Source organism: Peribacillus sp. FW305-BF15 (assembly GCF_058783805.1).
The window spans coordinates 179923-237593 of record NZ_JBYSYV010000003.1 but is presented as its reverse complement, the minus strand read 5'-3'; the positions used below and the strand labels follow the sequence as shown (position 1 = coordinate 237593).

General features: G+C 43.3%; 58 protein-coding genes, 1 tRNA gene, 2 pseudogenes and 1 riboswitch (1 of these 62 running past the window's edge). Of the genes and pseudogenes, 42 read left to right on the top strand and 19 right to left on the bottom strand.

Features of this window, described 5'->3' with window-relative positions:
* Both msrB and AC3WLU_RS04470 read left to right on the top strand, forming a co-directional pair.
* Positions 1–920 carry the 3' portion of a peptide-methionine (R)-S-oxide reductase MsrB gene (gene msrB / locus AC3WLU_RS04475; protein WP_098864445.1) on the top strand. Its footprint begins 40 nt before the window's first position, so only the last 920 of its 960 coding nucleotides appear in the window; the start codon falls outside the window, past its left edge; it ends in the stop codon at positions 918–920.
* A gap of 22 nt (positions 921–942) precedes the next feature.
* Positions 943–1797, top strand: coding sequence for an STAS domain-containing protein (locus tag AC3WLU_RS04470; protein WP_063574603.1), 855 nt, complete (start codon positions 943–945; stop codon positions 1795–1797).
* Between the two features lie 49 nt (positions 1798–1846).
* On the opposite strand, the gene AC3WLU_RS04465 is transcribed toward AC3WLU_RS04470, so the two are convergent.
* From AC3WLU_RS04465 to AC3WLU_RS04450, 4 genes are all read right to left on the bottom strand, one after another.
* A complete protein-coding gene (locus tag AC3WLU_RS04465) occupies positions 1847–3499 on the bottom strand; it encodes a glutamine--tRNA ligase/YqeY domain fusion protein (RefSeq protein WP_492596873.1) in 1653 nt (550 codons plus the stop codon).
* A 298-nt stretch (positions 3500–3797) separates the two neighbouring features.
* Entirely contained in the window at positions 3798–4538 is a 741-nt protein-coding gene (locus AC3WLU_RS04460; RefSeq protein WP_034316039.1) for an amino acid ABC transporter ATP-binding protein, read from the bottom strand.
* Positions 4539–4549: 11 nt separating this feature from the next.
* Positions 4550–5215: an amino acid ABC transporter permease gene (locus AC3WLU_RS04455; protein ID WP_034316037.1), complete on the bottom strand. Its 666-nt coding sequence runs from the start codon at positions 5213–5215 to the stop codon at positions 4550–4552.
* A gap of 26 nt (positions 5216–5241) precedes the next feature.
* On the bottom strand, positions 5242–6021 hold the full coding sequence (locus AC3WLU_RS04450) for a transporter substrate-binding domain-containing protein (RefSeq protein ID WP_098864442.1): 780 nt from the start codon (positions 6019–6021) through the stop codon (positions 5242–5244).
* A 461-nt stretch (positions 6022–6482) separates the two neighbouring features.
* Between AC3WLU_RS04450 and purU the strand changes: the two genes are divergently transcribed.
* Positions 6483–7385, top strand: coding sequence for a formyltetrahydrofolate deformylase (purU, locus tag AC3WLU_RS04445; RefSeq protein ID WP_034316032.1), 903 nt, complete (start codon positions 6483–6485; stop codon positions 7383–7385).
* A gap of 360 nt (positions 7386–7745) precedes the next feature.
* On the opposite strand, the gene AC3WLU_RS04440 is transcribed toward purU, so the two are convergent.
* The 3 genes from AC3WLU_RS04440 to AC3WLU_RS04430 form a co-directional block, all read right to left on the bottom strand.
* Positions 7746–8405 (bottom strand): SIMPL domain-containing protein, encoded by a 660-nt coding sequence (locus AC3WLU_RS04440; RefSeq protein ID WP_098864441.1) that lies wholly within the window; start codon positions 8403–8405, stop codon positions 7746–7748.
* A gap of 141 nt (positions 8406–8546) precedes the next feature.
* Positions 8547–8741 (bottom strand): YwbE family protein, encoded by a 195-nt coding sequence (locus AC3WLU_RS04435; RefSeq protein WP_034316239.1) that lies wholly within the window; start codon positions 8739–8741, stop codon positions 8547–8549.
* A 112-nt stretch (positions 8742–8853) separates the two neighbouring features.
* Positions 8854–10374, bottom strand: a complete 1521-nt coding sequence (locus AC3WLU_RS04430; RefSeq protein ID WP_098864440.1) for an FAD-dependent oxidoreductase — start codon at positions 10372–10374, stop codon at positions 8854–8856.
* Between the two features lie 699 nt (positions 10375–11073).
* Here AC3WLU_RS04430 and AC3WLU_RS04425 point away from each other — a divergent pair.
* From AC3WLU_RS04425 to AC3WLU_RS04415, 3 genes and pseudogenes are all read left to right on the top strand, one after another.
* A pseudogene (locus tag AC3WLU_RS04425) lies at positions 11074–11274 on the top strand (ParB-like helix-turn-helix domain-containing protein); the annotation flags it as partial.
* A 474-nt stretch (positions 11275–11748) separates the two neighbouring features.
* Positions 11749–12945: a ParM/StbA family protein gene (locus AC3WLU_RS04420; protein WP_057278235.1), complete on the top strand. Its 1197-nt coding sequence runs from the start codon at positions 11749–11751 to the stop codon at positions 12943–12945.
* 8 nt (positions 12946–12953) lie between these two features.
* A complete protein-coding gene (locus AC3WLU_RS04415) occupies positions 12954–13496 on the top strand; it encodes a hypothetical protein (RefSeq protein WP_057278234.1) in 543 nt (180 codons plus the stop codon).
* A 95-nt stretch (positions 13497–13591) separates the two neighbouring features.
* On the opposite strand, the gene AC3WLU_RS04410 is transcribed toward AC3WLU_RS04415, so the two are convergent.
* Entirely contained in the window at positions 13592–14884 is a 1293-nt protein-coding gene (locus tag AC3WLU_RS04410; RefSeq protein ID WP_057278233.1) for an NCS2 family permease, read from the bottom strand.
* 299 nt (positions 14885–15183) lie between these two features.
* Between AC3WLU_RS04410 and AC3WLU_RS04405 the strand changes: the two genes are divergently transcribed.
* The 3 genes from AC3WLU_RS04405 to AC3WLU_RS04395 are packed head-to-tail and all read left to right on the top strand — an operon-like array spanning position 15184 to position 18888.
* Complete coding sequence (locus AC3WLU_RS04405; protein WP_492596872.1) at positions 15184–16737, top strand: DEAD/DEAH box helicase; 1554 nt, start codon at positions 15184–15186, stop codon at positions 16735–16737.
* Between the two features lie 15 nt (positions 16738–16752).
* Positions 16753–17667, top strand: a complete 915-nt coding sequence (locus AC3WLU_RS04400; RefSeq protein WP_492596871.1) for a phosphotransferase — start codon at positions 16753–16755, stop codon at positions 17665–17667.
* A 33-nt stretch (positions 17668–17700) separates the two neighbouring features.
* The gene (locus AC3WLU_RS04395; RefSeq protein WP_492596870.1) at positions 17701–18888 is read left to right on the top strand and encodes a class I SAM-dependent methyltransferase; all 1188 of its coding nucleotides are present in this window, start codon (positions 17701–17703) and stop codon (positions 18886–18888) included.
* A gap of 105 nt (positions 18889–18993) precedes the next feature.
* Here the strand turns inward: AC3WLU_RS04395 and AC3WLU_RS04390 are convergent, their stop codons facing one another.
* Positions 18994–20544 carry an ABC-F family ATP-binding cassette domain-containing protein gene (locus AC3WLU_RS04390; protein ID WP_034316019.1) on the bottom strand — a complete coding sequence of 517 codons (1551 nt, stop codon included), beginning with the start codon at positions 20542–20544 and terminating at the stop codon, positions 18994–18996.
* 216 nt (positions 20545–20760) lie between these two features.
* Between AC3WLU_RS04390 and AC3WLU_RS04385 the strand changes: the two genes are divergently transcribed.
* Positions 20761–22953 (top strand): DNA topoisomerase III, encoded by a 2193-nt coding sequence (locus AC3WLU_RS04385; RefSeq protein ID WP_492596869.1) that lies wholly within the window; start codon positions 20761–20763, stop codon positions 22951–22953.
* A 54-nt stretch (positions 22954–23007) separates the two neighbouring features.
* On the opposite strand, the gene AC3WLU_RS04380 is transcribed toward AC3WLU_RS04385, so the two are convergent.
* Both AC3WLU_RS04380 and AC3WLU_RS04375 read right to left on the bottom strand, forming a co-directional pair.
* Entirely contained in the window at positions 23008–23172 is a 165-nt protein-coding gene (locus tag AC3WLU_RS04380) for a hypothetical protein (protein ID WP_156319600.1), read from the bottom strand.
* Positions 23173–23660: 488 nt separating this feature from the next.
* Positions 23661–23734, bottom strand: a tRNA-Arg gene (locus AC3WLU_RS04375).
* A 230-nt stretch (positions 23735–23964) separates the two neighbouring features.
* Between AC3WLU_RS04375 and AC3WLU_RS04370 the strand changes: the two genes are divergently transcribed.
* From AC3WLU_RS04370 to AC3WLU_RS04265, 22 genes and pseudogenes are all read left to right on the top strand, one after another.
* On the top strand, positions 23965–24813 hold the full coding sequence (locus tag AC3WLU_RS04370) for a polysaccharide deacetylase family protein (RefSeq protein WP_413003240.1): 849 nt from the start codon (positions 23965–23967) through the stop codon (positions 24811–24813).
* An 86-nt stretch (positions 24814–24899) separates the two neighbouring features.
* A riboswitch (cobalamin riboswitch) is annotated at positions 24900–25074 on the top strand.
* Between the two features lie 178 nt (positions 25075–25252).
* Entirely contained in the window at positions 25253–26218 is a 966-nt protein-coding gene (locus AC3WLU_RS04365) for an ABC transporter substrate-binding protein (protein WP_492596868.1), read from the top strand.
* Positions 26181–27236 (top strand): FecCD family ABC transporter permease, encoded by a 1056-nt coding sequence (locus AC3WLU_RS04360; protein WP_413003233.1) that lies wholly within the window; start codon positions 26181–26183, stop codon positions 27234–27236. The genes AC3WLU_RS04365 and AC3WLU_RS04360 overlap by 38 nt, the downstream gene beginning before the upstream one ends.
* A gap of 6 nt (positions 27237–27242) precedes the next feature.
* Positions 27243–27992: pseudogene (locus AC3WLU_RS04355) on the top strand (heme ABC transporter ATP-binding protein); the annotation flags it as partial.
* A gap of 6 nt (positions 27993–27998) precedes the next feature.
* Positions 27999–28715: an adenosylcobinamide amidohydrolase gene (locus AC3WLU_RS04350; RefSeq protein WP_427603087.1), complete on the top strand. Its 717-nt coding sequence runs from the start codon at positions 27999–28001 to the stop codon at positions 28713–28715.
* Complete coding sequence (gene cbiB, locus AC3WLU_RS04345) at positions 28712–29677, top strand: adenosylcobinamide-phosphate synthase CbiB (RefSeq protein WP_492596867.1); 966 nt, start codon at positions 28712–28714, stop codon at positions 29675–29677. Before AC3WLU_RS04350 ends, cbiB begins: the two co-directional genes overlap by 4 nt.
* A complete protein-coding gene (gene cobD / locus AC3WLU_RS04340) occupies positions 29652–30725 on the top strand; it encodes a threonine-phosphate decarboxylase CobD (protein WP_492596866.1) in 1074 nt (357 codons plus the stop codon). The genes cbiB and cobD overlap by 26 nt, the downstream gene beginning before the upstream one ends.
* Complete coding sequence (locus AC3WLU_RS04335; RefSeq protein ID WP_057278223.1) at positions 30698–31273, top strand: bifunctional adenosylcobinamide kinase/adenosylcobinamide-phosphate guanylyltransferase; 576 nt, start codon at positions 30698–30700, stop codon at positions 31271–31273. Before cobD ends, AC3WLU_RS04335 begins: the two co-directional genes overlap by 28 nt.
* Positions 31270–32061: an adenosylcobinamide-GDP ribazoletransferase gene (gene cobS, locus AC3WLU_RS04330; RefSeq protein ID WP_492596865.1), complete on the top strand. Its 792-nt coding sequence runs from the start codon at positions 31270–31272 to the stop codon at positions 32059–32061. Before AC3WLU_RS04335 ends, cobS begins: the two co-directional genes overlap by 4 nt.
* Positions 32019–32636: a histidine phosphatase family protein gene (locus tag AC3WLU_RS04325; protein WP_492596864.1), complete on the top strand. Its 618-nt coding sequence runs from the start codon at positions 32019–32021 to the stop codon at positions 32634–32636. The genes cobS and AC3WLU_RS04325 overlap by 43 nt, the downstream gene beginning before the upstream one ends.
* Entirely contained in the window at positions 32552–33016 is a 465-nt protein-coding gene (locus AC3WLU_RS04320) for a bifunctional adenosylcobinamide kinase/adenosylcobinamide-phosphate guanylyltransferase (RefSeq protein WP_492596863.1), read from the top strand. Before AC3WLU_RS04325 ends, AC3WLU_RS04320 begins: the two co-directional genes overlap by 85 nt.
* Before the next feature lie 14 nt (positions 33017–33030).
* A complete protein-coding gene (locus AC3WLU_RS04315) occupies positions 33031–33615 on the top strand; it encodes a cob(I)yrinic acid a,c-diamide adenosyltransferase (RefSeq protein ID WP_098864429.1) in 585 nt (194 codons plus the stop codon).
* Between the two features lie 2 nt (positions 33616–33617).
* Positions 33618–34112: an ECF transporter S component gene (locus tag AC3WLU_RS04310; RefSeq protein ID WP_413007747.1), complete on the top strand. Its 495-nt coding sequence runs from the start codon at positions 33618–33620 to the stop codon at positions 34110–34112.
* Positions 34109–34807: an ATP-binding protein gene (locus AC3WLU_RS04305; RefSeq protein ID WP_492596862.1), complete on the top strand. Its 699-nt coding sequence runs from the start codon at positions 34109–34111 to the stop codon at positions 34805–34807. Before AC3WLU_RS04310 ends, AC3WLU_RS04305 begins: the two co-directional genes overlap by 4 nt.
* A gap of 132 nt (positions 34808–34939) precedes the next feature.
* Positions 34940–35263, top strand: a complete 324-nt coding sequence (locus AC3WLU_RS04300) for a GntT/GntP/DsdX family permease (protein ID WP_492596861.1) — start codon at positions 34940–34942, stop codon at positions 35261–35263.
* Between the two features lie 315 nt (positions 35264–35578).
* The gene (gntK, locus tag AC3WLU_RS04295; protein WP_492596860.1) at positions 35579–37123 is read left to right on the top strand and encodes a gluconokinase; all 1545 of its coding nucleotides are present in this window, start codon (positions 35579–35581) and stop codon (positions 37121–37123) included.
* A 213-nt stretch (positions 37124–37336) separates the two neighbouring features.
* The gene (gene ybaK / locus AC3WLU_RS04290; RefSeq protein WP_264639919.1) at positions 37337–37813 is read left to right on the top strand and encodes a Cys-tRNA(Pro) deacylase; all 477 of its coding nucleotides are present in this window, start codon (positions 37337–37339) and stop codon (positions 37811–37813) included.
* An 89-nt stretch (positions 37814–37902) separates the two neighbouring features.
* Complete coding sequence (locus AC3WLU_RS04285) at positions 37903–39021, top strand: PRK06851 family protein (protein WP_492596859.1); 1119 nt, start codon at positions 37903–37905, stop codon at positions 39019–39021.
* A 166-nt stretch (positions 39022–39187) separates the two neighbouring features.
* The gene (locus AC3WLU_RS04280) at positions 39188–40054 is read left to right on the top strand and encodes a Cof-type HAD-IIB family hydrolase (RefSeq protein ID WP_440439634.1); all 867 of its coding nucleotides are present in this window, start codon (positions 39188–39190) and stop codon (positions 40052–40054) included.
* 27 nt (positions 40055–40081) lie between these two features.
* Entirely contained in the window at positions 40082–41170 is a 1089-nt protein-coding gene (locus AC3WLU_RS04275; protein ID WP_492596858.1) for a PQQ-dependent sugar dehydrogenase, read from the top strand.
* A gap of 379 nt (positions 41171–41549) precedes the next feature.
* The gene (locus tag AC3WLU_RS04270) at positions 41550–41969 is read left to right on the top strand and encodes a MarR family winged helix-turn-helix transcriptional regulator (protein ID WP_053536927.1); all 420 of its coding nucleotides are present in this window, start codon (positions 41550–41552) and stop codon (positions 41967–41969) included.
* Between the two features lie 18 nt (positions 41970–41987).
* Positions 41988–43193, top strand: a complete 1206-nt coding sequence (locus tag AC3WLU_RS04265) for an MFS transporter (RefSeq protein WP_268935960.1) — start codon at positions 41988–41990, stop codon at positions 43191–43193.
* 151 nt (positions 43194–43344) lie between these two features.
* Here AC3WLU_RS04265 and bshB2 read toward each other — a convergent pair whose 3' ends face one another.
* The 3 genes from bshB2 to pdxK all read right to left on the bottom strand — a co-directional run bounded on the left by bshB2 (position 43345) and on the right by pdxK (position 45410).
* Positions 43345–44010, bottom strand: a complete 666-nt coding sequence (bshB2, locus tag AC3WLU_RS04260) for a bacillithiol biosynthesis deacetylase BshB2 (protein WP_034315960.1) — start codon at positions 44008–44010, stop codon at positions 43345–43347.
* 100 nt (positions 44011–44110) lie between these two features.
* Positions 44111–44458, bottom strand: a complete 348-nt coding sequence (locus tag AC3WLU_RS04255) for a YojF family protein (RefSeq protein WP_034315946.1) — start codon at positions 44456–44458, stop codon at positions 44111–44113.
* 124 nt (positions 44459–44582) lie between these two features.
* Positions 44583–45410: a pyridoxine/pyridoxal/pyridoxamine kinase gene (pdxK, locus tag AC3WLU_RS04250; RefSeq protein WP_170946897.1), complete on the bottom strand. Its 828-nt coding sequence runs from the start codon at positions 45408–45410 to the stop codon at positions 44583–44585.
* Between the two features lie 370 nt (positions 45411–45780).
* Between pdxK and mobA the strand changes: the two genes are divergently transcribed.
* Genes mobA through AC3WLU_RS04230 form a run of 4 tightly spaced genes read left to right on the top strand, consistent with a single transcriptional unit; the run spans position 45781 to position 48138 of the window.
* Positions 45781–46401: a molybdenum cofactor guanylyltransferase gene (gene mobA / locus AC3WLU_RS04245; protein WP_413003216.1), complete on the top strand. Its 621-nt coding sequence runs from the start codon at positions 45781–45783 to the stop codon at positions 46399–46401.
* A 2-nt stretch (positions 46402–46403) separates the two neighbouring features.
* Positions 46404–46868 carry a molybdenum cofactor biosynthesis protein MoaE gene (locus AC3WLU_RS04240; protein ID WP_268591307.1) on the top strand — a complete coding sequence of 155 codons (465 nt, stop codon included), beginning with the start codon at positions 46404–46406 and terminating at the stop codon, positions 46866–46868.
* Positions 46861–47094, top strand: a complete 234-nt coding sequence (moaD, locus tag AC3WLU_RS04235) for a molybdopterin converting factor subunit 1 (RefSeq protein ID WP_492596857.1) — start codon at positions 46861–46863, stop codon at positions 47092–47094. The genes AC3WLU_RS04240 and moaD overlap by 8 nt, the downstream gene beginning before the upstream one ends.
* A 24-nt stretch (positions 47095–47118) precedes the next feature.
* On the top strand, positions 47119–48138 hold the full coding sequence (locus AC3WLU_RS04230; protein WP_492596856.1) for a MoeB/ThiF family adenylyltransferase: 1020 nt from the start codon (positions 47119–47121) through the stop codon (positions 48136–48138).
* Between the two features lie 76 nt (positions 48139–48214).
* Here the strand turns inward: AC3WLU_RS04230 and AC3WLU_RS04225 are convergent, their stop codons facing one another.
* Together AC3WLU_RS04225 and AC3WLU_RS04220 are read right to left on the bottom strand one after the other, a co-directional pair.
* Positions 48215–48562, bottom strand: coding sequence for a YflT domain-containing protein (locus AC3WLU_RS04225; RefSeq protein WP_053536921.1), 348 nt, complete (start codon positions 48560–48562; stop codon positions 48215–48217).
* 135 nt (positions 48563–48697) lie between these two features.
* On the bottom strand, positions 48698–50131 hold the full coding sequence (locus AC3WLU_RS04220) for a phospholipase D family protein (RefSeq protein ID WP_492596855.1): 1434 nt from the start codon (positions 50129–50131) through the stop codon (positions 48698–48700).
* Between the two features lie 152 nt (positions 50132–50283).
* Here AC3WLU_RS04220 and AC3WLU_RS04215 point away from each other — a divergent pair, with 152 nt between their 5' ends.
* From AC3WLU_RS04215 to AC3WLU_RS04205, 3 genes are all read left to right on the top strand, one after another.
* Positions 50284–50964 (top strand): uracil-DNA glycosylase, encoded by a 681-nt coding sequence (locus AC3WLU_RS04215; protein WP_492596854.1) that lies wholly within the window; start codon positions 50284–50286, stop codon positions 50962–50964.
* Positions 50965–51234: 270 nt separating this feature from the next.
* Positions 51235–51492 (top strand): YwdI family protein, encoded by a 258-nt coding sequence (locus tag AC3WLU_RS04210; RefSeq protein WP_034315918.1) that lies wholly within the window; start codon positions 51235–51237, stop codon positions 51490–51492.
* Between the two features lie 23 nt (positions 51493–51515).
* On the top strand, positions 51516–51884 hold the full coding sequence (locus AC3WLU_RS04205; RefSeq protein WP_053536916.1) for a DUF423 domain-containing protein: 369 nt from the start codon (positions 51516–51518) through the stop codon (positions 51882–51884).
* Between the two features lie 302 nt (positions 51885–52186).
* On the opposite strand, the gene gerQ is transcribed toward AC3WLU_RS04205, so the two are convergent.
* Positions 52187–52702, bottom strand: a complete 516-nt coding sequence (gerQ, locus tag AC3WLU_RS04200) for a spore coat protein GerQ (RefSeq protein ID WP_054398574.1) — start codon at positions 52700–52702, stop codon at positions 52187–52189.
* A 415-nt stretch (positions 52703–53117) separates the two neighbouring features.
* Entirely contained in the window at positions 53118–53867 is a 750-nt protein-coding gene (hemQ, locus tag AC3WLU_RS04195; protein ID WP_053536913.1) for a hydrogen peroxide-dependent heme synthase, read from the bottom strand.
* Positions 53868–54106: 239 nt separating this feature from the next.
* On the opposite strand from hemQ, the gene pta reads away from it, so the two are divergent.
* Together pta and lipL are read left to right on the top strand one after the other, a co-directional pair.
* A complete protein-coding gene (gene pta / locus AC3WLU_RS04190; protein WP_034315909.1) occupies positions 54107–55093 on the top strand; it encodes a phosphate acetyltransferase in 987 nt (328 codons plus the stop codon).
* A 34-nt stretch (positions 55094–55127) separates the two neighbouring features.
* Positions 55128–55976, top strand: a complete 849-nt coding sequence (gene lipL / locus AC3WLU_RS04185) for an octanoyl-[GcvH]:protein N-octanoyltransferase (protein ID WP_098864419.1) — start codon at positions 55128–55130, stop codon at positions 55974–55976.
* 226 nt (positions 55977–56202) lie between these two features.
* Here lipL and AC3WLU_RS04180 read toward each other — a convergent pair whose 3' ends face one another.
* On the bottom strand, positions 56203–56949 hold the full coding sequence (locus tag AC3WLU_RS04180; RefSeq protein ID WP_492596853.1) for an RsfA family transcriptional regulator: 747 nt from the start codon (positions 56947–56949) through the stop codon (positions 56203–56205).
* A gap of 269 nt (positions 56950–57218) precedes the next feature.
* On the opposite strand from AC3WLU_RS04180, the gene AC3WLU_RS04175 reads away from it, so the two are divergent.
* The gene (locus AC3WLU_RS04175) at positions 57219–57440 is read left to right on the top strand and encodes a YuzB family protein (RefSeq protein WP_034315903.1); all 222 of its coding nucleotides are present in this window, start codon (positions 57219–57221) and stop codon (positions 57438–57440) included.
* The last annotated feature ends 231 nt before the right edge of the window (positions 57441–57671 follow it).

Here is a 57671-nt window from a genome sequence, read left to right as displayed (position 1 = left end):
GCTGCTTTTGGTGCATGGTTGCTCCCTTTGATGAAATGGACGGTATCATTTCAGTGACATCAGGTTATACAGGCGGTGATTTTGCCGCTCCAAGTTATAAACAAGTGATTACCGGTGCGACTGATCATGTTGAAGCGGTTCAAGTGGTATTCGATCCATCAATCATTTCCTATAAAACGTTATTAGAGATATTCTGGCAGCAAATCGATCCAACAGATGATAATGGACAGTTCTCAGATAGGGGAAAGCAATACAAGGCGGCCATTTTCTATCTTAATGAACGTCAGAAACGGGAGGCAGAACAATCGAGGGAAGATTTAATGATGAGCGGGCGGTTTAAGAAACCTATTGTTACGGGTATTCTACCCTCGGGGGAATTTTACGCCGCTGAGGAATATCATCAAGAATTCTATCGAAAAAACCAATTTCGCTATGCATTGTACCGTAAAGGCTCAGGACGGGATGCTTTCATTAAAGAAAATTGGCCTAAGGATAATGCACACCTTAGAAAGACCTTAACGGAGAGTCAGTTTCATGTCACCCAGGAAAATGGCACGGAGCCGCCTTTCGATAATGCTTATTGGGATCACTTTGAAGAAGGCATTTATGTGGATGTCGTTTCTGGGGAGCCCCTATTCAGTTCGCGGGATAAATATGATAGCGGTTGTGGGTGGCCAAGCTTCACGAAGCCAATCATGTCGGCAAGTGTTAATGAAAAAATGGATCTCAGCCACCGAATGACCCGGACCGAGGTGCGCAGCAGGGATGCCGATTCACACCTTGGACATGTTTTTCCCGATGGTCCAAGTCCTAAAGGCACGAGATATTGCATAAACTCTGCGGCCCTTCGATTCATCCCCAGAAATGAAATGGAGAAAGCGGGATATGGAGATTTAATAATACTATTCAAAATGAAATAACTAGGGAGACAGGGGAACACAAATGGATAAAATAGATGAAAATTTATATCGATATATCCTTGATAACTCGTCTAAGATTACGGAAAACTGGCTGGCTTTAAGGGAAAAGCAGTCTGGGTCGATCTATTCAATAGATTCTAATGAGGAAATCGAAAAGCTGCTTAGGGAACAGAATACATGGACCATCAAGACAGTGACGAGTGCTTTACTTGAAGATGAAACTGCTTTTATTGAAACGATGGAGCAGTGGGCCACACTTGTCGCGAAGAGCAGGGTTGAATCGGTTACCCCCATTTACGAAGTGTTGGAAGCGCTTAATAAGGTACGTGAAACATATTGGGCATTCATCACTGATTATATGCTCATGGATACGAAGATAACGAAAGAAAAAATCATCCGGTGGAGCCGGCTTATTAATCGTGCCTTCGATCAATTGAACCGCGAGTTCACCGAGCAGTATTACCTTTTGACAAAAGAACGTTTGTCAGCCCAACAGGAGCTGATTAATGAACTGGGCGCACCTGTCATTCCCATTGTTGATGCCATTGCGGTATTGCCGTTAATCGGTGAAATCGATACTTATCGGGCAAAGGAAATTTTGAATGGGACTCCAAGCAAATGCATTAGCAAAAATATCACCCACTTATTCATCGATTTATCGGGAGTCTCACTTTTGGATACGATGGTTGCCCAACAAATCTATCAATTGATAAGTACCCTGAACCTGTTAGGCATTCAATCGACCATTTCCGGGATTCGACCTGAAGTGGCCCAGACATCGATTCAGTTAGGCCTTGATTTTAGTCAGGTTTCGACACATAGTACTCTTAAACAAGCCCTTTCCAAACAAGGGATCAAGCTATACGAGAAAAAATGATAAATGAAAAGAACCAGATCCGCTAGGAATCTGGTTCTTTTTCGTGATTCTATAACTTGAATGAACTTTTCAATCCGACGATTTGGTTGAAGACCAAGTGATCGGCCGCAGTGAGTTTTGAATCAACATTATAATAGCCATGCCTGAAGAATTGGAATTTATCCTGAGGCTTAGCATCTTTCATGTTAGGCTCGACAAATCCTTGTAAAATTTCGATAGAATCAGGGTTTACCCGGTCCAGGAATGATTTTTCTTCCTCTTCATCATTTTCCTTATCCAAGATTAAAGGCTGAAAGTTGCGGAATTCTGCTGAAACCGCTTTTGAAGCTTCGACCCAGTGCAATGTACCTTTCACTTTACGGCCAGTGAAGCCCGATCCGCTTTTCGTTTCAATATCGTATGTGCAGCGAAGTTCAATGACGTTACCGGCTTCGTCCTTAATCACTTCTTCACATTTAATGAAATAAGCATGCTTCAAACGGACTTCATTGCCCGGGAAAAGTCGGAAATACTTTTTCGGCGGGTTTTCCATGAAATCGTCCTGTTCGATATATATTTCACGTGAAAACGGGATTTGGCGTGTACCCATTTCCGGTACTTCCGGATTGATCTCAGCATCCAGCCACTCTATCTCGCCTTCCGGATAGTTGGTGATGACCACTTTAAGCGGGTTCAGGATGGCCATAGTCCGTGGAGCCTTCAGCTTTAAGTCTTCCCGCACGAAATGATCAAGCATTTGAGAATCTACGATACCGCTTGTTTTGGCGACACCTATCTCTTGGCAGAATGCACGAATCGCTTCGGGTGTATACCCGCGTCTCCGCAAGCCTGAAACAGTAGGCATCCGCGGATCGTCCCAACCGTCCACGAAGCCCTCATCGACAAGCTGCTTCAGTTTTCGCTTGCTCATTACTGTGTTGGTCAGGTTAAGACGGCCAAATTCATATTGCTTTGGTTTGCTTTCCATTTCACAATTCTCAACGATCCAGTCATAAAGAGGGCGTTGATCTTCGAACTCAAGCGTACAAATGGAGTGTGTGACTCCCTCGATGGCATCTTCAATCGGGTGGGCAAAGGCATACATCGGGTAGATGCACCATTTGTTGCCGGTATTATGGTGTTCAGTATGGGAGATACGGTAAATGACGGGATCACGCAAATTAATGTTAGGTGAGCTCATATCGATTTTTGCACGCAATACTTTTGCGCCGTTTTCGAATTCGCCGCTGCGCATCTTTTCAAATAGTTCAAGGTTTTCCTCGACGGTTCTATTACGGTAGGGGCTGTCTTTTCCCGGCTCTGTCAGCGTTCCGCGATATTCACGGATTTGGTCGGCATTAAGGTCGTCCACATATGCCAGTCCTTTATTGATGAGCAGCACAGCTCTTTTATACATTTCATCAAAATAGTCGGAAGCGAAGAAAAGGTTATCCCAGTCGTAACCGAGCCATTTTACATCTTCCTTAATGGAGTTTACAAACTCAATATCCTCTTTCAATGGATTCGTATCATCGAAACGAAGGTTGGTTTTCCCATTGAAATCATCAGCCACCCCAAAATTCAAAATGATTGATTTGGCATGCCCGATATGTAAATATCCGTTCGGCTCAGGAGGGAAGCGGGTGATGACATGATCATGTTTTCCGGACTCTAGGTCATCTTTTATAATATTTTTAATAAAATTCGAAGAGTTATTTTCCAACTGAATTCGACCTCTTTCATTTATATACTTCTTTTAATTTTACCTGTATATATACCATAAATACAGATATTTTTCCATGTTCGAGCCGGAATCACGGTTTATCTGAAACAATTCATCAAGTATTTAGTTTGTACAATCCGAGCGGAAATATCCCTGAAACTTTGATCATGTAATTTAGGGAACGACCTAACTGGATATTAAAGAAACAAATTAGACCCTTTTCATCTAAAAAAGCAATACAGGAATTCATGCCTGTATTGCTTATAAACTCGCTAGCAGTCAGATTTTAGAATTAAAATCAAAAGACTGTCGTTTGCAAAAATTCTTTTGTACGTTCTTCTTTTGGATTGGTGAAGAATTCTTTTGGCGGTCCGCTTTCGACAACCCTCCCATTATGCATGAAGACAATCCAATCCCCGACCTCACGTGCAAAGCTCATTTCATGTGTAACGACTACCATTGTCATCCCTTCCAAGGCAAGTTCCTTCATCGTGGCAAGAACTTCACCCACAAGTTCGGGATCCAGAGCCGAGGTAGGCTCATCAAAGAGCAGGATATCAGGTTTCATGGCAAGGGCGCGGGCGATGGCAACACGCTGTTTCTGCCCGCCTGAGAGCTTGCTTGGATAGACATCCGCTTTATCTGATAAACCGACTTTGGCAAGCAATGTCTTTGCTTCTTCAATCGCTTGGGCCTTAGGGACTTTTTTGACGTGTGTCGGTGCTTCGATGACATTTTCCAGTACGGTCATATGCGGGAAGAGGTAGAAATGCTGAAATACCATTCCGACTTTCTCGCGGATTTTATTAATATCATGGGTACCAGGATTGATTTCCGTTCCTTCAATGAGGATTTGGCCGCTGTCTTTCTTCTCTAAATAATTCAAACAGCGGAGCAGGGTGCTTTTTCCGGAACCGCTTGGTCCGATCAGACAGACAACATCGCTGTCGAGTACCTTCATATCGATATCTTTAAGTACATGCAGGTTTCCATACGATTTATTTAAATTCCTAATGCGAATCATTTCTTTTTGTTCCATTTCAATTCCCCCTATCGATCACTGATGGACAGTTTCTTTTCGAATAAATTGACGATAATGGTCAGGAAAGCCACTAGAATCAAGTAGTAGACCGCTACAATCAATAAATAAGTCATTTCATCGAAATTATTCGAGCCCAACGTAGTGGCTACATTAAACAGCTCATTCATGGATATGAAAGCTGCCAGTGATGAATCCTTCAGTCCGATGATGAATTGGTTGCCAAGCGGCGGCAATGCGCGGCGGAAGGCTTGAGGCAAGATGATTCTCCTTAAGGTGAGCGAATTGCTCATGCCAAGGGAGCGGCCGGCCTCCATTTGGCCTTTGTCGATGGATTGAATCGTACCACGTAAAATCTCTGAAATATAAGCTCCATTATGGAAAGCCAGGGCAAGTGACGCCGCCCAGAAGTCCGGCAGTAAGAAGAGATTGCTGATACCGAAATAGAGTATGAATATCTGTACGATTAAAGGCGTTCCCCGTACCAGGAATACATATGTATCTGAAATCCATGCAAGAATTTTTATATTGGATATTTTTAATAGGGCAAATAGCAAACCGATGAAGATACCCACCAATATGGAGACTACCGTCAGTTCCAATGTGAGGAGCATGGCCCGGATGAATACGTCCGAGGAGCTAAATAATGTATCAAAAAAATGTGAAAAACTTGGCAATGTAATGACTCCCTTTCTATCAATCTTTATTCAGGCTTAGTTGTGATGTCTTCACCAAAATACTTTTTGCTGATTTCAGCAAGCGTTCCATCTTCACGGAGGTTTTCAAGAGCTTCGTTGATGCGTGCAAGCAGCTGAGGGTTGTCGTCAGGCAGTACGATGGCCTGTTCGCTTCGTTCGATCAATTGCCTTCCTTCGATGTCGAAGCCTTCCTTGGTCGCTTCCTTGCCGGTTACGAAGTCGGTGATGACGGCATCATGACGTCCTCCGCTCAATGCCTTCAGGGCGGTGATATCACTGTCATAGGTTTTTACATTGTTTGTATATTTTTCTGCTGTCGTTGCGTACGTGGAGCCTTTAGAAGCCGCAACTTCCTTACCCTTTAAATCTTCAACCGTTTTAATATCACTATCCGGGCGAACGAAAATTTGAGGACCTGAGTAGTAATAAGGGGTCGAGAAGGCAACATGTTTACTTCGTTCTTCATTGATTGTATGGCTGGCAACCGCGGCATCTGCCCGACCGGTTTTAACACCTTCCACGATACCTTTGAACTTTATCCGTTTAGGCACAGGTTCTAGGTCGAGTTCCTTTGCAATTGCATCGCCAACTTCAATATCGAATCCGGTTACGGTCATGTCATCATTGACATAACTGAATGGCTTGAATTCACCTGAGGCAGCAAAAACAAACTGGTCCTCATTGATCAGCTTACTCCCGTCCTCCAGCTGGTCCTTTTCGGCACAGCCGGAAAGAAGACCAAGGACAGCCAGAATGGATACAATGAATGTAACGGATGATTTCATGATAATTTCATTTCCCCCTTTGAAAAAAACTAATAGAATGGTCTATACCCTTATGAGGCAATGAATAACCTTATTAACTATGGAAAATAAAACTGAAACCAAATAGGCTGTCCAGCACATACCGACATTTCATCCTAGAATCCCCCTTCACTATGCATTTCATAAAGGTTCTCGGCCTTTGCCTTCATTTCCTTCCAAATTACATGTAATTTCCTGAAAAAGTGACAAAAATTACTTAATAGGAGAAGAAATTTTGAAACAATTCAGGCTGATGATGTATCTATCGAAAGCGAAAAACTGATGATAACCGTATCTAATGAATGGGATGGGATAAAACTGTGGAGTATTTTAGGCAATGTTGATTTTGTCTACCAACAAAGTCCCGATTTGATTGACTGACTTTAATTTCAGACATGAATTGAAGTATAATATAGCAAAATAGAAGAAGGGCAGTTGGGAAAATGGTTAGCAACTTTGTGCAAGAGCAGTTACAGGAATATCGCGAAAGAAATCAAGATAGAGGCCGTTTAATTATAAAATGTCCGGACCAGCCGGGAATTGTTTCGACAGTTACGGCTTTTCTTAAAGAATATGATGCAAATATTGTTGAATTGAGTCAGTATTCGATGAATCCTGAGGGCGGTACCTTTTTCACCAGGATCGAGTTCGATTGTCCAGGATTGAATGACAAGGCAGCGGATATGCAACTGGCATTCCAGGAAGTTTCGACAGCATTCTCGATGCAATGGACATTTAATCATGTGAGTGATCTGAAGAGGACGGCAATCTTCGTTTCGAAGGAACCCCATTGCCTTCTGGAATTGCTATGGGAGTGGCAAAGCGGGGATTTATTGGCTGACATTGCACTGGTCATCAGCAATCATGAAGATACGAGGGAAATTGTCGAATCGATGGGCATCCCGTTTTATTACATTCCTGCCAATAAGGATATACGTAAGGAAGTGGAGACTAAACAGCTTGGACTTTTGGAAGAATTCAAAGTGGACCTTATTGTATTGGCCAGGTATATGCAGATATTGACGCCGGACTTCGTAGCGGCCCATCCGAACAGGATCATCAATATCCATCATTCATTTTTACCTGCCTTCATTGGAGCACGGCCTTATGAACGAGCTTATGACAGAGGTGTTAAGCTGATTGGGGCGACTTCCCATTATGTGACGAATGATTTGGATGAAGGTCCAATCATCGAGCAGGATATCGAACGTGTGGACCATCGTGATTCTGCCGGGGATATGAAGAAAATTGGTCGTTCTGCTGAACGCCGGGTGCTGGCACGTGCCGTTAAATGGCATTTGGAGGACCGCGTCATTGTTCATGAAAATAAAACGGTAGTCTTTTAAAATGAAAAACCCCCCTTTGGGTTGCCAAGGGGGGGTTCCGTTTGCGCCCATCCTAGAACCATGATTTTAGTGGAATACTGAATTATCCTGCATGTTTTTAACTTGATTATAGGAATGAAACCCTTACTAGATTGAAGAAAATTTGCGACATTCCTGCCGAATAACTGGCTAGCTGAGACCCCGGGAACGCTTGCCGGCGAGGAGTCTTGGCAGACAGTCGGCGGAAAGGGAGCGGATTTCTGAAATCACCTGGAACCTTTTTAACCGAATTGAAAGTAAATTAGTTCTCCTCTAATTTGTCTGCAGTCTGAATCCCCCTTTAGGTTAAGGGGGGTTTTTTATGATGGAATTAAGTGAGTGCTAGTACGAGTATTCCACCCTTACTGAGGCAGTTATGTTCAATTCACCAGGCTGAATCGGGGTAGTCGCCATTTTTGAGAGAGTACCTGTTTGAAAAAGCATTGGAGTTGCCGTTTCAGATAGTTCTTCAACCCTATTAGGGACTGGGTTCAATGAGATTCCTAGCGTTCGAGCCATGGAAAGAGCTTTTTCGTATGCATTTTTTAAAGCGAGAGAAAGTGCCTGGTTATAGTATGCATCTGGATTGGATAAAGAGAAGCGGATGCTGGTGATTGAATTGGCGCCGCTTCTGACGGCCGTGTCGATTATGCTGCCTATTTTCTCGATGTCGGTCGTTTGGGCTTGTATGATGTGCTGGACTTTGTAGTTCTTGAACAATTCCTTTCCGTCAATATAATCATATTGTGGATCGATTCTGTAATCACTCGTTTTCAATTGCTCTTCGGGAATGCCTGCGGATTTAAGTGATGCGATGACATTTGCGATTGCTTGGGAATTGGCTTGCTGGGCCTTTTGCGGGTCCTCATCCTCCGTTATGACTCCAAGGGTGATCGTGGCTTGATCCGGAGCAGCAGATAGCGTCTCTGAGCCGGAAACTTTCAATATATGTTCATCGGTGCGGTAATGATCCCTAAAGGGGGCATTGTATTCTTGATTCATTTTGACACCAGCCTTTTTATAGAGATAATCTCACCCCTATTGTACGAATTATGAATGGGAAACATGATTGAAATATCCCCCTTTGTCATTAATCCATCGAACAATCACACAAAAAAACACTCGGCCTGGACCGAGTGCACATTACTTATGAATGACTTGAACCCTGCCTACCTGGCCATCAGTCAATCTTACTTTAATTCCATGAGGGTGGGTGCTGGAGTTGGTTAAAATATCCTTTACAGTGCCGCTTGTCAGCTTTCCGGTGCGTTGATCTGCTTTAAGTACAATATCCACAGAGGCACCTGGGGTAATATCTTTCCGGTTTTTACCGTTCATGTTCGATTCATTCCTTTTCAGAGTTATTTGCAGCCATTCAACCATGCAGTAACTTCAGTATAAGGAAAACGGCGGGCCCAGTCGACTATTAGATAAAATCACAAATTGGCAGTCAGCGAATTTTCTTCAATGGTTCGACAGCAGGGCCATTTAACACTTCACCAGCGATGGAGTAGCGGGAGCCATGGCATGGGCAATCCCAAGTACGGTCGCCGCTATTCCAGGCAACTTCACACCCCATGTGTGTACATGTGGAATCAACAATATGAAGCTGGCCATCATGGTCACGGTAACACCCAGCTTTGTCTCCATCCACCTTCACGATTGCTCCTTCATCAATTCCTATGTCTTCCGGCGTTTTATGATTGACAGCCAATTTGCCTTTGATCAGATGCTTCGCCACATCAGCATTATCTTGAAGAATATTCTTCACGCCTTTTAAACGGGCAGGATCATACAATTCCGCATACCGATTTTCTTTTTGCAAAATCCGGTCAGTTAAGATCCTGGCGGCAATCGATCCATTCGTCATTCCCCATTTCGCAAAGCCGGTAGCTATCAGAACGTTTTGTTGGTTGGCTGTCACTGGACCGACGAAGGGGATATTATCCGGTGTCACGATATCCTGTGCCGACCAGCGGTAGGGAATGTCTTTCACATCGAAATACTGGGCACTGAAGTCCTTCAGTGCTTCATAATGCTCGATCGTCGATATTCCCTGGCCTGTTTTATGGCCATCTCCGCCAACAAGTATAAGTTTTTCCCCATTGTCCAATTCCGTATAGCGAAGGGAGCGGCTAGGGCTGTCTGCACTGTAATACATCCCGCCTGGATACTCCTGTTCAGTCCTGATGCCAAGCACATAGGACCTACTTACATGAACACGGGCAAAGTATAAGCCCTTTTCATCATTGAAAGGGAAGTGGGAGGCCACGATAACCTGATTGCTTTTGATGGAATGTCCCGTATCAGTTAGAACGGTTGGTGGATCGCCATCTTCAATTTTCATTGCCGTTGTCCGTTCATAAATGGTGCCTCCTGCATCGAGAATTGTCGAAATGAGGGCCGTTAAATATTTTAATGGGTGAAACTGTGCTTGATCTTTCATTATCACAGCAGCTTTACATGGAATGGAGAAAGGGATATTCTCCGCATAATCCCCCCGAATGCCAAGTTTTTGATAAGCTCTCAGTTCTTTTTGGATTTTGCTTATATATTCGTCCGTATTTGCGTACACATAGGCATCCTGTGCAGTCAAATTACATTCAATGGAATGTTCTTCTACCAAGTCTTTAATCAGCTTCATTCCATCTGTATTGGCTTCATAATAAAGCTTGGCATTCTCTTCGCCATGGTCAGTGATCAACTGGTCGTAAATCAGGCCATGCTGGGCCGTGATTTTTGCTGTAGTGTGTCCTGTCGTTCCGGTAAGGATTTGGCCTGCTTCAATCAGTGTGACTTTTACACCTTGTTTAGCAAGTAGGTAAGCAGATGTGATTCCGGTAATTCCGCCGCCTACTATTAAAACGTCAGTGGTTAGATCTGTATCTAGTTTAGAAAAAGAAGGGAATGTTAACGCACTGCGCCAATAAGGTTCCGGAAATCGGGGAAGGTCTGTATTTTTTTCAGTCATTTGAATACCTCCATACAGTTCATTAGTGAATTGCCCATTTATTACCATACCCAAATTCGCTATTTATACGCTTATTTTTGTAAGAAGAAAGACTAAAAAAATACATTATTTGGTTTGTTTACAATTATGTATACATGTAAACAAAAATAGATGCTTTGTACACAAATAGGTATACATGTTTACAAATGCGTACACATGGCTATATATTAAGGTTTATACATGTTTGTTCCTATTGTAAACAATTTGAAAACAATTCGACAAATATAGCTACAACTAATGAAGGATTGACTATAGTGGAAACTTTTTCAGCTTCCGGAATCGTGGAGAGGAGGGCCGTTAAATACTTTAAAGGGGGTGAAACTGTGCTTGATTACAAGGAAAGGAGAAAGGGATTTTTTCTGCATAATCCCCGCGAATGGCTAGTTTCGATAGGCTTTTGGTTCTTTTGGGATTTTACATTTATATTTGCGTGAATATAGGTATCCATTGCAGTCAAATTACATTCAATGCAATGTTTTTCTACATAAGCCCATTCTTTCTGCATTGGCTACATATTATAGTTTGGCTTTCTCTTCACCATGTTTTAGTGAACAAAAAAGTCGTAAACCAGTCATGCTGTGGTGTGTCCCGTTATTCCGTTAAGGATTTCGCCAGCATCTATCAGTGAAACTTTATTACCTTGTTCCCTGTAATTCCGCCGAAGGACTGACACCGATTGAAGAAGCTTTGGCTTATGGAAAACTACTATTGGAGCTGCATAGTTTAACGCAAGAAGCTCTGGCACAAAGACTGGGAATAGGTCAATCTACCGTGGCGAATAAGCTTCGGCTGCTTAAGCTGCCGAAGGAGGTTCAGGATGCACTTCTTCAAAAGCAAATTACGGAACGCCATGCCCGCTCGAAGACGTCAGTGGTTATATCTGTATCTAGTTTAGAAAATGAAGGGGAATTTAACGCACTGCGACAATCGTGTTCCCGAATTTGGGAAGTTTCTGTATTTTTTCAGTCATTTGAATACCTCTATACAGTTCATTAGTGAATCGCCCGATTATTACCATATCTAAAATCTACTATTTATCTGCTGATTTTTGTAAGAAGAAATATTTTAAAAAATACATTATTTGGTTTGTTTACAAATGAGTATACATGTAAACAGAAATAGATACATTGCAAACAAAATGTATACATGTTTACAATCAAGTACACATAGCTATTTATAAGGTGTGTACATATTTGTTCCTATTGTAAACAATTTGAAAACAATTCGACAAATATAGCTACAACTAATGAAGGATTGACTAACGTGAAAACTTTTCCTATTCTTAAAGGGAATGCTTCACTTAAATTTTTTCCATGAAAAAGGGGATGTTTTTAGATGAGTTCTAGAATCGCAGCAGTAGACGTAGGAAATGATGCTATCAAGGCTATTTTTGGAAAGCTAGAGTCTGAACTATATATACCGAATGTCATTGCAAAAGACATAGAGGACCGTCCGGTCATTGGGATTGAGGAACTTGATGAAAAAAACCCATTGGAAGGGATTCATATCAGGGTCCATTCACCGGCTCTGCAAGACAATAATGCGATTTATCGCGTTGGGAACTTGGCGACAAAAAGTGATAATCCTACCGAATTGGATTTAGGAAGCAGTAAATCGGAAGAAGATCAAACATTAGTCATGCTTTTTGCGGCTCTTGCATTAGACGCTGCCAAGTTGGGGGACAACGATACATTCAAAAAAGTGAATAACGTTGTGGAAGCCAACTATACTCTTGGAACAGGGTTGCCACTTCGGGAGGTTAAAGAAGGGAAAGACGTCGGATACCGCTCGAAATTACTTGGTTCAGTCCACCAGGTGGAATTTTTAATTACTCCTAAATACCAAGGCATGAAGGTTAATATCAAATTTGATGAAGTGAAAGTCTATCCAGAGGGTTTTGCAGCATACATAAATTTGGTCATGGATAAAGATTTAAATATCATTAATCGTGAATTAATAGATAGAAGAATACTGATTCAGGATATCGGTGGATTATCGACGGATATCGCTGTCATTAAAAATCGTAAAGTTGACGATGACAAAGCGCAAGGATTCAATTTGGGAGTAGCTGAAGCCCTTGAATCGATTCGCGAAGAAATCAGGAAGAAACATGGTGTCGAGTTGGATAGCAGGCGCGACGTCGTTGAAATCATCACGAAGAAAAATGATCGCAATCATATTATGGTTCGCGGAAGCCGGACAAGCGTTCATGATATCGTTGACCGTATTTTGGGAGAACTGGCCAAAAAGCAATATCGCCACCTGCGCAACGTATGGCAAAAAAACTCACAAACGGAAATCTGCTATTTTGTAGGCGGGGGATCGATTGTCTTGAAAGATTACTTGAAAACCTTGAATCAAAATTTCGATGGCTACAATATAGACTTTTTCGAAGATGAGCGGGAAAGCGTTTGGATGATGGCAAACGCCTATTATAAATTGATTTCGGATTTTAATCGCCGCCGGAATGCAAAGGAACAGAATCAGTCCCAGCAAAAGAAGAAAGAACAAAGAACGGGTTCCATTAAATAGGTGAGAGAATGAAAAAAACAGCTTCTTCTGAAATTAAAAGAGGACAAGCCATCACTTTTCGTATCCCTTCGGATGTCTCAGACTATACGTTAAGACAGCTGCAGAAATTGAAGGAAACGGAAAGAAGGAATTTTTCCAGTAAAATTGCTGAGTATGTTCTCGATGGAGTCGGGCAATCCACCCATCAGGATCGGGAAATGATTGCCCTGCCCATGCCGAACAAGTTAAGCAAATCTCAGCGTGATTGGCTCAAGCATTCCCACTCAGAAGCTATGCTTGGAACGATTATGTACCACCTTTTATCCGATCCTTTACGCGCTACGGCCTTGCTTGCCTCTTTGAATAATAATGTATTGAGTGAGGAATTGTATGTGCAGGCCGAGCCCGAGGAAAAGGAACCCGTGGAGGTCCAGGAGGACCTGCCTAAGAAAGATTTGGATGACTTTGATTGGAATTTGAATGAACCCTCACAACAAGAGGAAGAAACAGAACCTGAAGAGGAAAATCTTGACGATCTCCTGGGTGATTTTCTTGATCAAATGAACCAGTGAATATATAGGAGGATATCTGACGAAAAGTTGGATATCCTCCTTTTTCTTTGCAGGGGCCAAAAAAAGAGGAACCCCAAGGATTCCTCTTAAGATGATCAAGCAAGGAAAATCAGTTGGTAAAGGAATAAAACGGCAAACATGTACACGAACGGATGCACTTCACGGAATTTGCCTCTTGCCATTTTTAAAATGGGGTAGGCGATGAATCCGAGTGCTATCCCGTTGGCGATGCTTGATGTTAAAGGCATGGCGACAATGACCAAAAAGGCTGGAAATGATTCATCAAAGTGTGTCCAGTCAATTTCATTAATGCTTTTAATCATCATGCTTCCGACGATGATCAAGCTAGGTGCCGTGATTGCCGCTACATTTGAAACAGCTCCTATCAACGGGCTGAAAAAGGCGGTTATTAAGAATAGGATGGCCACCACCAACGCGGTTAAACCTGTCTTGCCGCCCGCTCCTACACCAGCTGATGATTCAACCGAGGCAGCGGTCGGGCTTGTGCCGAACATGGCGCCGACAGTAGTGCCGATCGAATCTGCAAAGAAGGCACTGCCTGATTTTTCAAGCTTGTTCTCCTTCAGCAATCCAGCTTGACGGACAATGCCCAATAAAGCACCGGTCGTATCGAAAAGCATGACAAGCAAAATGGAGAAGACGACGCCATAAAGCCCATAGTTAATCACATCGGCGATAGATGTGATTGGATTGGCGACTATTATCCCTTCAGGTAACGAAGGGGTGGAAACCAGGCCGTTAATTTCCAATTGGCCTGTAAAGAAAGCGATTATGGCAGTCACGATCATTCCGATGAATATCGCTCCCTGCACATTGCGAACGATCAGCACGATCGTTATGACCAAACCAACCAATGTAAGTGCCACACTGGGATCCCTGAAGCTTCCAAGAGTAACCAGGTTGGATTCATGCTGTGTGACGACACCTGACAAACGAAGTCCGATGAAGGTAATGAAGAGCCCGATTCCGGCACTGATTGCATGCTTTAAGTTATTAGGGATGGCCTCGATCAATTTTGAGCGGAAAGAGGTTAGGGATAAAAGGATAAAGATGATACCGGTAACAAAGACTGCAGAGAAGGCAACTGTGTATGAGATATCATGGGTTCCCAATACCGAGTATGCAAAATAAGCATTCAATCCCATTGCCGGGGCTATGACAATTGGGTAATTGGCTAAAAGGGCCATGCATAGTGTACCGACTATTATTGCGAGTATGGTTGCTGTGAATGCTTGGTCGAAGGGAACACCAGCATCAGAAAGGATCATGGGGTTTACAACGATGATATAAGCCAGTGTTAAAAAGGTTGTAAGCCCCGCAAGTACTTCCGTTTTAATATTTGAATTCCGTTCTTTTAATTTAAACATGCGGTCACTCCTTTTTTATATACAAAAAATCCTTGCAAAAATCTACAAGGAGGAGATGCTTACCCTTTTTCAAGTAAGTAGCTCGATAGATGGTAATAAATCTTATAAATTATATTAGAAAAATAACTAAAGTACAATAGGATGAAAAATTTTAAGGTACAGGTTTTCTCGAAAATAGATAATGATATACTAACAAATAGCTTAGACTAAGGATAATGACTTGAAATGAAGGAAGCTGTTACCATTTAAGTGGATTTATCAGTAAATTAAATGAAGAAATTCAGAAAGTAGGCCCATACATGACAGAATTCATCGACCTTGGCGTCAGCCCGGCGATTAACAACATATTAAAGCAAATCGGAATATCCACCCCTACCCCGATTCAGGAGAAATCTATACCCGATATCCTTGCTGGAAGGGATGTCATCGCGAAGGCGCAGACAGGGACGGGGAAGACTTTGGCCTTTTTACTGCCAATCCTGGAAAAAGTCGATCCCGCCGCATCCCACATACAATCACTGATCGTCACGCCAACAAGGGAACTGGCTTTACAAATCACTGCTGAATTGAAAAAATTCGCTGATGAAATCGAAGGACTTCAAGTGCTTGCAGTTTATGGCGGACAGGATGTCGAGCAGCAAATGAAAAAGCTGACAAGAAACATCTCCGTGGTGGTCGCCACGCCCGGCAGGTTATTAGATCATTTACGAAGAGGCACCATCGATCTCTCACAAACTGGAACGCTTGTGTTAGATGAAGCTGATCAAATGCTTCATATTGGGTTTTTACCAGAAGTGGAAGAGATCATGGAACAGCTTCCAGAGGAGCGCCAAACGCTGCTCTTTTCAGCGACGATGCCAGAACAGGTTCATCAATTGGCTAAACGCTATATGACTAAACCACTAACTGCCGCTGTGAAGGCTGAGCAAGTAACGGTCGAGAAAATCAGGCAGCTTGTCATCGAGACGACCGATCGTGCCAAACAATCTTCATTAATCAACATGATAAAAGAAGAACAGCCATACCTTGCAATCATATTTTGCCGTACAAAACGTCGCGTTTCGGTATTGAATGATGCCCTGAAGGCAGCTGGATTCAATTCTGAAGAGCTTCATGGTGACCTTTCACAGGCAAAGCGGGAACGTGTCATGAAAAACTTCAGAGACGCAAAGCTTCAATATTTAGTGGCGACGGATGTTGCTGCACGAGGGCTTGATGTAGAAGGCGTGACCCATGTGTTTAATTACGATGTTCCCGAGGATGCAGAAAGTTACATCCACCGAATCGGGCGGACGGGCCGTGCGGGTGAGAATGGCTTGGCTGTCACCTTCATAGCAACGAAGGATCTTCAGCTATTAAGCGATATTGAAAAAGGGATCTCCATGAAAATCGAAAGAAGGACGATTGAAGGAGTGAAAATGTTCCAACCCGATGAGGTGAGGCAAAAAAGGAAGCGTCATGAAGACCCTTCTGATGAGGGTACTCGCCGCCCGCGTTCGGGAGGGGGAAGGAAACATCGGGAACGGATTGATACGAGAGGACCGAATCGGGGCAGTCACCGTTCTGTTAATCAAGCGGACAATCGTGAAGTCGAGAGGGAGAAACCACGTGGAGGCCGGATGGAAAACAGCCGCGGGCCTATACGTGAGGATTCACGGGGAGTTCGTTCGGAAAACGGCCGCGGACCAAGGAGAGAGAATCCGCGGGGTGGCCGCTCGGAAGACGGCCGTGGACAAAAGCGTGACAATCCACGAGGAGGTCAAAGGGACAGCCGCAGATCAACTAGTACACAAGGGGCGAGCAATCGCAGAGGTGGATCTGGCAGCAGCCCCAATAGAGGGAGAAACCGGTAAAAGGGGGAGACGGGAGTGAACAAGCCTTGGTTGGCAGAATATCCAGTTTCTCTGGATCTGGCAGGGAAATTGATCATGCTGCAGTTTCCGGAAATTGAGTTGAAAGAGATCAAGCAACTTGGGGAGGGTTTCGATAACACGGTCATACAAATCAATGGGCAATTTGTATTCCGTTTTCCCCGCCGCCCTATTGCAGTTACGTTGATTCAGGTGGAAAATCAGCTTTTGCCTTCCATTGCAGGCACTTTTCCGCTTGCTATCCCGGAACCAATCTTTTTTGGGAAACCAAGCACGTTGTATCCTTATCCTTTTACCGGTTATAAAATGGTGAAGGGACACTTGCCTGTAGAAGGAACAAAAGCAAAAAAGGTCGAATCGGCAAAAAGATTTGCCCGCTTTTTGAAGGTTCTTCACAGTTTTCCTGTCGAAAAGGCTAAGCGTTTAGGTGTGCAGCCTGATGGGATGATGAGGCTTGATATACCCTATCGAAAGAAATCACTTATGGAAAATGTCTCGAATCTAATAAAGCTAGGATACTTTGAACAGGCGCATGCAGTTAAGGATTTTGTTGAAACCTTAGGTGAAGGTGAATTGGATGTTCAGCATCCGATTTCGCTCGTTCACGGAGACATCCATATCCGGAATGTTTTACTTGATGACGAAGGCGTTCTCGCAGGTGTCATTGATTGGGGAGATGTCCATATCGGGAATCCAGCCATTGATTTCTCCTTTTTATACAGTTATTTCCCAAAAGAGGTGCGCAGTGCTTTTTTCGAAATCTATGGTGAAATCGAAAAGGAAACAGAGAGCCTAGCCCGGTTCAGAGCCATATATATGCTTGTTACATTACTCGTTTATGGCATAGATCGCCACGATGAAGAGCTGATTGCCATTACGAGTACCGGTTTGAAATTTGCTATAGAAGAATAATTGTCATGCTCTTTTGATGTTTAGGAGGTACATATGAAGGCAAGTTATTATCATACAATCACATTAATGGCGAACATATTGGATCAAGCTAATATTCCCTACCAATATACAGGTCGATCTGCGCTTTTCGTACAAGGAGTGGATATCGATGAATATAAGAAAATCAGCATGGATGTACAATGGGATGTCTTTAATGAGGCTTTGGATCTTTTTTCCGAATACGCGCCAACAAAGCCTGAAAGAAGTCCTGAGACTGCATTCTTTCTAATGGATGTCGAGGGGATTTCTGTCACTGTTCGCTGCCGGTTTAACACGACCATTAAAACGGACCCTTATCGTTTATCCATAAAGATGGGGGATATGGAGGTTTGGTGCAGGTCGTTATACAGCTATTTATACGAAGAAGAAATGAGAAGGTTCAGTGCCGAGATTCATGCTTACTTATTAGCCGAGCAGAAGGGGTTCACAGCGGAAAATGAACAAGCCTGGAACCAGAATAATTATTTAGCGCTTGTCAATCGTTATGGAAATCCCGTTGAATTGGCATCAAAAATCAAACAAAACCCAAAATGGAGACTGCACCCTTTTTATAAATATATGGGGGAAGTATCCGGCAAAAAAATCACACATTTGATGGGATCGAACGGTGTGAAGGCAGTTGCACTGGCCATATTGGGAGCAGAAGTGAAAGTTGTTGATTTTTCCCAGGAAAACGCAATGTTTGCAAATGAACTGGCAAGTGGCGCCAATGTCTCCATCGAGTATATCGTTTCGGATGTCCTTTCGCTCTCATCCGAACATGAATCAGGGAATCAGGATTTGGTTTTAATGGAGCTAGGTGTACTTCATTACTTAATAGATCTGCAGCCGTTATTTGAAAAAATTAAAAAGATGCTGAAACCTGGAGGCCGATTCGTACTGCATGAATTTCATCCAATTTCAACAAAGCTCATTACTTCAAATGGTAAAAAACATAAAATAACAGGCAACTATTTCGCTCCGGCAATCGAAAACAATGAGGTCGCTTTTTCGAAGCATATGCCGGATGAGGAAAAAGGGAGCCTTTCAAGAGTTGTACAGCGTAAATGGACAATCGGGGAACTTATAACGTCAATTGGTCAATCAGGGCTCGTTATTAAAGTGCTCGAGGAAGAACCGAATCATAAAATCCATGATATCGGGCTTCCGAAAACATATACCTTGGTGGCGGAACGAGTTTAAGCTGCATGATGAGGAAATGAAAGCTGACTGAAGGAGTGTTTTCAGTCAGCTTTTTATTTATTCCACAATAAAGGGGATGCCGCTTCCGCGACATCCCCGAAAAAATTAATTTTGTGCCGACCATTCCTCTACATCCCATACTTTGGTTACCCAATCTTCATAGAAATCAGGTTCATGGCATACAAGGACAATCGTTCCTTTATACTCTTTCAATGCACGTTTCAGTTCTTCTTTTGCAACGACATCCAAATGGTTTGTCGGTTCATCGAATAACAGCCAATTGCTTTCTGTAAGCATGAGTTTACAAAGGCGCACTTTTGCTTGTTCCCCACCGCTTAAATGGCTCATCGGACGTGTAATGTGCTCGTTTTTCAAACCGACACGGGCAAGAATCGCACGTACCTGCGGTTGGTCCAGATGCGGAAATGCATTCCATACTTCATCGATCGGCGTCGTATCGCCTGCTTTCACTTCTTGTTCAAAATAAGAAGAAAAAAGGAAATCGCCAAGAGATCTTTTACCGCCTAGAGGATCGATTTTACCCAAAATCGTTTTTAATAGAGTGGATTTACCAACTCCGTTACAGCCGACCACGGCAATTTTTTCTCCTCGCTCGATGGTCATGGACAACTTCGGAAGCAGTGGGCGGTCATATCCGATTTCCAGATCTTCACCTTCAAAGACATAACGGCTGCTCGCACGTGACTCTTTAAAGTCAAAGGTAGGTTTCATTGCAGTTTCTGGACGATCGATGCGCTCCATTCGATTCAATTGCTTTTGACGGCTCTTTGCCCGGCCGGTCGTTGAATAGCGTGCTTTATTCTTTGCAATGAAATCTTCCTGCTTTTTAATGAATTCGCGCTGTTTTTCATAGGCGTTAATATGTTGGTTTTTATTCAATTCAGCCAGCTCAAGGAATTTTTCATAAGTTGCCGTGTAACGGGTCAATTTAGAAAATTCAAGATGGAAGATGACGTCGACGACGCCGTTCATGAACTCGGTATCATGCGAAATTAATAAGAATGCATTAGGATATTCCTTTAAGTAGCTGCTCAGCCAGCGGATATGCTCCACATCCAAGTAGTTCGTCGGTTCATCTAGGAGCAGTACTTCAGGCTGTTCCAAAAGTAGCTTGGCTAGTAAAACCTTTGTCCGCTGTCCGCCGCTCAGGGCAGAGACATCACGGTCCAAGCCGATTGCATCCAACCCTAAACCGCGTGCCGCTTCTTCAATTTTAATATCCAGATTGTAAAAACCGCCGGCTTCCAGCTTGTCCTGGATTTCACCCATTTGTTCCAAGAGTTCTTCAAGTTCCTCCGGAGTGGCCGTACCCATTTTCTCTGTAACTTCATTCAGTGCTTTTTCCTGCTCGAATAAAGGCAAGTATGCATCCCGTAAGACGTCGCGAATCGATTTACCTTTTGAAAGTATCGTATGTTGATCAAGATAGCCATATTCGACACCAGGTGTCCATTCGACCCGGCCATCATCATGGATGAGTTGCCCTGTAATGATATTCATCATCGTTGATTTCCCGACACCATTTGCCCCGACCAGACCAACATGTTCGCCGGCCATCAGGCGGAATGATACATCCTTGAATAAGGTACGGTCGCCAAAGCTGTGTGCTAATTTATCTATAGAAAGTAAGCTCATTTTATATTGAACCTCCCAATTAATTTGAAAAAATCCCTACGTTTCATCATACTAAAATCTGCACGGGAATGCTATCTAATCTATTAATTTACATATATGTGGGTACGGGGAATCCTTAAAGTGAACCAACCGATTCAATGCCGTGGTGCATTATCGCCCTGTCATAAATTATATGAGATAATAGAGGAACCAGTTTAAAAGCGAAAGGATGTTAATATGAGTAAAACAGTCGTACTGGCCGAGAAACCATCGGTCGGCAGAGATATAGCAAAAGTGTTGAATTGCGGGAAAAAGGGGAATGGCTTTTTTGAAGGCGATCAGTATATCGTCACTTGGGCACTGGGTCATTTGGTTACCCATGCAGATCCGGAATCTTATGATGAAAAATATAAAACGTGGCGCCTTGAGGACCTGCCCATGTTGCCGCCTACTTTGAAATTGGTCGTGATCAAGCAATCAGGCAAACAGTTTCAATCGGTTAAAACACAATTGAATCGCAATGATGTCAAGGATGTCATCATTGCGACGGATGCAGGCCGTGAAGGGGAACTTGTTGCACGCTGGATTCTCGAAAAAGCGAATGTGAAGAAGCCGGTCAAGCGGCTTTGGATTTCCTCTGTAACGGATAAAGCGATAAAAGATGGATTTAAAAATCTGAAAGATGGCAAGGAGTATGAAAACCTATTTGCCTCTGCTGTAGCAAGGGCGGAAGCGGACTGGATCGTTGGGATGAACGCGACGCGTGCCCTAACGACCAAGCATAATGCCCAATTATCCTGCGGGAGGGTCCAAACGCCGACACTTGCGATGATTGCAAAAAAAGAAGAGGAAATAAAACAGTTCCAGCCTAAGAAATATTATGGCGTTTCGGCAAATGCAGAACCCAATTTGCGCCTCGTCTGGCAAGATGCCCAATCAAAAGATATCCGCACTTTTGATAAAAACAAGGCAGAAAAGGTTCTTGCAGCCGTTAAGGGGAAAAGTGCAGAAGTGGTTGAAGTGAACAAGGCACATAAGAAAAGTTTTTCCCCTTCTTTATATGATTTAACAGAACTTCAACGGGACGCCAATAAGAAATTCGGCTATTCGGCGAAGGAGACGTTATCGATCATGCAGCGCTTATATGAAAGCCATAAGGTCTTGACTTATCCAAGGACGGATTCACGCTTTTTATCTACGGATTTGGTTGATACGCTAAAAGAAAGATTACAGGCTGTAAGCATTAAACCATATGCCCAGTATGCATCGAGGATCCTGCGCAGCCCGATTAAAACAAATAAATCGTTCGTGGACGATAGCAAGGTTTCTGATCACCATGCAATCATCCCCACTGAGCAAACGCCGCTGCCGGGAAAACTGAGTGACAAAGAATCGAAAATCTATGATTTGGTCGTTAAAAGGTTCCTTGCTGTATTGATGCCGCCTTTTGAATATGAACAAACGACCATCACCGCAAAAATGGGGCAGGAGATGTTCATGGCAAAAGGGAAGGTCATCCTGAAGTCAGGTTGGAAGGAAGTTTATGATCACCAATTCGATGAGGAAGAAGCTAAAGATGGCCTTGCGGAGCAACTGCTTCCGAACGTTCAAAAAGGTGACAGTTTAACCATTTCGACTGTGAAACAAACAGAGGGTGAAACGAAACCGCCGGAACCATTCAATGAGGGGTCGCTTCTTTCGGCAATGGAGAATCCCGCTCGTTTCATGGCAGGGGAAAGCAAAGAGCTCATCAAGACTCTTGGTGAAACTGGCGGGATTGGAACTGTTGCAACACGTGCGGATGTCATTGAAAAACTGTTCAATAGCTTCCTGATCGAGAAGAGAGGAAAGGGCCTTCATGTCACCTCGAAAGGAAAACAACTTCTTCAATTGGCACCTGAAGACTTGCGTTCTCCAGCTTTGACAGCCCAATGGGAGCAAAAGTTAACTGCGATAGCAAAAGGAAAGCTGCCAAAACAGGCTTTCATCGGCGATATGCGCTCCTACGCCAAAAATATCGTCCATGAAATCAAAAATAGTGACCAAAAATTCAAGCATGATAACGTGTCAGGAACGAAATGTCCTGATTGCGGCAAGCTGATGCTGGAAGTGAATAGTAAAAAGGGAAAAATGCTTGTCTGTCAAGATCGTGATTGCGGCCACAAAAAAAGTGTTTCACGTGTAACAAATGCCAGATGCCCGCAATGTCATAAAAAGATGGAAATGCGCGGTCAAGGAGAAGCACAGACATTCACCTGTAAATGCGGTTTTCACGAAAAACTATCTTCTTACAATAAACGAAGAGGTCAAAATAAAAATCAAAAAGTATCCAAAAATGAAGTATCCAATTATATGAAAAAGCAAAATAAAGAAGAGCCGATCAATACTGCATTGGCAGATGCCTTGGCGAAACTGAAATTCGATAAATAAATGAAAAAGGATGGAGCAATCGCTCCATCCTTTTTCGGTATATTCCTGCTTCGACTAAATTTCATTCAGTACGGTGCCATGTAATTCATATTCAAGTGTTTTGTCAGTGTGTGTGTGTTTATCCGAATCTATTCGTATGAGCGTACTGAATGGCTTCTGATCACCCGGACTGAAAATTGCTTCATCATTCTCTGGATTCCATAGGCTGTAAATACTCATGATCGTATCTTCCTCCTTTGGATGAGAAGACTAGTAATTCCCATGCTTGATTATCTTCCAACTCTTCAATTGACTCTAACGCTGATCACCGGGACTAAACACCGCTGCGTCATTCTCTTTGTTCCATTGGCTTCTGATTGTACTCATCATGCACTATCATCTCCTTTGGTGAGAATGTCTTACAGTATTTGTATACCCGGATGGGACAGGTTAAAACATATATTTTAAAAAAAACATGATTATATCCAGAAATCAGTATTTGTATATATCGACGTCATAAATAAGACTTTTTTTACTTTCAAACAGTTGTATGGTTGTTCGCCAATATTTCCAACCTTTATGCATAGTTTTGCAATCAGATTTTATTTCTATAAGACTTGATGAAATAATTCAGCTTTGGGACCTGCGTTTCCCATCAAAAAATCAACAGAAAAAAAACCTGCTACAACACGGAGAAACCGCATTATAACAGGGCTTATAAACTTTAGCGTCCCAGATAGGAATCGAACCTACGACCTACAGCTTAGGAGGCTGTCGCTCTATCCTGCTGAGCTACTGGGACATATATTAAAGTCGACGACTTATTTATTATATTTCTTATAGGCAAACTTTTCAAGCTAATAGCACATACTTATGAAAAAAAATCCTCATGAATGTTTAGTGTGTCGCTAAGTTTTCGTTTTTCCTCTTTTTTTCATTAAATGGAATACTTTATTGATCAGCGGTTTTCTGGTACTATTATACTATAAAAAATTCAGGAGAATGATAGTGAAAAAATATAGAGTGTTAAGGATGGCGGCATTGCTGGGGGTTTTGATTTTACCTGGATGCTCACAAGGGATTTTAGAGGGGATAGGCACAAAGACGGCTGCACCGATTGCGGAAGATGACATTGAAGTGGCCGAAGCGGCTGAGAATGGGACCGGGCAGGATTCGGAGGGGCAAATCGATACGGGAGGCTGGTTAAAGGCCGAGTCCCCGGTCCAGCTTCCGATATTGATGTATCACAGTATTTCTGAAGGGAATGGCCTTCGGGTTCCAAGGGAGGAATTCCGATCACAGATGGCTTGGCTTCGGGAGAATGGTTACTATACATTATCCCCTGAAGAAGCATTCCTCGTTTTAACCGAGAATCGGATGCCAAGTGAGAAGTGCGTCTGGATTACTTTTGATGATGGCTATACAGATAACTACACGGAGGCCTTCCCGATATTAAAAGAACATGATATGAAAGCAACTGTCTTCATGATCGGGAAGTCCATTGATAAAGGTCATCACCTGACTGAAAATCAAATGTTGGAGATGAGCAGGGATGGGATTTCAATTGAAAGCCATACCATCAGCCATTTGGAGCTGAACCGCATGACGGCAGAGCAGCAAGAAGCGGAAATGGTTCAGTCGAAGGTGCTGTTCGACCATATCCTCGACCAGGACACGACAGTGCTTTCCTATCCGGTTGGTCGGTATAACGAAGAGAGTCTCAGGCTGTCAGAAGAAGCTGGATACAAGATGGCAGTCACTACCGAACCTGGGGGAGCTTCAAGCGACCAAGGGATGCATGCTCTGCATCGAGTTCGGATTTCACCAGGGTTATCGATCAATGGGTTTGCGTCGCTGATTGAAAATGCTTCAAAGCATTGAAGGGTGAAGGGGCATTTCGCACTTGTTCAGAAAAATCATATAATAATCGATTCTTACATGGTGTATAATGAAGGCAGTGAAAATTATATACATATGAACGATTTGGTGTCTTAATGACTTAAAAGGGAAGTTGGTGAAATGCCAACGCGGTCCCGCCACTGTATATGGGAGCTGACGGCTGTGTACCACTGTATGAGATATGGGAAGGTGCCGTTGACGATGACCATGAGCCAGGAGACCTGCCAGAATTCGTACACCTGTAACCTACGCGGATGGGAAGGTGTGTGGCAGACCCTAAGAAAGAGTCCGTATTGATATTGTTGCCATGCAAGCATCTTCCGTTTAACGGGAGATGCTTTTGTTTTGGGGGGTATCTTCCAGTATTGGTTTTCTCTGTTAGGTATGAAGAAATTAAATAAAAAGATTGTGGGGAATGAAAATGAAGAAGATTTTTGGTCTGATACTGTTAATGTTGCTTACTGCAGGCATGATGGTAGGCTGCGGTGGTGCTGCTGATGAAGGAAAAGAAAAAGAGCAAACGAACCATGCTCAACACGAGGCTTTCCCGATTACGATTAAAGATGCAAGTGGGGAAAAAGTTACGATAGAAAAAGAACCGAAGAAAATCGTTTCGTTGATACCAAGTAATACGGAAGTGGTCTTTGCACTTGGTTTGGGTAAAAAGGTCGTTGGTGTTTCCGACAATGATAATTACCCGGAAGAGACGAAAGAAATTGAAAAAGTTGGCGGAATGGAAATGAACACGGAGCTGATTGTCTCCATGAAGCCTGACCTTGTTCTTGCGCATGCATCAAGTGCCCATAATTCAAATGAGGGTTTACAGCAGCTTAAGGATGCTGGAATAGATGTGCTCGTAGTCAATGATGCACAAAGCTTTGACCAAGTCTATGAATCTATTGAAATGATTGGAAAGGCAACGGGAGAACATGATAAGGCAAACGAAATCGTTGCGGATATGAAAACGAAGCTCAAGGATATCCAGGAAAAAGCCAAATCCGTAAAGAAAGAGGATAGGAAGACCGTTTTAGTGGAAGTTTCGCCTTCACCGGAAATATACACACCTGGAAAAAATACTTTCATGAATGAGATGCTTCAGATTATTTCAGCGGATAATGCGGCTGCTGAATTGGACGGTTGGGCAAAAATTGATGAAGAGTCGATGATTGCTGCAAATCCTGATGTCATCATTACAACGTATGGTTATTATACGAAAGATGCAGTAAGTGGAGTGAAGGCCCGAAAAGGATGGCAAGACGTAAATGCTGTTAAGAATGGCCAAGTCTTTGATGTCCATTCTGACTTGGTGACCCGTTCCGGTCCACGCTTAATAGAAGGAGTAGAGGAACTTGCCAAAGCAGTCTATCCGAACCAGTTTGACAACTAAATGGGCGTTTGCCTATTTGATTGCGTTGTTGATTTTGTTATTCGCAATGACGATAGGCATTTCCTTTGGTTCGGTGCCAGTTCCGATTCCCGTACTTATACAAATAATCGGCAAGGAGATTTTCCACTTGCCGATTTCTGCCGATCCGGATGTGATGCTTACGAATATCGTGATGAACATCCGCTTGCCGCGGGTGCTGCTCGCTGGTTTGGTTGGGGCATCACTTGCGATCGCGGGTGCGGCTTTTCAAGGACTGCTCCGGAACCCGCTCGCTGATCCTTACACATTAGGTATTTCATCAGGAGCATCGGTCGGCGCCGTATTGACGATATTTTTGAATATATCACTGCCATTCATCGGTTTATATACTCTTCCGGCATTGAGCATCTTATGTTCAGTGCTCACGATGCTCTGCGTACTGACTTTTGCAAAAAAAATGGACCGGTCGATGAAAGTAGAAACGATCATCTTAACGGGAATCATTTTCAGCTCGTTTTTAAGTGCCTTCATTTCATTGATGATTGCGCTGACGGGTGATGAATTAAGACAAATCATCGGCTGGCTGATGGGAAGCGTCTCAATGCGCGGCTGGAATTATATCGTAATCATTTTGCCGTTTTTTATCATTGGCTCGTTGACCTTAATCATGAATACAAAAGAATTGAATGCGATGACTTTCGGGGAAGACCGGGCAAAACACTTAGGTGTGAACGTCAAGCGGCGGAAAATGTGGATCTTGATAGCCGGTTCGACATTGACAGGGGCAGCCGTTGCCGTTTCAGGGGCGATTGGTTTTGTAGGATTGGTCATTCCTCATTTTGTCCGAAAGCTTTGGGGACCTGACCATAAACATTTGCTTCCGTTGTCATTGTTGATAGGAGGCGGATTCTTGATATTGGCCGATTTTGTAGCACGAACGATCATTGCCCCATCGGAACTGCCGATCGGGGTGATCACCTCACTTATCGGGGCACCTGCATTTGCGCTGATTTTATTAAAGAGACGGAGAGAAGGGTAAAAACGGATGCTTGAAGTAAAAGGGTTAACAGGTGGATATCACAACAAAGCTGTTTTGGACTCTGTCTCTTTTGATGTACATAAAGGGGAATTATTCGGGATTCTTGGTCCTAATGGCAGCGGGAAAACGACGCTTTTAAGTATGCTTAGCGGGGTGCTCGATTATAAAGGCGGAAGCGTACGGATAAGCGGCAGGGATTTGAAGGATTATTCGTCAAAACAACTTGCACAGGTCATTGCCGTGCTCCCTCAACATTCCTCATTAGCTTTCTCCTATACAGTAAAAGAGACGGTCTCGCTTGGGCGATATGCCCATCAATCAGGTTGGTTCCATAGTTGGTCCGCAGAAGATGAATCGATTGTCCAGCGGGTGATGGAACAAACGGGAGTAGCTGATTTTCAGGATCTTCATTTTGATCGATTATCAGGAGGGGAAAGGCAGAGGGTCCTGCTGGCACAGGCCCTTGCCCAAGAGCCGGAAATCCTTTTTTTGGATGAACCTACGAACCATTTGGATCTTTCCTATCAAAAAGATCTTCTTGATCTAATGAGGAAAATGGCAAAAGAGCAGAATTTGACCGTTATTTCAATTTTTCATGATTTGAATTTGGCTGGATTATATTGTGATCGGCTTATGCTGCTTGAGAAAGGGCAGATTCAGGTTGTTGATGTGCCGAATGAAGTGCTTCAACAGGAACGGATTCAGGGTGTATATCATACGACGATCGAAAAACATCCGCATCCCGCCCTTCCGAAACCGCAAATGTTCATCGTTCCGGAAAAGCATGGCCAGGATACTATCCCGTTGGAAATTGATGAATCTTATTTGACAGTCGGATTTGAGATGATTCAATTGAAGTCTCCGATCCCGCTTAGAACGATGTCTTCTGGAGTGACTGGTTCTGGGACGGGCTGGCATAAGTATTTTGTGAATAGGCACGTCCATCATGGTTATGATTGCGAGGATCATCATGTTGAAATGGCCGACTATTTAACAGCTCATGGTTTTGAGCCTCAGGAAACGGTAGGGATGATGACAGCTGTCTTTCTCGATACGGTCGCAAGCAAGCTATTAAGAGCTGAAGATTTCTCGGTTTTTATCATTGTGACGGCCGGTGTAGGGAATGCCATCGACGCTTCATTAGCTGACCGGCATTCTTGGAGTTCCGCTCCAGGAACGATAAATACATGGATATTCGTAAATGGGCATTTGGCAGAAGAGGCATATATCCACAGTATAGTGACTGCGACCGAGGCAAAAGTAAAAGCGCTTCATGATTTGCATGTCATGGATAAGGTGACAAATACTTGTGCAACAGGAACATCGACAGACAGCATTTTGATTGCGGCAACTCAAAGAGGGGCAAAGCTTCAATATGCAGGCACCATCACTCCGTTAGGGAAGCTGATCAGTCGCGGTGTATATGATTGTACAGTGGAAGCCTTAACGAATAATCGGAAACGGATTGAGGAATTATGATTTATCATCATCTTTTTGCGGTTACGCTGGCGTTCTTCCTTGATTTATTAATTGGAGATCCGCCAAGTTGGCCGCATCCAGTCAAATGGATAGGAACGATGATTAGCAAGTTGGACCTGGCATTCAATAAAGGGGCATATAAGAAACGGAAAGGGCTCTTCATGTTGATCATCGTCCTATCGGCGGTGTTATTGATTACAGTTCTTACCGTTTATTTGGCTTATCTAATCCATCCGCTTGCAGGTATCCTTTGGGAAGCTGTTGTCATTTCAACAACGATAGCTCAGAAGAGCCTGAAGCAAGCTGGGATGGATGTTTGCCTTCCGCTTAATGAACGGGATTTCCCTGAAGCGAGGGTAAAGCTTTCCTATATCGTCGGCCGTGATACGGCTGATCTTGATGAGCCGGAAATCGTCAGGGGTACCGTGGAAACAGTAGCGGAAAATACCAGTGATGGGATTACAGCGCCATTATTTTGGGCAGCTATCGGCGGTGCGCCGCTCGCGATGGTGTACAGGGCGATTAATACCTGCGATTCCATGGTAGGGTACAAGAATGATAAATATGGGCAATTCGGATGGGCTTCAGCAAAGCTCGATGATATCGTCAACTGGATTCCCAGCCGCCTCACCGGATTCCTGATGTTGCTGAGCTCGAAATCCGGCTATCATGGATTCGGCGCCAGATGGAAGATATTATTCAATGACGCAAAAAAACATCCAAGCCCGAATAGCGGGTGGTGTGAAGCAGGCGTTGCTGCGATTTTGGGAATACAGCTTGGAGGCCGTAATATGTACAAAGGAATTGTTTCCGATCGTGCGAGGATGGGAGTTCCGCTTGTTCGATTGGAGGCAAAACATATACCACAAACGATTACCATCATGCATCGGTCATCTTTTCTATTTCTGCTGATGCTATGGCTAGGGGGACTTATTCTTGACATTACCTTCTCATGGCTCTAATCCTCATTATCTTTATGAAGCGCTGAAAATCGAAATGCCTGAATCGGTTCTCGACTTCAGTGCTAACATCAACCCATTGGGTCCGCCTTTACGCATAAAGCAACAGTGGTCTGGGTTTTTCGAAGGAATCCTTCAATATCCAGATCCGCATGCCATTGAATTGACAAAATCCATTGCAAAAAAAGAAGCACTTCCTGAGCAATCCGTTTTGGTGGGGAACGGTGGTGCTGAAATCATCATGCTGGTAGCGAACGGATTAGCCAATCAAAGGGTGCTGATCATACAGCCGGCATTTGCGGAATATGCTGAAGCTTGTTTGGCAGCAGGTTGTAAGGTCGATTTTCACCAGCTTGATGCTCCTGGGTGGCAATTGGACCTGGAAAGATTGATTCCGCGATTACCCGAATATGATGCCATTTTCTTATGTACGCCTAATAATCCGACGGGAGTTTCATTTAAGCGGGATACAGTTAGGGAATTGATCATTGAATGCCAAAAAGCGGATTGCCTGATTGTCCTGGATGAGGCTTTTTATGATTTCACGGAGGATGCCTTTAGTTATGCTTCTTTAATCAATGCATTTCCACATTTACTCATACTAAGATCAATGACTAAAATCTTTGCGATCCCCGGTTTGAGACTAGGCTATTTGCTTGCGTCACCTGACATCATAAAACGGGTAAGAAATTATAAACCGCATTGGAGTGTCAACCATGTGGCACTTGAAGTAGGGAAAATCTGTCTTGCAGAAGAAGCCTATATGAGAAAAACAAGAGACTATATTGCATGGCAAAAGCAAAAACTATTCCGGTTTTATGAGGAGCAGGGGTTGGATGTCTCCGATAGCACAGTTAATTTTTATTTGGTGAAAGATGAATCTTTATCCCTTTTCCCCTTTTTGCTGAAAAAAGGAATCGTACCGCGCCATACCTATAATTTTCCGGGTTTGGATGGAAGGTGGCTTCGGTTTGCAGTGAAGAGTGAACATGATAACGAAGCACTGATGGAGGGGGTAAGACAGTGGAGAAAGCAAGGCTCTGTTTTATAACCGGGGGTGTCCGTTCTGGAAAAAGCAGCTTCGCGGAAAGAAAAGCCCTGGAGTATGCACTCCAGATGGATGGGAACTTGCATTACCTCGCCTGTGGCCGAGTCAGTGACGCTGAGATGGGTGAACGCATCCTTAGGCACCGGAAAGATAGGGAAAGCAGCCCGATTGCGTGGAAGACCTCCGAATACGCAACGGATATTACAAGAATAGGGGCGGATATTGATCAGGATTCCATAATTCTGCTCGATTGTCTGACAACCCTGCTTGATAACGAACTATTTGGCCCTGGCCTTCCGCTTGAAGAAGAATTCTTAAATAGCGTTTTTTCAAAAATAATAACCGGAATCAATGAGATAAAAAAACAATCCAATTGTTTAATTGTCGTGAGCAATGAATTGGTGCAGGAACCGATTTTCCAGGATGATTTCCTTCATATATACGGAAAAACTCTGGGATTGCTTCATCAAACGATCGTCGGGCTGGCCGATGAAGCCTATCTAGTGGAAGCGGGAATTCCATTGCGGAAGAAAGGGGGCATGCAGGAATGAGCGGAGTGATTGGATTTTTAATTAACCTGCAGTTCTTTACGGTCTTTCCAATAAAGAAGCAGCTTCCGATGGAGAAGAAATATATTCACCGTGCCATTCAAACCTTTCCATTAGTAGGTCTTTTGCTAGGCTTGATATTGGGCGGCGTTTTGTATGCACTTGTGGAATGGACCCCATTGTCATCGCTTTCGATTGCCTTTTTCCTTTGGTTTTTGACCATGGCATTAACGGGAGGCTTGCATCTCGATGGCTGGATCGATGCAAGTGATGCTTTTTTTTCCTATCAGGATAAAGAGCGGCGATTGGAAATCATGAAGGATTCCAGGACAGGTGCCTTCGGTGTCATCTCCGTCATAGTCCTATTGGCCGCACGGTTTCTATTTATCTATGAAATTGTCGAAAGGGTAAATGAATGGACATACTTCTTGATCATTGCCCTTCCGCTCTTAAGCAAATGTGTGATGGGTTATTTACTCATCCGGATGCCGCTCGCTAAAAAAGAGGGGCTAGGTGCTTTTTTTCAAAGTGCAGTGATGAAAAGCAGTTTGCCCATTTATTGGCTGTACCTCCTTTTAAGTCTGGCGTTTGCCTGGATCATTGATTTTAAGCTTGTCCCCTTATTTTTCATCATGTGTCTGGCTGCCGTGTTTTTCCTGGTATATATGAAACGTAAAATCCTCAGTTGGTTCGGTGGGATAACGGGGGATGTACTGGGGGCATCCGTGGAAGGGGTTGAGCTTTGGTTATGGCTGATATTGTGGCTATTACACTACTTCGCCATGGGCTGACAGTAGCGAATGAGCGAAGGGCCTATTTAGGCTGGACGGATTCTCCATTAAGTGCCGAAGGAGAAAAGGAAATATTGGACTTAAGGGGTTCTTACCCACAGTATGAAAAAATTCACAGCAGTGATTTGCCACGCTGTGTGGAAACTGCACGACTTCTGTTTCCAGATGCAGTTCCGCTCAAAAACCCTTCGTTCCGTGAGATGAACTTCGGCAATTGGGAAGGAAAGACGTATCAAGAGTTGAAGACAGATGGAGAGTATCTTAATTGGCTGGAACGTCCCATGGAGGCACTGGTGCCCGGGGGTGAAAGTTATCCGGCATTTTCCGAACGTGTGAATAATGGCTGGAAACAATTGATTGCCTGTAAGGAGAACCGATTTGCCCTAATGACGCATGGAGGGGTAATTCGTGATTTATTGGCCCGCTATGCCCCGCAGGAAAAGTCTTTTTTTGATTGGGGAATTTCCCATGGCAGGGGATATGAGCTCATATGGGAAGACCGGAACAGCTTAAGGAGGGGAGAACGCTGCACTTTGTTACAGGAGGCGCCTATAATGGGAAAACTAAATGGGTAAGGCAATTGTATGGTTTGGAAAATGATGTCCTTTGGTTATCCGGTTATCGACAAGAACAGCCGGAATTGATTGATTTCCAAGGCAAGACTGTTATATTGCAAGGATTGGATGCATGGATTCAACGCGATGCAGAAGAGATGGATTCAGATTCGATTCGAAGAAGATGGAAGGAAATCATGGCTGATTGGCGAATATGGGAGAATGAAAGGGATGAACACCGCTGCATTGTGATAGGTTCTGATATTTCCAAGGGAATAGTCCCGATGGAAGCAAGAGACCGCAGATGGCGTGATGCCTGCGGATGGGTCTATCAAGATGTAGTATCCATATCAAAGCGCGTTGATATCATCTGGTATGGAATTAACCAGCGAATAAAGTAGAGGAGGTAATTGTGATGAAAATCTATACACGTACAGGGGATAAGGGACAAACCAGCGTAATCGGAGGTCGGCTTGACAAGGATGACATCCGTGTTGAATCTTATGGAACGGTGGATGAAGTGAATAGCTATATCGGTCTTGCGGTGACAGAATTGGATCCTGCGATATTTACGGATGTACTGGCCGATCTAGAGAAAATCCAGCATGAGTTATTTGACTGCGGCGGAGATTTGGCAACTGTTTCTGAGAAAGCCCCGCAAAAGCTGACGGATGAGGCCATTACCTATTTGGAAGAACGGATAGATGCCTTCATACTTGAAGCGCCGGAATTGGAAAAGTTTATCCTGCCTGGCGGTTCAAAAGCGGCTGCAACGATTCACATTGCCCGAACCGTGACAAGAAGAGCAGAACGGCTGGTCGTTTCATTGATCAAGTCGGGTGCGGCCGTTTCGCCATTATCACTTCAATATTTAAATCGTTTGTCGGATTACTTCTTTGCTGTTGCACGTGTGATCAATTTCCGTCTTGGTGTAAAAGATGTGGAATATATCCGCAGCGCTAATGTGTTCCGGGGAGGGAAAAGAAAGGAAAAAGAGTAAATATGGATGTAAGAAAAATTAGTGCAATTGCTATATTCGTCGCCTTATCGGCGGTAGGGGCAATGATTAAAATCCCTTCACCGATCGGAAGCATCGCTTTGGATAGTTTTCCGGCCCTTTTGGCGGCTGTCATACTTGGCCCGGTATCGGGGGCTATAGTTGCTGGGCTTGGTCATATCATTTCAGCGTTCATCGGCGGCATGACACTTGGGCCATTCCACTTTTTGATCATGGTCGAAATGGCTGTCCTGACATGGATGTTTAGCATTTTATATATAAACGGGAAAAAAGTAGGCGCATTTTTCCTCTTCTTTATCAGTAATGCCTTCGTTTTGGCCCTGCCTTTCGCATTTCTGATCAGCCCTGGCTTTTACACGTTATTGGTTCCGGGCTTAACGGTGGCGACGGCGGTAAATGTAGTATTGGCAGTCCTTTTATTGCCGCGCTTGGAGCCTGTTTTGAAAAAACTCATTTTTAAAGATGGATTAGCAGAATGAGTGATTCATTGATTTTGCCATTTTCCGAATCAGATTCCCTGATCGTCTCAAGTGACAATAGCGGCGGGATCGGGCTGAAGGAAAAAGATCTTGTCCATGTCCCTTATGAGGTCGTTGGATATTATTCCTTTCGGGTTGCCGTCATGGAATGCCTGGGCGTTGGCGGAAGACCCGTATCCGTCGTACTAAATAATTTCTGCGGTGATGAAGCCTGGGAGGACTTGACCAGGGGTGTCAGGAAGGGGCTGTATGAATTGGGAATGGAGGATCTTCCCATCACTGGCAGCACAGAAAGTAACATGCCGCTTCTTCAGTCGGCACTTGGTCTTATAGTGATTGGTAAACGAGTGAATGAACGTGTTAAAAAGCAACAGCCCTTACGGAAAATCGCTCTGATCGGCAGGCCGCTCGTTGGAGAGGAAGTTATGGAACAGCAAGAATGGGTCGCACCATTATCTTTATATAAAAGCTTATGTGAAATGGTAGGTGTTCAGGCACTTCCAGTCGGCTCAAAAGGGATAGCGTATGAATGGGGACATCTTGATCAAAGTGGTGAAGGTGTTTCTATGCATATAAGGAATAAAGTCGATATTGAAAAATCATCAGGACCATCCACCTGCTTCCTCATTGCCTATCCTGAACAACTGGAGGAAGAAATCAAGCAAAGATCCGGTCCTCTTTTTATTGGCGGTTGATCGATCCAAGACTGAATCAGGCATCGAGTTTAGTTCATAATGAACGGGTTCGATGCTTTTTTCATTGAGATCTTACCTTGATGGATTCCTTTCCTATTTAGAGTGAATGCTTGAATAAGATGTTTTGTTTATTTGGATAGGTGGGCTTGTTGCCCGGTTTTATCATGCCAAAGTAAAAAGAAACCCATTATTGCCTTACTGCTCGCTTCCGTCACTTTAGGGATCATCACAGGTATGGATATTCGGGATGTTGCAGATGCTGTTCAGACAGGGGTAGGTATTACTCTTGGTAATGTTGATCGGAGCTTTGGTGAAGATTCAAAATGGAATGATGGGTTGATTTCATTGGAAAACCAATCATTGCGCCTCATGGTTTCACTCTTTACATTAGGTTGCGCTAGAGGTTTTAATAAAGGGGAGCAAAACCAATTCATGTCCGCTGCCTCCATCATCTAGATTATTGGGGCGGGCGGTGCATTTAAAAATGTATGGCAAGAGCTGGTGAATGAAGCCATTGCAAGTCAGTCTAGAGGCATCCTTTGATTTGTTGGGCTAGCTCGTTACAGCCATGATAAAATCTGCTGTCCTGGTGTTATAGTAAATTGCCGGTCCAATACTCCATCACATGTGAATGGAGCAGATTTTGGATGGTCAGCAGTCGCACATACGATAAAGACTTGAACGGTTATGGAAATGACTATATCAGTCGTTTCACTTATCCTAATCTTACTATTGAATTCAATTGTTTAAGAGAAAGGAGCGGATGTATATATGAAGCATTCAGGTTATATGATGGGGATCGATATTGGCACGACGAGTACGAAAGTTGTTCTTTTTTCAAAAGGGGGGGAAGTTGTCCAATCTTGTTCAAGGGGATATCCTCTGCACAGTCCAACTCCTTCCGTTGCGGAACAAGATCCCGAAGTAATTTATAAAGCGGTCATCATTGCTATAGGCGAGGTCATGATTGCAAGCGGAATAGAAAAGCAAGAACTGGGATTGATATCGTTCAGTTCGGCGATGCATAGCTTGATCGCCATGGGTAAGGACGGCAACCCGCTGACGAATAGCATTACATGGGCGGATAATCGAAGTGTTGCCTATGCGAGGAAACTGAAGGCTTCGGAACAGGGGATGCAATTGTATCACAGGACCGGAACGCCTGTTCACCCGATGTCCCCAATCACGAAAGTAATGTGGTTAAAAAATGAGCACCCCGGAATTTTTAACGAAACGGACAAATTTATAGGAATTAAAGAATACATCATCTATAAATTTTTCAATGAGTATGTAATGGATTATTCACTCGCTTCTGCAACGGGCATGTTCAACATGAATGACCTGAATTGGGATGAAGAGGCACTCACCATTGCTGGAATTGGGGCTGATAAGCTGCCGATGCTTGTCCCTACAACGCATATCCTCTCAGGTTTAAGTGAGGAATTAGCTTCAAAAATGAACATTCATGCTGGTACACCGTTTGTGATTGGAGCGAGTGATGGCGTGCTTGCCAACTTAGGTCAAAACGCAATCAAGCCAGGCGTTCTGGCAGTGACAATCGGAACGAGCGGTGCGGTAAGAACCGTCAGTGACAGGCCGCTTACCGATCCCAAAGGCCGGACATTCTGCTATGCCCTTACTGAGAATCATTGGGTAATCGGCGGACCGGTCAACAATGGGGGAATCACCTTCCGATGGGCACGTGATCAATTGGGCCGTGTGGAAATCGAAAAAGCAAAGGCTTCGGGACAGGACTCCTATGAGATTCTGACGGATATGGCTTCTAATATTGCACCTGGTTCTGATGGGTTGATATTCCATCCGTATATGGCAGGGGAACGGGCACCATTATGGAGTGCCGATGCAAGGGGCTCCTTCTTTGGACTGGCGCTTCATCACACTCGTGACCATATGGTCCGGGCAGTACTGGAGGGTGTAATGTACAACTTGTACAGTGTCCTTATAGCCGTAAAGGAATTGACTGGTGCTCCCGAGAAGATTCATGCAAGCGGCGGATTTGTCCGTTCGAAGCTCTGGCGCCAAATCATGGCTGATATATTCAATCAAAACGTGACAATTCCAGAAAGCTTTGAGAGTTCGAGCTTAGGTGCCGCCGTTCTTGGATTATATGCTTTAGGCGAAATCGAAAGCCTTGATGAGGTTGAGGGTATGGTTGGTGAAACGAATGAACTTGTCCCGATCGAAGAGAACGTCAAAGTGTATGAAGAATTGATGTCAATTTATTTATCCGTAAGCAGGCAATTGGAAGGCGACTACAAGAGGATAGCGGATTTCCAAAGACGCCATTTAGAATGACTCTTAGGATGAATGAGCACTGAGCTTCAATTTGTCGAAAAGAGAGCGGACTTCAGAACACGACTGGAACTTTTTTTAATAAAAACTGAGGAAAACAGGCTTTTCCTCGAATTTGTCTATAGTCTAAAAGCACAAATGCATAAGCACTGTGCTTTTCTTTTTGCCTGGTAATTAAAATGGTAAGATGGAATAAAACGATAAGGGGAATTTCTTATGGGAGCCAGTAAAACGAATGCAATGCGAATTCTTGATAACAAACGTATAGAGTATGGCATGGTGAGTTATGATGCCCGCGATGGAAAAATTGATGGGATCACTGTTGCGGACAAGATTGGAAAAGCGCCAGAAACCGTTTTTAAAACGCTTGTCACCCATAACGGACCCCAGCAGCTTTACGTATTTGTCATTCCTGTAGCCACCGAACTAGACTTGAAAAAAGCAGCGAAGGCCGCAGGTGCAAAAAAAATTGAAATGCTTGCGGTTAAAGATCTGCAAAAATACACAGGGTACATTCGGGGAGGCTGTTCCCCGATCGGAATGAAAAAACAATACCCGACCTTTATCGATGAAAGTGCAGCAAACCTGACTGAAATCATCGTAAGTGGAGGGAAAATCGGTACACAGATCGTTTTAAAACCGTCAGAATTCCTGGAAGTCACACAAGCGGAATCTGCAGCCCTAATAAAATAAATTGTTTATCTTTAGGTATTCACCTATTAGGCACTTTTTTCATACGCTGTCTTGAATATCACATCTTTATTGTGAGGGAGAGTGTGAAAGTGACAGGAAAAGTGATGAATTATTTTGCTGGAGGCAATACGGCTAAAGGTTTTTATAGTTTATATGATTCAAATTTAAAAGATCTGGAAAGATTATTCATATTAAAAGGCGGACCTGGTTCCGGTAAATCGACCATTATGAAAAAAATCGGCCAAGAATGGCTGGATAAAGACTATGACATCGAGTATTTACATTGTTCGTCCGATAACGATTCCATTGATGGAGTAATCATACCGGCTTTGAAAATCGGTATCGTGGATGGGACTGCGCCGCATGTGATTGAGCCGAAGGCACCAGGGGCGATTGAGGAATATGTGAATCTTGGGGCTGCCTGGGATTCCCAGCAGCTGGCTTCTGAAAGAGCGGCCATCATAAAGTTGACGAATGCAAGAAGCAAGAGTTTCGAAAAAGCATATACCCTATTCGCTGAAGCATTAAAGATACATGATGAATGGGAAGACATTTACAAGTCAAATATTGATTTCGTAAAATTGAATGGGTTGACCAATAAATTGATTGAAAGCTTTTATAGAGATATCGTCCTTAATAAGAAGTCGGATGTTCGTCACCGATTCTTAGGTGCAGCTACACCAACGGGTGCAGTTGATTTCATACCCAATATTACTGAGGGAATACAAAAACGGTACTTTTTAAAGGGGCGTCCAGGTTCAGGGAAATCAACGATGCTGAAGAAGATTGCAAAGGCTGCGGAGCAAAGGGGCTTTGATGTGGAAATATATCATTGTGGTTTCGATCCGCATAGCTTGGACATGGTAATCGTCCGGGAGGTGGGAATCGCCATCTTTGACAGCACATCGCCTCATGAATATTTCCCGAGTTGTGGAGGGGACGAAATCATTGATATATATAAAACGGCCATTTTGCCAGGAACAGATGAAATATATGCCGATCAATTAAAGGATGTTTCCACCAGGTATCGGACAAAAATGAATGAAGCGACAGCAAATCTGGCTAAGGCAAAAGAGCTGCATGACGAACTCGAAAAGATTTATGTAAAAGCAATGGATTTTACAGCCATCGATGATATTCAAAAAGACATCAATGAACAGATTACTGAACGGGCACAAGATGCCGATAGAAAAACGATTCTACATTAAGAAAATAAACTGCGCCTACCTTAAATAGGCGCAGTTTATTTATATACATAAAAGGATTTTTTAACCCCTGAAGCCACATCAAGAATATATACGGGTTTGTTAAACGTGTTTATCCATGCCCTTTCGGTTAAAATAGGGATTATATTGAAAAAAGGGGCCGATTGAATTGATTAAGACGATTGCGATTGATATGGACGGAACATTGCTAAACAAAATGCAAAAGGTCAGTGAGGAAAATAAACAAGCAATCCTGAGGGCGCAAAGCGAGGGAGTGGAAGTGATCATTGCTACTGGAAGATCTTATGTGGAAGCAAGGTTCGCTTTAGATGAAGCAGGCATCGTTTGCCCTGTCATCTGTGTAAATGGTGCGGCCCTCTTCACGGAGGAAGGGGAGATTGCCGCTTCCAATCCAATGTCAGCAGCCACTGCTAAAATGGTCGCTGGATTCCTCGAAGAACAAGGGATTTATTTCGAAATATATACGAGTCAGGGGATTTATTCCAAAGACTATGAAAACGCAATATCTGTTTTGGTTGATGTATTCGTTACAGCCAATCCCGACATTGACCCTGAGGGTATGCGAAAATTTGCAGAGCAGCGTTTACAGCTGGGACAGGTAACTTCCATTTCCGATTATTCCGAGTTATTCAGCCGTTCGACTGAGGAATATTATAAAATTCTCAGCTTCTCAAAGGATTTAACTTTATTAAATCAAATTGCTTCGAAATTGGAAGGACAGGGAGTTACAGTCACTTCATCAGGACGTGAAAATGTAGAAATCATGAGTGAAACGGCTCAAAAAGGTACGGCACTTGAAGCATATGTGAATGGAAAATCCGGCTCGATGCAGGAAACCATGGCTATTGGGGATAATTATAATGATGTATCCATGTTTGAACGGGTAGGTTTGTCTGTCGCAATGGGAAATGCCCCGCTCGAAATTAAAAAACTGTGTGATGCAGTAACAGGCAAGAATGATGAATCAGGCGTCGCGGAGGCAATTTTAAAGGTACTTAAACAGTCAGCCTATTAAACTCATGAATCAAAGGGGGAAAGAACATTGAAAAAAATGCTCTTATTTTTCCTTATGGCGACATTGTTTTTAACTGGTTGCAACTTGAATGATGACGAAAGCAAAAACCAGCCGAATCCTGACAAGGAAGTGACAGGCACTTTAGGGGAAGATCCGGATGTGTTGGTAACGAACCTGCAGGCCCCGTGGTCGATTCAGAAGAATGGGGACATAATGTATGTGTCAGAGCGGACTGGAACAATCGTCGAATGGGACAAGGATAAGATGACACGGCAAAAGGTCAATCTTAAAAAGACATTGTCGGCTAAATCGGAAGCTGGATTGCTTGGATTTTTGCTAGCTCCCGATTTCTCTAAGAGCGGGCAAGCTTTCGCCTATTATACTTATGAAGAGGGCGGGAATTCCATCAATCGCATCGTCATTTTAGAAAAAAATGATGATATATGGCAGGAGATGGAGACCTTAATCGACGGAATACCAAGCGGGGACTACCACCATGGCGGCAGGATCAAGATTGGACCGGATGATAAGCTATATGCAACAACAGGTGATTCAAGAAAGTCTGAAATTGCACAGGACATAGAATCTTTAGGCGGGAAAATTCTGCGCTTGAACCTGGATGGCACCATTCCTAAAGATAATCCTTTCGGGAATTCATATGTCTATTCATACGGTCACCGCAATCCACAAGGTCTGGCTTGGGATGAAGCAGGCCAGTTGTATGAAAGTGAGCACGGAGATTCGGCCCACGATGAATTAAATAAAATTGACCCCGGTAAGAACTATGGCTGGCCAGAGATACAGGGCGATGAGCAGAAACCGGATATGGTAAAACCATTGATTCATTCCGGTGAAAATACATGGGCTCCTTCAGGCATGGCCTATTTTGACGGAAAGCTTTATTTTGCAGCCTTAAGGGGCGAAGCGCTAAAGAGTTACGATGTAAAGAGCGGAAAACTGACCAATATCATAACGGGCTCAGGAAGGATACGTGATGTATTCGTTGATGAAGAATTCATATATTTCATAAGCAACAATACGGACGGCCGAGGAAATCCTGATGAAAAGGATGATAAGCTATATCGTTTGCCGCTATCTCGGTTAAATATGCCTTGATGTGATCAATGAGCAGAAAAGAAGCATATATTTGGGAAACCTCGCCAATAGCGGGGTTTCTTTTTTGTGTATGGCACCAAATTCACGAGTAAAGGTGTGAAACTCACGAGTAAAAGCATGAAACTCACGAGTGAAAGCATGAAACTTACGAGTAAAAGCGTGAAATTCACGAGTAAAAGCATGAAACTTACGAGTAAAAGCATGAAATTCACGAGTAAAAGCGCGAATCCCCTGAAAAGGGTATTTTTTTGTCTCGGAAGTGGTGTAGAAGCTGAGGATACTGTGTCCCTACGATTGTTTTTGTTCTTCCTGAGGGCTAGACATTTTTATTGAATAGGTGTATAGTTACCTAGGTAACTACTTTACAGGAGGAATACCTTTGTCCTTTCAAAATGGTTTTTTTCATCATAACTTACAATTTTCAAGGTCATTTACGAAAAAGTTAAATGAACAATTGGCCAAGGTTGATCTTTATCATTCCCAATGGTCAATTGTATATTATCTGAGTCAGTTCGGCTGTTCTACGCTTGTTGAAATAAGCACTTATTTAGATGTGGAGAAACCGACGGTAACTAGGACGGTAAACCGGCTGGAAGAGCTTGAGTTGATTGAACAAGTTCCAGGAAAAGATAAACGGGAACGGAGAATACAGTTAACGGAGTCAGGTTTAAGGACTTATCAAGAGGCCAAAAAGGTAGTTGAGGAATTTGAACTTCAATTAATGAGCGGTTTGGCTGAAGAAGACCGGGAGGCAACGTTACGTACGTTGATTTTCCTGAAGGAAAAATTAAAACAATAGTAAGGAAGAAGGATTGAAATGAATCACAAACCGAAATTGTGGACGAAAGACTTTCTGATTGTTTCGTCTGTGAACTTTTTTCTATTTTTAACTTTTTATGTCCTGATGGTGACATTGACCATTTATACGATGGATAATTTTAATGCGTCGCAAGCACAAGCAGGGCTTGCTTCAAGTATTTTTGTTCTGGGGGCTGTGCTTGTCAGACCGATTGCAGGGAAAAAAATTGACAAGATCGGCCGCAGAAAGATGTTGCTTGGCTCGTTGGTTCTATTCCTGATCGCATCCATCGGCTATTTCCTGGTGAATAGTTTATCCCTCTTATTGATCGATCGGTTTATTCAAGGTTTTGCTTTTGGCCTTGCCACTACGGCAACTGGAACGATTGCTGCGGATATCATTCCGAATGAAAGACGCGGGGAAGGTACGGGTTACTTTGCCATGAGTACCAACTTGGCAATGGCATTCGGTCCGTTCATTGGATTGCTGATAACACAGCATTTCAGTTATTCCATCATTTTCTATGCAGCCTCCTTATTTGCCGCATTTTCTTTAGTTGCATCATTATTCATGAATGTGCCTGAGGGGGATAAGGGCGGAGCTTCGCCACAAAAAGGATTTAAAATCAGCGATTACTTTGAAAAAAGGGCACTGCCCATTTCCATTTTTATCGGGTTTGCCGGATTTACCTATTCGAGCATCTTGTCCTATTTAACGTCTTTTGCGAAGGAAATGGATTTAATGGATGCGGCGAGCTTTTTCTTTGTCGTTTTTGCTGTTTTCCTTTTGGCTTCCCGTCCGTTTACAGGACGGATGTTTGATGTGAAGGGGGAAAATGCAGTTATTTACCCATCGCTCTTACTATTTGCCGTCGGTATGGTCATCCTCAGTCAATCCCATCATGGTATCACGCTTCTGATTGCCGGCGCCTTGATCGGAGTGGGGTACGGTACATTCCAATCAAGCTGTCAAGCGATTTCCATCAAGGAAGCCCCATCAAATCGGATGGGATTAGCCACATCCACATTTTTTACGATGTATGACTTCGGTATTGGTGTTGGTCCATTCCTATTGGGATTCCTTATTCCATTTACAGGGTTCAAAGGGTTATTCATGGGAATGTCGGTTTTTGCATTCGTACTTATTGGCATTTATTACTTGGCACATGGAAAAAAAGCCTCGGCAAGAGTGAAAATGCAGCATGAGGAACGCTTGTCTGCCTAAATTTTTTCAATAGGATTGTATAAAAAGAAGTATTTTGGAGATGCTTATATTATGATTGATTTTCCAAAGTATCCCCCTTTTCTCCGCCTGTAATCCAACAGGCGTTTTTTTTATGCCATAAACAAAGAAAACCGCCTTATTGGCGGTTTTCTTAAAATTTATAGGTCCATAATCTTTCTTTGCGGATCCAGTCTAGGAAATCTGCATCCTGATTTTCGAATTTCTCTTTCCAATCGATCACCATTGCTTCCGTTTGCGAACGGTGGGCAGTGAATGTGGCTACCTTTTTTTCTTCGACGGCAGTGATATCATGGACGATGTCGGGCTGTCCCAGTTCGTCAATGCAGTTATTCGAGAAGGCGACACAATGAAGTTTAGGTCTCTCTTTCTCTTCCATTCTTTCCACGGCCCGAACTACAGCCCGTGCTGTCGCTTCATGGTCCGGATGGACACTGTATCCTGGGTAAAACGTAATGATCAATGAAGGATTCAATTCATTGATGGCATCGGTGAATAATGAAGTCAGCTTTTCATCATCTTCGAATTCAATCGTCTTATCACGCAATCCAAGCATGCGTAAATCTTGGATGCCTATCGCATTTGCTGCATCGATTAATTCCTTTTTACGAATTTTAGGAAGCGATTCCCTTGTTGCGAATGGAGGGTTTCCTAAATTACGTCCCATTTCTCCTAAAGTTAAGCATAAATAGGTGACAGGAGTGCCCGCTTCTCTATGAAGGGCAAGCGTTCCGGAGACCGAGAAGGCTTCATCATCGGGATGTGGGAATATAACTAATACATGGCGTTCTTTTTCCAAGGTATATTTCTCCTTCCGTACTACTTACAGTAAGTATGTTTATCGGTGAATGGGAGTTTTCATCGGAATCATCATATGATATATATCAAGCAAGTTGTCATCATTCAAAGGGAGTGGGACTGAGCTGCATGGAGACAGCAAGCTTTCCGGAAAAATCAAGGCCTGCCAATAGCAATCTCCCCTGTTCATCCATTTCGAAGTGGTTAACGCCTTCTGCATATACCCAGCCAATATTGAGCTTCAAGCCGATGCGATAGGGTCCATCCCCAACTATCTTGCCATGTTCATACTGAATAAAAGCGTTACGAATATAAGCACCTGCCGAGAAGAAAGCTTCATCTACATGAGTGGCATAGGCGCCATTTGTCGTTTCAAGGTGAAGATATACATCTTGTCCGGCGAAAGAATCAATGGCATTTTGCACCTCTGTACGGTCTATAGGTTTCATTCGATAATTTCCTCCTTAACTGGGCGGCTAGATAAGCTTTTCCTTCTTTCTATTTTACTAGATAAAAACAAAAAAAGCGAAAAAGGCCGCTCGATGAATTTGAGCGGCCATTAAACTTGATGTTTTATTTTTGTGTTTTTTCCGCAACCCCATATTTATGGTATGCGCCATGATTGACGGGTCCGACATAGTCATTCATTTTCCAAGAATGGCGAACCGCTTCGGTGATGAAGTCTTTGGAAACGAGGATAGCTTCACGCGGGCTTTTCCCTTCAGCCAATTGAGCTGCAATGGCGGCAGAAGATGAACAGCCGGCACCATGTGTATTGGTCGTTTCGATTTTTTCCGATTCAAGGATTTCAAATTCTTGTCCATCATATAAAAGGTCGATGGCTTTATCATGATCAAGCTTATTACCGCCTTTGATCAAGACATATTTTGCGCCAAGTGCATGAATCTTTTCAGCTGCAGCCCTCATATCATCAATCGTCTTGATAGGAGCAGTTCCCGCTAACTGAGCGGCCTCGAACAGGTTAGGTGTGACTACAGTTGCACGTGGAACAAGCAGTTCGCGCAGTGCTACAGCCGTTTCAGGGTGCAATACTTCATCTTCACCTTTACATACCATAACTGGATCGATTACGACTTTGTCCAGCTTCAACTCATCTATTTTACGGGCAACAAGTTCAATGATTTCCACTGATCCAAGCATTCCTGTCTTCATGGCATCAATGCCTATTGATAGAATCGTTTCGATTTGGGCTTCCAAAACTTCGACCGGTGTAGGGAATACATTATGGGCCCAGCCATTCTTCGGATCCATCGTCACGATTGTCGTTAAAGCGGACATACCGTAAACGCCGAATTCTTGGAATGTCTTTAAATCTGCTTGAAGACCTGCGCCGCCGCTCGAATCAGATCCGGCAACTGTCATAGCTCTTTTCATAGTCATTATGTGACCTCCTCAGGAGAATTAGATATCGATATTATCAGCATACCAGTTAATATCCTATTTTTAGAATATACCAAAATTTCTTTTATGTAAAACTTAGTTTCCAGCCTACTATGAGTGTCTTGGCGAAGGAAGGGCAATCGCCTCGTATAAGTCATTTTTCGAACCTGTAATTAAGGAAATTGGATGGATGTCAGCATGCACTTTTAGCTTCGGACCCTGCCTCCAACTTTTGATGGACAAAGCAAAGGTTGTGAAAGTGTCATTATTTTCAAATTTGATTTAAAATATTTAAATATAGTGGAGACACATTTAGTATAGCTTTTCCGTTCGATGCTGGATTAAACCCAAAAAAGGAAGGTTGATTTCTATGGAGTGGACCATGTTGCTTTTAGCTGGCGGGAAATCAAGCCGTATGGGAGTGAATAAGGCACTTTTGACCGTAGGCGGCGTTGTGAACATTTCAAGAGTGGCATCCGAGTTGAAAAAGGTGTCAGAAAACATTATGGTCATTACGAATACGTTTGAAGAATATCATTTTCTGCAACTTCCTCTCATTCAGGATTTACATAAAGATCAAGGACCTCTTGGCGGATTGCATGCAGGGCTGACCTCATCGAAAACGGAGCTTCAGTTCCTTGCAGCGTGCGATATGCCGTTTGTGAGTGCAGATGCCATAAAGGATATCATTACCCATTATGAACCTGGATTCGATGCTGTCATTCCAGAAATAAATGGCAGGCTCCAGCCGCTTTTTGCTGTTTACCATAAAAGGTGTCTTCCTGTACTGACGGAGTGTTTATTAAAACATGAATTAAAAATGAGTCTATTCTTGGAAAAGATCTCGGTGAAAATCATGAAAGAAACCGACTTTACGTTATATCGCGAGAATCCTGAACAATTTCACTACCTTTTTTTCAATATGAATACGAGGGAAGATTATCAAGAGGCAGATTATATTGATCAAACTGAATTATATAAAGGATGGTAGACATGAATTATAATATTTCAAAAGAGCCGATTGTCATCCAGGAAGTGATTGATAAAGTAGTCAGTCGAAATGCGGGTGCCGTCACGACTTTTATTGGTACAGTGAGGGAAATGACGAAAGGAAAAAAGACCCTCTTCTTAATTTACGAAGCGTATGTACCGATGGCCATCAAGAAATTGGAGCAAATCGGATCTGAGATCAAGGAGCGTTGGCCTGATGCAGAAACGGCGATCACCCATCGTGTAGGTAAACTTGAAATCACGGATATCGCAGTGGTTATTGCCGTTAGTACGCCACACCGAAATGATGCATATGAGGCCAATAGGTATGCGATCGAAAGAATTAAAGAAATCGTCCCGATTTGGAAAAAAGAACATTGGGAAGATGGGGAAACCTGGGTAGGAAACCAGTTGGAAACCGTTCCATATCCATCAGGGAAACCGGAAGAGGAGGATATTGATGATTAATGTACTTTTGTTTGCCCAATTGAAAGATGAGCTAGGCAAAGAGACTGTTTCAATAGAAGGAAATGGAATGAGTGTTGCCCAGCTAAAAGGAAAGATGAAAGTGGATTTTCAATTGGAAGGTCTTGAAACCGTGATGACAGCGGTCAATGAGGAATTTGCTGATGATGACACGATTTTATTTGATGGAGATACAGTTGCTTTCATTCCGCCAGTAAGTGGAGGGTGAAGCGTCCGGAAGGGAGGGCTCACGGTGAAAGAGCGATATTCAAGGCAAACTTTATTCGCCCCAGTTGGTGAAGGGGGCCAATTGAAAATTATGAAGAAGCATGTCTTGCTTCTTGGTGCAGGGGCTTTGGGATCTGCTAATGCCGAGGCCCTTACTCGTGCAGGAGTAGGGAAGCTTACCATTGTCGACAGGGATTATGTCGAGACCAGTAATTTACAGCGCCAACAAATGTATAACGAACGGGATGTCGCGGAGAAACTGCCAAAAGCAGAGGCGGCAAAGCGTCATTTATTGGATATCAACCATGAAGTTGAAGTGAATGCCATCATCATGGATGCAACTGCCCAGAATCTCGAACGGCTGCTTGGTGATGTTGATTTGATATTGGATGCAACCGACAACTTTGAGACACGGATGATTATTAATGATTTATCACAAAAGCTTCATATACCGTGGATTTATGGGGCATGTGTGGGGAGCGTGGGCATGACTTTGACGATCCTTCCCGGGCAGACTCCATGTTTGCACTGTTTGCTTAAAGCGATTCCGATTCAAGGAATGACCTGTGACACAGGAGGGATCATATCACCAGCTGTTACGATGGTAGTGGCACACCAAACTGCCGAGGCTTTGAAAATCCTTGTTGAAGATTGGGAATCGGTACGGCCTGCACTAGTTTCTTTTGATCTGTGGAGAAATCAATACCAAACCGTTAAATTGACAAAAGCGAAAAAGAAAGATTGTCTCTCATGCGGAGAGCAGAGGACATACCCCTTTTTAACAATGGAAAATGCAACGAAAACGGCTGTTCTTTGCGGGAGGGACACTGTACAGGTAAGACCGCCAAAACCTCTGGAACTGCAACTTGAAAAATTAGCCAAAGATCTGGACGGCAGCGGTTATTTGGTGAAATTCAATCCATTTCTTCTCTCCTGTGAAAAAGCTGGGGAACGTATCGTCATTTTCAAGGATGGCAGGGCGTTGATTCACGGTACGAAGGATATGGTCCATGCAAAGGCCGCATACCAAAGCATCCTGGGATAATGCTCATAAAAAAACGAGGCCCCAGGTTTTGGGGCCTCGTTTTTTTATGAATCCATATAGGGTAATGGTACGGGTTTTAGTGTGTGACCCCGTCTTTGTTATCTTGTTTGGAAGCAACGATGACTACTTTTCCTTCGTCAAGAACTTCCTCGTAACGCTCTGCCTCCATATCACTAAGGCCAAGGTTGCTCATTCGATTACGAAGTTCATCTCCGCGAGATTTAAAGAGATTTCCGACGGTATCAAGGAAACCTTGTTCCTTCATGCCTACACCTTCTGTATTTGTATTCTCGGTAAGGTGTTTAGAACGGGTTTTATCATGGGCAAACAAATATACATCGTCTTTCGTATAACCTGATGTAACTAATTCATCGATTTTTTCCTTTGCTTGTAAACCGTTTTCTACTACATGTACTTGATACATATAAACTCCTCCTTGAATTTCATTAAGGTTTTCTTGAAAATAGGTAAATGGAATCTTGCTTATTACAGTTGCTGATTGGCTATAGTAGTATATAACCTCATTTGGACCCTGTTAAACATTTATCTCAAAGAACATTTAGTAAGTGGTGAAGCGGAATACCTTCTGTATGCGATAGGTCAAGTATTTGAAGACAGGCAGTTTCTTTTGGTATTCACTGTAATCCACCGTGTATGTTCCGTTTTGATTTGTCCAGAGTCTATGGAAATAGCTGTCGACATCCTTGGAAACGTCCGCATCATTTGGAGCATGGATTTCAACATTCGCTTCAAGGTTATAGTCATCTAGATTTCGTGAAGTATAATTAGCCGATCCTCCAAGAATGACCGTTTCATCAGCCTTTTGGATCATCATCAATTTTGTATGGAACTGTTCTTTATCTGTTTTATACCAGCGGATCGAGATGTTTTCATCCCCAAGTTTTTCGAATTCGGCGGCAACCGGAAGATTGGGCAGCCCGATTTTTTCACTTCCGAATGCGTTTTGATTCGGATCCAATATCATTTCAATCTTCACACCCCGTTTAGCTGCATCCGTTAATGCCTCGACAACCTCGCGATCGGCAATGTAGAACATGGCAAGATGGATCTTGTCACCATTTTCGGCATCCTTAATTGCCTTTAGGACATGTTTATTGATTTTTCCTTCCGTTAGCAGTTGTACTGATATCGGCCCTTTATCAGCTGATTTCTCCTTGAACACAGGAAATGACTTTGGTCCTCCCGAGAATTTCGAAGCGGCTTCTTCGGCTTTAACGAAATCGCCGATGATATTCCCGTCCATCTGGAAGGCAATATTGGAGTGGAAGCCACTTGCGTCATGAGGATTGGCAGATGAGATGATGGCCGTTTTTTCAGTCGCGACCACTTTTCTGTGATTGGCTTTGATATTCATCAGTCTAAGATAAGAACGCAAGGTGACCTTTGGTGCGCTTTTAGCCATTGGATTGACAATCCAGCCTTTCCCGCTTTCACCGAACCATTGGAAAAAGGTCCGATATACACCTGAATAGAGAGGATTCGGATCCCGGAGGCGGTCTAAGTTGGTAACAATGACATCAATTCCATTTTTCTTCATCGTTTCCAATGCCTCTAACTGGTAGGCATTATAGGAAGTATTCACTTCATCAGTAATGAATATAATCTGGAGGCCAGGTTTCTTTTTCTTCTGTTCAACCAGATTATCCTTTAGCGTCTCGGTTAACTTCGGGAAGTTTATCTTTTCATCATAAAAAGCATTAAACAAAAACATATCGATTACGATATAAGAATCAGCCTCTTCTATGGCTTGATTTATGGTTTGGAAAATTCGCTGCTCATGTTGCAGATTCCCTTGTTCGTCGTGATAGGAAAGATTATAGATGAAATCGATATCCTCGACATGATGAACCTTCCCTTCATAAGAAATGCCATCGGGAAGTGGCTTGTAGCTGTTATAGGCAATGACGATTGCAATGATGATCAAAATGCTGACAAGCAGATAAAATCGTTTTCTTTTGTACCACTTTTTCATAGGAAAGCCTCCAACATGGTTAAATTGCTTGCTAGCTTTCTATTTTCCCCTTTTTGGGGTATATAGAAACATAAATCGTAATCTATGGAAAAAGGCAAGGCGATGAAGTTTGATATAATATAGTTTCAAAAAGCGGAGAGGGGCTGTGGCAGATGGCAAAGCAGTTTTTAACAAATGATTGGTGGCCTCTATTGAAAGAGGAATTCAAAAAAGAATATTACCAGGAGCTATGGGAATTCATAAAGCAAGAGTACAGTCAGCAAGTCATTCATCCGGATCAGGACGATATTTTCAATGCGCTTCACTATACTCCTTTTGAAGATGTAAAGGTTGTCATCCTTGGACAGGACCCTTACCATGGCCAGGGTCAGGCGCATGGCCTTAGTTTTTCAGTCAAGCCGGAGGTGCGCATCCCGCCCTCTTTAAGAAATATCTTTAAAGAGTTACATACCGATCTTGGCTATGAGGTACCAGATAATGGTTACCTGGTCGAATGGGCAAAACAGGGAGTGCTTCTATTGAATACCGTCTTGACTGTCCGTGAGGGAGAGGCGCATTCACACCGCGGAAAAGGATGGGAAATCTTTACGAATCAAATTATTCGCCTATTGAATGACCGTCCGAAACCGGTTGTATTCATCCTGTGGGGGAAACCTGCTCAAACCAAAATCCTTTTGATTGATGAAGCCCGCCATAAAATCATTAAGTCTGTACATCCGAGTCCGCTGTCGGCTTCCCGTGGTTTCTTTGGCACCAAACCATTTTCCAAAACAAATCAATTGCTGATGGAAATGGGGGAATCTCCAATTGATTGGAAAATCCCGAACCGATGATATCGGCAAGAGAACGAAACGGGTGAATTGTATGGCTTGCCGTCATTTCTATATAACTTGGGATCTCAGTTTTCCAAAAGGCTGCCGTGCTTTTCAATTCAAAACATCAAACCAGCCTTCTCTTGATGTCTTTCGTTCTTCAGGAGAGCCATGCTTGAAATTTCAAGCAAAGCCAATTAAAAGGTAGGAAATATGCAAGGTGTTTTCTTCTCTGATTTTTGCTATGCTAGTTATGATAGTTTTGACCTGTATATAGACGAGGTGGTAAAGTTGGATATTTCATCAAGACAAATGTTAGATAAAATCGAAGAGCTTGTTTTAAAAGCGAAACAGGCAAATTCAGAGGATAAGGTGCAAGGGTATGTAATGGCCATTAAGTCCCTTTGTGAAGTGATGGTTGATGAAAAAGCTGCGAACATCAGCATACAGAAGCCAATCACATTGACCCAGCCCGTCATGCCGGCTACACCGAATGTAGAACCGGTTAAAATGGATGAGGCCAATGGGGAGTCCTTGTTCGATTTTTAAATTAGGGAAGGGGAGCGAAATAATTGAAACTGTTCATCATTTTAGGTGCATTGAATGGATTTATTGCTGTGGCACTTGGTGCATTCGGTGCACACGGCCTGGAAGGGAAAATTCCTGATAAATATTTGGAAACTTGGCAAACCGCTGTTCAATATCAAATGTTCCACGCGGTGGGTTTATTGGTGCTCGGTTTATTGGCTGGGAAAATTGATAGTCCGCTGATCAACTGGTCCGGCTGGCTTATGCTAATAGGAATTATCCTATTTTCCGGAAGCCTATTCGTTCTAAGCGTTACGCAAATCAAAGTCCTTGGTGCCATCACACCGCTTGGCGGAGTTTCTTTCTTGGTTGCTTGGGTCTTAATGATCATTGCTGCGTATAAATACTTGTAAGGTCAGCTGAGGCTGTAGACAAATTCGAAGAAATCGAGTTTGCCTGCAGTTTTTTTATGGATTGTACAATTTGGACGTACATTACCGCTGCAGGCACTCGCTTATCCAGAGGCGGGCTCGCACCTTTTTCTCCAATCAACTTTGTTATTACATTTAGATAGAAACCATACCTGATGAGTTGAAGGTGGAATGTTCCGAACCTCTACAAACTGAGCTGATCGATCTTTTTGGAAAAAGTCATTCCAATATAAGAAGAGCCTCAGAATCAAATAGATTCTGAGGCTCTTCTATATAGGATTTTTTTACCTTGGCGAATAGGTGGTAAGCCCAGTGCCTCCAAATGGATATTCATATTCGATTTCTTCATCGAACGTTATATAATCTAAGTATACCATCGGGATTAAGTATCGTTTTCCCGTTTGAGGATCGCTTATGATTAAGTGATCGCGTCCTGCAGCTTCGATGATTCCTTTGAAGATCTTGGCATTCCATTCCTTGTTGTTTTCAAACGTTGTATAAACAGTGGCCAATTTCCCTTTATTCAAACGCAAGATGTTCTCGATGTACGACTGTTCGACCGGAAGCATGCCAGGTATCTGCGGTCCGGAAGTGGCTGGACTCACCTGCATCGGCATTTGTTGTGGCGTGCCTGCCATAGTGGGCTGTTGTGGCTGGTATGGTGGTTGTTGGTATCCTTGCTGCGGGTAACCCTGCTGCTGGTTAGGATTCTGCTGCCTTAGTTCAGGCTCATTATTTTCATAGGGGTAATAAGGGCTTCCTCCGTACGGGTAATTACCATAAGGATTATTTTGTGACATTGCATTCCCTCCTGAATTCAAGGTTTAGTTGATGCTGTGGAATTTGGATAATCCGAGAGTGTGGACTGGGAGAAACAGTGCGATTTATAGCGACCGGTAGTATTGTATATGTTTTCTGGACAATCCCCGGGTGGCTTAAAAAACCACAATGAATGTTAAGCGATACATAACGGCTGCCGTTCATGATATAAGCCATATCCTCTTGCCGGCTAATGAATAGAAGTAACGTTCCTTCACCTCGCTGGAGTCAGGAATTGCCTTGATCAATTTTCCTGAAGCTGAATGGGACTGTGAAAAAATAAATTCATCACTATTGAAAATGTATGGGATGGGGATTGGATTTATTCCACAGCCGGGGAAAAAATAAAAAGGAGCGGACGCAAAAAAAGCTTCCGGAAATCGGAAGCCCTTCGTCTTAAACGTATAGGAAGGAAGATACATTTTCTTCAGGCAGGATATTGCCTACAAAGAAAGAGCCAAATGCAGCGTATCGTGCACTCACTTCATCAAAACGCATTTCATAGATTAATTTTTTGAATTGAAGGACATCATCTGCGAATAGAGTCACGCCCCATTCATAATCGTCAAAACCGACAGAGCCTGAAATGATTTGTTTTACTTTACCGGCATAACTGCGGCCAATCAAGCCGTGGGAACGCATTAAGCCTTTGCGCTCTTCCATGGAAAGCATATACCAGTTATCATCGCCATCACGACGCTTGTCCATTGGATAGAAGCATACATGTTTCGCTTTTGGCAGTATCGGATAAAGTCTGGAACGAACATGAGGGTTCTGGTATGGGTCCTCACCATCTCCGCCAGCTAAGTAATTGCTTAATTCCACGACCGAAACGTATGAATAAGCGGGAATTGTATATTCGGCAAGCTTCGTTTTGTTGAATTCGTTTTCGATTGCATTCAATTCTTCCATGGTCGGGCGGGCAAACATAAGCATGAAGTCCGCTTTCTGACCAACGATGGAATATAGGGCATGGCTGCCTTCATTGTCGCTTTGTGTCATATTCCATTTATCCAGTAAACCTTGGAATTCCGAGATGGCCAATTGGCGTTCGTCACTTGATAGCGTTTTCCAGGAAGCCCAGTCGATCAGGCGGAAATCATGTAAACAATACCAGCCGTCCAGTGTTTGTGCTGCTTCACTCATTACAATCACTCCTAAGTCTTATTATAACTTTAATATAGCATAGTTTCAGTATAAGGAAATTTATATCAACCCGCAAACACCATCACTGTTTTTCGGTGTTTCTGTAATTTTCAAATTTGCGGAGGGCTGGAATTTACCTGGCTGCTGGAGTATTCTTAAAAGAAGACGACAATGGATTTTACCGGATGGTTAAATATAGAAAAAATGGGGGAAACGTATCTAAAAAGGAGGAAGAGCCAATGAGTGATTTATTTGAAATATTGGAATCGAAAATTATGGGGCATAATCTAAAGATCGTTTTTCCGGAAGGGTTGGATGAACGGATTTTGGGAGCAGCAGGCAGGCTTGCCCAAGCTAAACTGGTGACACCGGTATTGATCGGGGATATCGGGTTGATTCAAGAGAAGGCAAAAGACTTAAAGATCTCCCTTGATGCAATCGAAATATATGATCCGAAGAATTATATCATGATGGATGAAATGGTTGAAGCGTTCGTGAAGGTCCGTGATGGTAAAGACACTGATGTACAAGCACGTGAAATCTTAATGGATGAGAACTATTTTGGAACCATGCTCGTCCATATGAAACTGGCACATGGAATGGTTAGTGGCGCAACGCATTCTACTGCCGATACGGTTCGTCCAGCCTTAAAGATCATTAAAACAAAGCCGGGCGTCCAAAAAACCTCGGGAGTGTTCATCATGGTCCGGGAGGAAGAGAAATATGTATTTGCGGATTGTGCGATCAATATAAACCCGAGTTCCCAGGACCTGGCTGAAATTGCTATAGAAAGTGCGAAGACTGCATTAATGTTCGATATCGAACCGCGTGTGGCGATGCTGAGCTTTTCGACAAAGGGATCGGCAACATCCCCCGAGACCTTAAAAGTGGTTGATGCCGTCGATTTGGCAAAGGAAATGGACCCTGAAGTCATCCTTGATGGGGAATTTCAGTTTGACGCGGCCTTCGTCCCTTCTGTGGCAAGGAAGAAAGCACCGGATTCCCTTATTCAGGGGGATGCGAATGTTTTTATTTTCCCAAGTCTCGAAGCTGGGAACATTAGCTATAAGATGGTACAGCGCTTGGGTGGCTTCGAAGCGGTCGGTCCGATCCTTCAGGGGCTGAATCGTCCGGTGAACGACCTTTCGAGGGGATGCAGTGAAGAGGATGTATATAAACTGGCTGTCATTACAGCTGCACAGGGATTTGTGGCGCAGTATCAATAGGCAGCTTGAGGATTAAATGTAGAGGGAGATTCGTATGGGTGAGACAGATTCATTATTAATGCAGCAAGAGTGGAGGATTATTGATCAATCTTCCGTTGGACCTCAGTTTCCTGCTCTGGAGTCCTTTGCGATGGATGATACATTTTGCGCTTCCGTTGGGTCAGGTAAATCAGCGGCCGTAGCCAGGGCGTGGGTACACCACCGAACCATCGTCATGGGTATACAGGATACGAAGTTGCCTTTTCTTAAAAAGGGCTTGGATCATTTGGAGGAACATGGTTTCCGGGCCATCGTGAGGAATTCCGGAGGGCTTGCAGTCGTCCTGGATGAGGGGGTCCTTAATTTTTCGCTCATTTTTCCTGAAAACGAGCAGAAAATTGAAATCAATCGTGGATATGATGCGATGTGGGAGCTTGTCCAATTGATGTTTGCCGATTTCCCGGTCAAGATGGAGGCGCGGGAGATCGTCGGTTCCTATTGTCCCGGCAGTTATGATTTAAGTATAAATGGGCAAAAGTTTGCCGGTATATCCCAACGCAGGATCCGCAATGGTGTAGCGGTGCAAATCTATTTGTGTGTCAATGGAAGCGGGGCTGAACGTGCCAGTCTCGTGAAGGGTTTTTATGATGCAGCTAAAGGAAATGCAGAAACCAAATTCGCTTATCCTGATATCGTCCCTTCGGTAATGGCATCCCTAACCGAATTGTTGGGTGTGCAATTGAGCGTTCAAGACGTGATGCTCAGATTCCTTCAAGTATTGAAGGAACATAGCGAAAGGATATTCTCTGACACACTTTCCGCTGAGGAATGGCCGCTGTATGAGGCGTACTTGACGAGAGTGGTCGAACGCAATGATAAAGTGTTCGATGCATTAAAGGATTGATATGAAAGAAGCCGTTCCATTAAGTCAGGAATGGCTTCTTTCATTTAATACGACTTTAGCATTCACTGAAACTGTAAAAGGACTGTATGATAGGCGGAGATAGTATTCCTTCTTTCTTGAAACAATGAAAAAAAGAGCCTTGTTGGCTCCCTTTTTTCGGATAAATAGGGGTGAAACGGCCTCTGGCATGTGGTTGATCTATATAACAGAACCCCACATTATCTTATTACTCGGCCATTTTTTCCAAATTGCCATTCCGGTCCATCTTGAACTTCGTTGCCGGACGTTCCTCTTCCTCTAACAAGACCAGCTTTCTTGCTCGATTCATGATATTCATCAAAGTTTCATAATCTTCCTGCATCAAGCCGCTGTTTTGTTCTAGGTGGCTGATTTTATTCTCCAAATCTTCGTTTCGCTTTTTCAGTCCTTTAATTTCAAGCTTCAATCTTTCATTTTCGGTTTTTAATACTTCGGCTTGAAGCATGCGGCCGTTCATGAATTCCAAATAGGCGATGACGGCATCAAGGCTCATGGCCGATTCCAAAGTAACTGGTGTGTGCTGTGTCTTAGGAGTGAGGGCTTCTGCCACAACGAATTCCTCTGCTGCTTCATAATTGGCAGTATCGACTTCGGTATTCAACTCTAGTTCCTCCTCTTGTACATGGGGAACCATTATGTCGGAAATCGTTGGGGACGGCGGTGTATAAAGAAGCCGTTTTTTCCCTCCTTGATCTTTTCCAAGGATCCTTTGCCGCTGCTTACGCTGTTTCTTGGCAAGGGATAGCGCTTTATCATAATTATGGCGGACAACTGCATTCCAGCGGAATCCGCATGCTGCAGAGGTACGATTCAACTTATCTCCTACCTCTTCAAAAGCATTAAGCTGAGTGCTGCCTTCCCGCACATGGCGCAATACCGTTTCTGCCAAAAGCAAATCATCTTCTTCTGTCCAGGCGTCTTGACGAACCTTCATTTCTACATACTCCCTTTCTGGTAACTTTTAAAATAAATAACTATATAAAATATCGTGTGGCAGTGATTTATGGGTGTTCTACTAGCATTTTGGACAAAATATGGATTTTTTATACAAAAAGGTTAAAAGGATACTAGTTTTTTGATTAATTACATCATTTTTCACATCATTCAGCCCTCTTGATATTCATAAGTAGAAACGGTAAAATACCTTTTAGTCATATAAATGGATGAAATACAGTTTGTCATGGAAAGGATGGTGACCGGAGGATGTCCAATGAATTCAGAGTGTGCGATGACTGCTTGGCGGTAAACATAAAAACATTGATCCCGCGTCTTGAAAAGCTTGATCCCGACGCGAAAATTGAAGTGGGCTGCCAATCCTACTGCGGTCCTGGCAGAAAGAAGTCTTTTGCCTTTGTCAATAACCGTCCGGTTGCTGCACTGACAGAAGACGAGTTACTAGATAAAATCAATAAAAAACTAAAGTAGGATCCATGATATATAGGTAGAGTGGATTGTTTCTTATGATATATGGAACCAGTAATCATCACCCAGATTCGACACACTGCGGTGATTTTTTATTTCCTTATTTTCGAGACAAAACCAGACTGGAACTTCCGTTTTCTTACAAAATGCCCCCTCTTACTAGCGAGGTGGAAGTTAGGGTTTTTTGTCAAAACACGCTATAATGAGTGCATCGAGATTATGAAAAAGAGGGTA

Excerpts from the sequence above, each read along its gene's own strand:
- AC3WLU_RS04470 (WP_063574603.1), top strand. The coding sequence starts at position 943 with ATGGATAAAATAGATGAAAATTTATATCGATATATCCTTGATAACTCG.
- AC3WLU_RS04460 (WP_034316039.1), bottom strand. The coding sequence starts at position 4,538 with ATGGAACAAAAAGAAATGATTCGCATTAGGAATTTAAATAAATCGTAT.
- AC3WLU_RS04450 (WP_098864442.1), bottom strand. The coding sequence starts at position 6,021 with ATGAAATCATCCGTTACATTCATTGTATCCATTCTGGCTGTCCTTGGT.
- purU (WP_034316032.1), top strand. The coding sequence starts at position 6,483 with ATGGTTAGCAACTTTGTGCAAGAGCAGTTACAGGAATATCGCGAAAGA.
- AC3WLU_RS04440 (WP_098864441.1), bottom strand. The coding sequence starts at position 8,405 with ATGAATCAAGAATACAATGCCCCCTTTAGGGATCATTACCGCACCGAT.
- AC3WLU_RS04435 (WP_034316239.1), bottom strand. The coding sequence starts at position 8,741 with ATGAACGGTAAAAACCGGAAAGATATTACCCCAGGTGCCTCTGTGGAT.
- AC3WLU_RS04430 (WP_098864440.1), bottom strand. The coding sequence starts at position 10,374 with ATGACTGAAAAAAATACAGACCTTCCCCGATTTCCGGAACCTTATTGG.
- AC3WLU_RS04420 (WP_057278235.1), top strand. The coding sequence starts at position 11,749 with ATGAGTTCTAGAATCGCAGCAGTAGACGTAGGAAATGATGCTATCAAG.
- AC3WLU_RS04415 (WP_057278234.1), top strand. The coding sequence starts at position 12,954 with ATGAAAAAAACAGCTTCTTCTGAAATTAAAAGAGGACAAGCCATCACT.
- AC3WLU_RS04410 (WP_057278233.1), bottom strand. The coding sequence starts at position 14,884 with ATGTTTAAATTAAAAGAACGGAATTCAAATATTAAAACGGAAGTACTT.
- AC3WLU_RS04405 (WP_492596872.1), top strand. The coding sequence starts at position 15,184 with ATGACAGAATTCATCGACCTTGGCGTCAGCCCGGCGATTAACAACATA.
- AC3WLU_RS04395 (WP_492596870.1), top strand. The coding sequence starts at position 17,701 with ATGAAGGCAAGTTATTATCATACAATCACATTAATGGCGAACATATTG.
- AC3WLU_RS04390 (WP_034316019.1), bottom strand. The coding sequence starts at position 20,544 with ATGAGCTTACTTTCTATAGATAAATTAGCACACAGCTTTGGCGACCGT.
- AC3WLU_RS04385 (WP_492596869.1), top strand. The coding sequence starts at position 20,761 with ATGAGTAAAACAGTCGTACTGGCCGAGAAACCATCGGTCGGCAGAGAT.
- AC3WLU_RS04380 (WP_156319600.1), bottom strand. The coding sequence starts at position 23,172 with ATGAGTATTTACAGCCTATGGAATCCAGAGAATGATGAAGCAATTTTC.
- AC3WLU_RS04370 (WP_413003240.1), top strand. The coding sequence starts at position 23,965 with ATGGCGGCATTGCTGGGGGTTTTGATTTTACCTGGATGCTCACAAGGG.
- AC3WLU_RS04365 (WP_492596868.1), top strand. The coding sequence starts at position 25,253 with ATGAAGAAGATTTTTGGTCTGATACTGTTAATGTTGCTTACTGCAGGC.
- AC3WLU_RS04350 (WP_427603087.1), top strand. The coding sequence starts at position 27,999 with ATGTTCATCGTTCCGGAAAAGCATGGCCAGGATACTATCCCGTTGGAA.
- cbiB (WP_492596867.1), top strand. The coding sequence starts at position 28,712 with ATGATTTATCATCATCTTTTTGCGGTTACGCTGGCGTTCTTCCTTGAT.
- cobS (WP_492596865.1), top strand. The coding sequence starts at position 31,270 with ATGAGCGGAGTGATTGGATTTTTAATTAACCTGCAGTTCTTTACGGTC.
- AC3WLU_RS04325 (WP_492596864.1), top strand. The coding sequence starts at position 32,019 with ATGGCTGATATTGTGGCTATTACACTACTTCGCCATGGGCTGACAGTA.
- AC3WLU_RS04320 (WP_492596863.1), top strand. The coding sequence starts at position 32,552 with ATGGGAAGACCGGAACAGCTTAAGGAGGGGAGAACGCTGCACTTTGTT.
- AC3WLU_RS04315 (WP_098864429.1), top strand. The coding sequence starts at position 33,031 with ATGAAAATCTATACACGTACAGGGGATAAGGGACAAACCAGCGTAATC.
- AC3WLU_RS04310 (WP_413007747.1), top strand. The coding sequence starts at position 33,618 with ATGGATGTAAGAAAAATTAGTGCAATTGCTATATTCGTCGCCTTATCG.
- AC3WLU_RS04305 (WP_492596862.1), top strand. The coding sequence starts at position 34,109 with ATGAGTGATTCATTGATTTTGCCATTTTCCGAATCAGATTCCCTGATC.
- gntK (WP_492596860.1), top strand. The coding sequence starts at position 35,579 with ATGAAGCATTCAGGTTATATGATGGGGATCGATATTGGCACGACGAGT.
- ybaK (WP_264639919.1), top strand. The coding sequence starts at position 37,337 with ATGGGAGCCAGTAAAACGAATGCAATGCGAATTCTTGATAACAAACGT.
- AC3WLU_RS04265 (WP_268935960.1), top strand. The coding sequence starts at position 41,988 with ATGAATCACAAACCGAAATTGTGGACGAAAGACTTTCTGATTGTTTCG.
- AC3WLU_RS04255 (WP_034315946.1), bottom strand. The coding sequence starts at position 44,458 with ATGAAACCTATAGACCGTACAGAGGTGCAAAATGCCATTGATTCTTTC.
- pdxK (WP_170946897.1), bottom strand. The coding sequence starts at position 45,410 with ATGACTATGAAAAGAGCTATGACAGTTGCCGGATCTGATTCGAGCGGC.
- mobA (WP_413003216.1), top strand. The coding sequence starts at position 45,781 with ATGGAGTGGACCATGTTGCTTTTAGCTGGCGGGAAATCAAGCCGTATG.
- AC3WLU_RS04240 (WP_268591307.1), top strand. The coding sequence starts at position 46,404 with ATGAATTATAATATTTCAAAAGAGCCGATTGTCATCCAGGAAGTGATT.
- moaD (WP_492596857.1), top strand. The coding sequence starts at position 46,861 with ATGATTAATGTACTTTTGTTTGCCCAATTGAAAGATGAGCTAGGCAAA.
- AC3WLU_RS04225 (WP_053536921.1), bottom strand. The coding sequence starts at position 48,562 with ATGTATCAAGTACATGTAGTAGAAAACGGTTTACAAGCAAAGGAAAAA.
- AC3WLU_RS04220 (WP_492596855.1), bottom strand. The coding sequence starts at position 50,131 with ATGAAAAAGTGGTACAAAAGAAAACGATTTTATCTGCTTGTCAGCATT.
- AC3WLU_RS04215 (WP_492596854.1), top strand. The coding sequence starts at position 50,284 with ATGGCAAAGCAGTTTTTAACAAATGATTGGTGGCCTCTATTGAAAGAG.
- gerQ (WP_054398574.1), bottom strand. The coding sequence starts at position 52,702 with ATGTCACAAAATAATCCTTATGGTAATTACCCGTACGGAGGAAGCCCT.
- hemQ (WP_053536913.1), bottom strand. The coding sequence starts at position 53,867 with ATGAGTGAAGCAGCACAAACACTGGACGGCTGGTATTGTTTACATGAT.
- pta (WP_034315909.1), top strand. The coding sequence starts at position 54,107 with ATGAGTGATTTATTTGAAATATTGGAATCGAAAATTATGGGGCATAAT.
- lipL (WP_098864419.1), top strand. The coding sequence starts at position 55,128 with ATGGGTGAGACAGATTCATTATTAATGCAGCAAGAGTGGAGGATTATT.
- AC3WLU_RS04180 (WP_492596853.1), bottom strand. The coding sequence starts at position 56,949 with ATGAAGGTTCGTCAAGACGCCTGGACAGAAGAAGATGATTTGCTTTTG.
- AC3WLU_RS04175 (WP_034315903.1), top strand. The coding sequence starts at position 57,219 with ATGTCCAATGAATTCAGAGTGTGCGATGACTGCTTGGCGGTAAACATA.